Origin of the sequence: Streptomyces sp. GB4-14 (assembly GCF_022696125.1) — a bacterium.
Classification (GTDB): Bacteria; Actinomycetota; Actinomycetes; order Streptomycetales; family Streptomycetaceae; genus Streptomyces; species Streptomyces werraensis.
Map to the genome: position 1 here is coordinate 1 of NZ_RZHO01000001.1, position 56978 is coordinate 56978.

At 68.8% G+C, this 56978-nt stretch carries 46 protein-coding genes and 6 pseudogenes (1 of these 52 running past the window's edge); 26 read left to right on the forward strand and 26 right to left on the reverse strand.

Annotated features, from left to right (window positions below; all coding sequences use genetic code 11):
• Positions 1-1028: helicase associated domain-containing protein (locus tag ELQ39_RS00005; protein WP_242590353.1), on the forward strand; the 1028-nt coding region annotated here is incomplete at its 5' end.
• A gap of 673 nt (positions 1029-1701) precedes the next feature.
• Here ELQ39_RS00005 and ELQ39_RS00010 read toward each other — a convergent pair.
• On the reverse strand, positions 1702-2610 hold the full coding sequence (locus tag ELQ39_RS00010; RefSeq protein ID WP_242590355.1) for a LysR family transcriptional regulator: 909 nt from the start codon (positions 2608-2610) through the stop codon (positions 1702-1704).
• Positions 2611-2735: 125 nt separating this feature from the next.
• Here ELQ39_RS00010 and ELQ39_RS00015 point away from each other — a divergent pair, with 125 nt between their 5' ends.
• The 4 genes and pseudogenes from ELQ39_RS00015 to ELQ39_RS00030 all read left to right on the forward strand — a co-directional run bounded on the left by ELQ39_RS00015 (position 2736) and on the right by ELQ39_RS00030 (position 5718).
• Entirely contained in the window at positions 2736-3440 is a 705-nt protein-coding gene (locus tag ELQ39_RS00015) for a type 1 glutamine amidotransferase domain-containing protein (RefSeq protein ID WP_242590357.1), read from the forward strand.
• 45 nt (positions 3441-3485) lie between these two features.
• Positions 3486-3662, forward strand: a pseudogene (locus ELQ39_RS00020) (transposase); the annotation flags it as partial.
• Entirely contained in the window at positions 3659-4339 is a 681-nt protein-coding gene (locus ELQ39_RS00025; protein ID WP_242590359.1) for an SMI1/KNR4 family protein, read from the forward strand. The pseudogene ELQ39_RS00020 and the gene ELQ39_RS00025, both read left to right, overlap by 4 nt.
• Positions 4340-4582: 243 nt before the next feature.
• Positions 4583-5718: pseudogene (locus ELQ39_RS00030) on the forward strand (IS256 family transposase).
• A gap of 300 nt (positions 5719-6018) precedes the next feature.
• Here the strand turns inward: ELQ39_RS00030 and ELQ39_RS00035 are convergent.
• The 5 genes from ELQ39_RS00035 to ELQ39_RS00055 all read right to left on the reverse strand — a co-directional run bounded on the left by ELQ39_RS00035 (position 6019) and on the right by ELQ39_RS00055 (position 12099).
• Positions 6019-6531 (reverse strand): flavin reductase family protein, encoded by a 513-nt coding sequence (locus tag ELQ39_RS00035; RefSeq protein ID WP_242590361.1) that lies wholly within the window; start codon positions 6529-6531, stop codon positions 6019-6021.
• A gap of 19 nt (positions 6532-6550) precedes the next feature.
• Positions 6551-7681 (reverse strand): LLM class flavin-dependent oxidoreductase, encoded by a 1131-nt coding sequence (locus tag ELQ39_RS00040; protein ID WP_242590364.1) that lies wholly within the window; start codon positions 7679-7681, stop codon positions 6551-6553.
• On the reverse strand, positions 7678-10587 hold the full coding sequence (locus ELQ39_RS00045; protein ID WP_242590366.1) for a non-ribosomal peptide synthetase: 2910 nt from the start codon (positions 10585-10587) through the stop codon (positions 7678-7680). The genes ELQ39_RS00040 and ELQ39_RS00045 overlap by 4 nt, the downstream gene beginning before the upstream one ends.
• A gap of 184 nt (positions 10588-10771) precedes the next feature.
• A complete protein-coding gene (locus tag ELQ39_RS00050; RefSeq protein ID WP_242590368.1) occupies positions 10772-11122 on the reverse strand; it encodes a DUF6233 domain-containing protein in 351 nt (116 codons plus the stop codon).
• A gap of 77 nt (positions 11123-11199) precedes the next feature.
• The gene (locus ELQ39_RS00055) at positions 11200-12099 is read right to left on the reverse strand and encodes a TRADD-N-associated membrane domain-containing protein (protein WP_242590370.1); all 900 of its coding nucleotides are present in this window, start codon (positions 12097-12099) and stop codon (positions 11200-11202) included.
• A 151-nt stretch (positions 12100-12250) separates the two neighbouring features.
• Here ELQ39_RS00055 and ELQ39_RS00060 point away from each other — a divergent pair, with 151 nt between their 5' ends.
• Positions 12251-12601, forward strand: a complete 351-nt coding sequence (locus tag ELQ39_RS00060; protein ID WP_242590372.1) for a ParB/Srx family N-terminal domain-containing protein — start codon at positions 12251-12253, stop codon at positions 12599-12601.
• A 71-nt stretch (positions 12602-12672) separates the two neighbouring features.
• Here the strand turns inward: ELQ39_RS00060 and ELQ39_RS00065 are convergent, their stop codons facing one another.
• From ELQ39_RS00065 to ELQ39_RS00075, 3 genes and pseudogenes are all read right to left on the reverse strand, one after another.
• Complete coding sequence (locus tag ELQ39_RS00065; protein WP_242590374.1) at positions 12673-12954, reverse strand: hypothetical protein; 282 nt, start codon at positions 12952-12954, stop codon at positions 12673-12675.
• Positions 12951-13390, reverse strand: a pseudogene (locus ELQ39_RS00070) (hypothetical protein). The gene ELQ39_RS00065 and the pseudogene ELQ39_RS00070 overlap by 4 nt, the downstream one beginning before the upstream one ends.
• Positions 13387-13932 (reverse strand): diguanylate cyclase domain-containing protein, encoded by a 546-nt coding sequence (locus ELQ39_RS00075; protein ID WP_242590385.1) that lies wholly within the window; start codon positions 13930-13932, stop codon positions 13387-13389. The pseudogene ELQ39_RS00070 and the gene ELQ39_RS00075 overlap by 4 nt, the downstream one beginning before the upstream one ends.
• A gap of 1144 nt (positions 13933-15076) precedes the next feature.
• On the opposite strand from ELQ39_RS00075, the gene ELQ39_RS00080 reads away from it, so the two are divergent.
• Positions 15077-15346, forward strand: a complete 270-nt coding sequence (locus ELQ39_RS00080) for a hypothetical protein (protein WP_242590387.1) — start codon at positions 15077-15079, stop codon at positions 15344-15346.
• A gap of 50 nt (positions 15347-15396) precedes the next feature.
• Here ELQ39_RS00080 and ELQ39_RS00085 read toward each other — a convergent pair whose 3' ends face one another.
• The 3 genes from ELQ39_RS00085 to ELQ39_RS00095 all read right to left on the reverse strand — a co-directional run bounded on the left by ELQ39_RS00085 (position 15397) and on the right by ELQ39_RS00095 (position 23039).
• Positions 15397-15606, reverse strand: coding sequence for a hypothetical protein (locus ELQ39_RS00085; RefSeq protein WP_242590389.1), 210 nt, complete (start codon positions 15604-15606; stop codon positions 15397-15399).
• A gap of 70 nt (positions 15607-15676) precedes the next feature.
• Complete coding sequence (locus ELQ39_RS00090; protein ID WP_242590391.1) at positions 15677-15919, reverse strand: hypothetical protein; 243 nt, start codon at positions 15917-15919, stop codon at positions 15677-15679.
• Between the two features lie 16 nt (positions 15920-15935).
• The gene (locus tag ELQ39_RS00095; protein ID WP_242590662.1) at positions 15936-23039 is read right to left on the reverse strand and encodes a polymorphic toxin-type HINT domain-containing protein; all 7104 of its coding nucleotides are present in this window, start codon (positions 23037-23039) and stop codon (positions 15936-15938) included.
• 570 nt (positions 23040-23609) lie between these two features.
• Here ELQ39_RS00095 and ELQ39_RS00100 point away from each other — a divergent pair.
• From ELQ39_RS00100 to ELQ39_RS00120, 5 genes are all read left to right on the forward strand, one after another.
• The gene (locus tag ELQ39_RS00100; protein ID WP_242590393.1) at positions 23610-27086 is read left to right on the forward strand and encodes a DNRLRE domain-containing protein; all 3477 of its coding nucleotides are present in this window, start codon (positions 23610-23612) and stop codon (positions 27084-27086) included.
• Between the two features lie 130 nt (positions 27087-27216).
• Complete coding sequence (locus tag ELQ39_RS00105; protein WP_242590395.1) at positions 27217-27537, forward strand: hypothetical protein; 321 nt, start codon at positions 27217-27219, stop codon at positions 27535-27537.
• Between the two features lie 311 nt (positions 27538-27848).
• Positions 27849-28367 carry a hypothetical protein gene (locus tag ELQ39_RS00110; protein ID WP_242590397.1) on the forward strand — a complete coding sequence of 173 codons (519 nt, stop codon included), beginning with the start codon at positions 27849-27851 and terminating at the stop codon, positions 28365-28367.
• Positions 28368-28488: 121 nt separating this feature from the next.
• A complete protein-coding gene (locus ELQ39_RS00115; protein ID WP_242590399.1) occupies positions 28489-29619 on the forward strand; it encodes a helix-turn-helix transcriptional regulator in 1131 nt (376 codons plus the stop codon).
• 197 nt (positions 29620-29816) lie between these two features.
• The gene (locus ELQ39_RS00120; RefSeq protein ID WP_189365341.1) at positions 29817-29993 is read left to right on the forward strand and encodes a hypothetical protein; all 177 of its coding nucleotides are present in this window, start codon (positions 29817-29819) and stop codon (positions 29991-29993) included.
• Here the strand turns inward: ELQ39_RS00120 and ELQ39_RS00125 are convergent.
• From ELQ39_RS00125 to ELQ39_RS00150, 6 genes are all read right to left on the reverse strand, one after another.
• Positions 29986-30459, reverse strand: coding sequence for a hypothetical protein (locus tag ELQ39_RS00125; RefSeq protein ID WP_242590401.1), 474 nt, complete (start codon positions 30457-30459; stop codon positions 29986-29988). The two genes, ELQ39_RS00120 and ELQ39_RS00125, sit on opposite strands and share 8 nt — an antisense overlap.
• Positions 30460-30467: 8 nt before the next feature.
• A complete protein-coding gene (locus tag ELQ39_RS00130) occupies positions 30468-31046 on the reverse strand; it encodes a hypothetical protein (protein ID WP_242590402.1) in 579 nt (192 codons plus the stop codon).
• A 169-nt stretch (positions 31047-31215) separates the two neighbouring features.
• Positions 31216-31716 (reverse strand): cupin domain-containing protein, encoded by a 501-nt coding sequence (locus tag ELQ39_RS00135; RefSeq protein ID WP_086684813.1) that lies wholly within the window; start codon positions 31714-31716, stop codon positions 31216-31218.
• 252 nt (positions 31717-31968) lie between these two features.
• The gene (locus tag ELQ39_RS00140) at positions 31969-32919 is read right to left on the reverse strand and encodes an alpha/beta hydrolase (RefSeq protein WP_242590404.1); all 951 of its coding nucleotides are present in this window, start codon (positions 32917-32919) and stop codon (positions 31969-31971) included.
• Between the two features lie 29 nt (positions 32920-32948).
• Positions 32949-33893 carry an NADP-dependent oxidoreductase gene (locus tag ELQ39_RS00145; RefSeq protein WP_242590406.1) on the reverse strand — a complete coding sequence of 315 codons (945 nt, stop codon included), beginning with the start codon at positions 33891-33893 and terminating at the stop codon, positions 32949-32951.
• 67 nt (positions 33894-33960) lie between these two features.
• On the reverse strand, positions 33961-34557 hold the full coding sequence (locus tag ELQ39_RS00150) for an NAD(P)H-dependent oxidoreductase (RefSeq protein ID WP_242590408.1): 597 nt from the start codon (positions 34555-34557) through the stop codon (positions 33961-33963).
• Between the two features lie 388 nt (positions 34558-34945).
• On the opposite strand from ELQ39_RS00150, the gene ELQ39_RS00155 reads away from it, so the two are divergent.
• A complete protein-coding gene (locus ELQ39_RS00155; protein WP_189365346.1) occupies positions 34946-35449 on the forward strand; it encodes a MarR family winged helix-turn-helix transcriptional regulator in 504 nt (167 codons plus the stop codon).
• 122 nt (positions 35450-35571) lie between these two features.
• Entirely contained in the window at positions 35572-36141 is a 570-nt protein-coding gene (locus tag ELQ39_RS00160; protein ID WP_337662980.1) for an IS5 family transposase, read from the forward strand.
• Positions 36142-36171: 30 nt separating this feature from the next.
• Here ELQ39_RS00160 and ELQ39_RS00165 read toward each other — a convergent pair whose 3' ends face one another.
• Complete coding sequence (locus ELQ39_RS00165) at positions 36172-37476, reverse strand: hypothetical protein (RefSeq protein ID WP_242590410.1); 1305 nt, start codon at positions 37474-37476, stop codon at positions 36172-36174.
• Positions 37477-38172: 696 nt separating this feature from the next.
• Here ELQ39_RS00165 and ELQ39_RS00170 point away from each other — a divergent pair.
• From ELQ39_RS00170 to ELQ39_RS00185, 3 genes and pseudogenes are all read left to right on the forward strand, one after another.
• Positions 38173-39516, forward strand: a complete 1344-nt coding sequence (locus ELQ39_RS00170) for an MFS transporter (protein WP_242590412.1) — start codon at positions 38173-38175, stop codon at positions 39514-39516.
• 382 nt (positions 39517-39898) lie between these two features.
• Positions 39899-40635 (forward strand): annotated as a pseudogene (locus ELQ39_RS00180) (dienelactone hydrolase family protein).
• A gap of 305 nt (positions 40636-40940) precedes the next feature.
• Positions 40941-41489 (forward strand): tellurite resistance TerB family protein, encoded by a 549-nt coding sequence (locus tag ELQ39_RS00185; RefSeq protein ID WP_242590416.1) that lies wholly within the window; start codon positions 40941-40943, stop codon positions 41487-41489.
• 183 nt (positions 41490-41672) lie between these two features.
• Here ELQ39_RS00185 and ELQ39_RS00190 read toward each other — a convergent pair whose 3' ends face one another.
• A complete protein-coding gene (locus ELQ39_RS00190; protein ID WP_242590418.1) occupies positions 41673-41897 on the reverse strand; it encodes a hypothetical protein in 225 nt (74 codons plus the stop codon).
• Positions 41898-42074: 177 nt separating this feature from the next.
• Between ELQ39_RS00190 and ELQ39_RS00195 the strand changes: the two genes are divergently transcribed.
• The 6 genes and pseudogenes from ELQ39_RS00195 to ELQ39_RS00220 all read left to right on the forward strand — a co-directional run bounded on the left by ELQ39_RS00195 (position 42075) and on the right by ELQ39_RS00220 (position 49361).
• Positions 42075-42635, forward strand: a complete 561-nt coding sequence (locus ELQ39_RS00195; protein WP_189409016.1) for an RICIN domain-containing protein — start codon at positions 42075-42077, stop codon at positions 42633-42635.
• Positions 42636-42872: 237 nt separating this feature from the next.
• Entirely contained in the window at positions 42873-43061 is a 189-nt protein-coding gene (locus ELQ39_RS00200; protein WP_242590420.1) for a hypothetical protein, read from the forward strand.
• A 208-nt stretch (positions 43062-43269) separates the two neighbouring features.
• Positions 43270-43473 (forward strand): annotated as a pseudogene (locus ELQ39_RS00205) (DNA starvation/stationary phase protection protein); the annotation flags it as partial.
• A 216-nt stretch (positions 43474-43689) separates the two neighbouring features.
• Positions 43690-45882: a discoidin domain-containing protein gene (locus ELQ39_RS00210; protein WP_242590422.1), complete on the forward strand. Its 2193-nt coding sequence runs from the start codon at positions 43690-43692 to the stop codon at positions 45880-45882.
• A 142-nt stretch (positions 45883-46024) separates the two neighbouring features.
• Positions 46025-48190 (forward strand): discoidin domain-containing protein, encoded by a 2166-nt coding sequence (locus ELQ39_RS00215; protein WP_242590424.1) that lies wholly within the window; start codon positions 46025-46027, stop codon positions 48188-48190.
• 82 nt (positions 48191-48272) lie between these two features.
• The gene (locus ELQ39_RS00220) at positions 48273-49361 is read left to right on the forward strand and encodes a DUF1996 domain-containing protein (RefSeq protein WP_242590426.1); all 1089 of its coding nucleotides are present in this window, start codon (positions 48273-48275) and stop codon (positions 49359-49361) included.
• A gap of 100 nt (positions 49362-49461) precedes the next feature.
• Here the strand turns inward: ELQ39_RS00220 and ELQ39_RS00225 are convergent, their stop codons facing one another.
• The 3 genes from ELQ39_RS00225 to ELQ39_RS00235 form a co-directional block, all read right to left on the reverse strand.
• Positions 49462-50484, reverse strand: coding sequence for a LacI family DNA-binding transcriptional regulator (locus ELQ39_RS00225; RefSeq protein ID WP_242590428.1), 1023 nt, complete (start codon positions 50482-50484; stop codon positions 49462-49464).
• 264 nt (positions 50485-50748) lie between these two features.
• The gene (locus ELQ39_RS00230; protein WP_242590430.1) at positions 50749-51945 is read right to left on the reverse strand and encodes a cytochrome P450 family protein; all 1197 of its coding nucleotides are present in this window, start codon (positions 51943-51945) and stop codon (positions 50749-50751) included.
• A 731-nt stretch (positions 51946-52676) separates the two neighbouring features.
• A complete protein-coding gene (locus ELQ39_RS00235) occupies positions 52677-53186 on the reverse strand; it encodes a DDE-type integrase/transposase/recombinase (RefSeq protein WP_337662981.1) in 510 nt (169 codons plus the stop codon).
• On the opposite strand from ELQ39_RS00235, the gene ELQ39_RS00240 reads away from it, so the two are divergent.
• Both ELQ39_RS00240 and ELQ39_RS00245 read left to right on the forward strand, forming a co-directional pair.
• Positions 53185-53859, forward strand: coding sequence for a helix-turn-helix domain-containing protein (locus tag ELQ39_RS00240; protein ID WP_242590432.1), 675 nt, complete (start codon positions 53185-53187; stop codon positions 53857-53859). The two genes, ELQ39_RS00235 and ELQ39_RS00240, sit on opposite strands and share 2 nt — an antisense overlap.
• A 141-nt stretch (positions 53860-54000) precedes the next feature.
• Positions 54001-54462 (forward strand): hypothetical protein, encoded by a 462-nt coding sequence (locus ELQ39_RS00245; RefSeq protein WP_031024005.1) that lies wholly within the window; start codon positions 54001-54003, stop codon positions 54460-54462.
• On the opposite strand, the gene ELQ39_RS32610 is transcribed toward ELQ39_RS00245, so the two are convergent.
• Both ELQ39_RS32610 and ELQ39_RS32615 read right to left on the reverse strand, forming a co-directional pair.
• Entirely contained in the window at positions 54449-54889 is a 441-nt protein-coding gene (locus ELQ39_RS32610) for a DDE-type integrase/transposase/recombinase (protein ID WP_435813115.1), read from the reverse strand. The two genes, ELQ39_RS00245 and ELQ39_RS32610, sit on opposite strands and share 14 nt — an antisense overlap.
• A 602-nt stretch (positions 54890-55491) precedes the next feature.
• A pseudogene (locus ELQ39_RS32615) lies at positions 55492-55746 on the reverse strand (RHS repeat-associated core domain-containing protein); the annotation flags it as partial.
• An 850-nt stretch (positions 55747-56596) separates the two neighbouring features.
• Between ELQ39_RS32615 and ELQ39_RS00260 the strand changes: the two are divergent.
• A complete protein-coding gene (locus ELQ39_RS00260) occupies positions 56597-56911 on the forward strand; it encodes a hypothetical protein (RefSeq protein WP_242590433.1) in 315 nt (104 codons plus the stop codon).
• 52 nt (positions 56912-56963) lie between these two features.
• Here the strand turns inward: ELQ39_RS00260 and ELQ39_RS00265 are convergent, their stop codons facing one another.
• A protein-coding gene (locus ELQ39_RS00265) for an aminoglycoside phosphotransferase family protein (RefSeq protein WP_242590434.1) crosses the window boundary here: on the reverse strand, positions 56964-56978 show its final stretch. It continues 909 nt past the right edge of the window; 15 of the gene's 924 nt are visible here — the last part of the coding sequence; the start codon falls outside the window, past its right edge; it ends in the stop codon at positions 56964-56966.

Sequence of the window (56978 nt, forward strand, 5' to 3'; positions counted from 1 at the left end):
ACCTGCGGGTGATCAACCCCGAACACGCCCACTGGCGGCGCGGCATCGAGGCCGCCGTCATCTATCAGCGGCTGCACGGCGACCTCAAGGTGCCGTTCACGTACCGGGTACCCGGCGGGAACGACCAGGACCAAGTGGTGGAGGGCGAGGGGTGGCCGGCCACGCTAGCCGGGTTCCCGCTCGGGCAGTGGATCGCCGACAACCGGCGCTTCCACGCCCGCGGCCGTCTCGAGCGGGACCGCATCGAGCACCTGGAGAAGCTCGGCATGATCTGGTCGCACTTCGACGTCGCGTGGGAGGAAGGTCTCGCCGCCGCGCGTGGGTGGGCCGAGGAGAACGGACACCTGCTGGCACCGACCGACGCCACCTACCAGGGCTACCGGGTAGGCATCTGGCTGAAGAACCAGCGGGCCGCCGCCCGCAAAGCGGCAGAGATCGAACAACGGCGTGCTGAAGGCCTGCCGGCTCAGTCGTCGGCCGGCGCGCTGTCGCAGACGCGGCGCGAGCAGTTGGAGGACATCGACCCGTCGTGGTGCCCGAGCTGGTCGGTGGAATGGCAGCGCTGCTTCCACCTCACCCGCATGCACCTGCAGGCTGGCCACCCGCTGCCCATGACGCCGGGCGAGATTGTGTACCAGGGCGAAGACTTCGGACGGTGGGTGCGCTCCGTCCGGCTCGGCTGGGACAGCCTCACCACCGTCCAGAAGTGGATGTGCGAGCACGTACTCGGGATCGAACCCGCCGGCGAGGACGAGCAGCCCAAGCAGCGCCGTAGCCAGGCCGACAAGTGGGCGTTGAACTACCAGGCCGCCCGCCAGTTCTACGAACGCGAGGGACACCTGCGTGTGCCGAGGAAGCACGTCGAACGGATCGTCGTCAACGGCGATGAGGGCGGCGGCAGTGGCGAGGACCAGGAGGTTCGAGAAGTCCGGCTCGGAGCATGGATCAGCAACCAGCGCAGCAGAGCCGCCACCCTGTCGTCGGAGCGGATCGAGCAGCTGACCGCCATCGGCATGCGCTGGATGTGATGGGCGTCGTCGTCACCACGGCCGTCGTCGCGCTCGCGGCCGTCTACCTGACCGGACGACTGCGCCCGTGACGACGGCTGGATTACTGGACGACTGAGCGACCGATCAGCTCCGTTCCACCCGGGGGCCTGGGCCCGGGCCGGCACCTTCCGTCACGGTCCTCCGGGTCCGCTGCACGCACATGAGTATCCGTACCCAGGCCAAGAGCGTTCCGGGGCGGCTCTGTTCGCGACCTGCGATGTGCCGTCTTCGTGGCAGTGATCCAACTGGGGATGTACCGACTCATGACAGCCGCGAGATCACGAAGTACCACCGCTGTGTCAGTGGCAAGCTCCAGTCACGAACCGATGAGCAGCAGGAACACCCTTTCCTCGCTCAATCGTGACTGGCACAACCTCACTGACGCAAAGCCGACACATCGCACCGGACCCCGGGCATCTCAAGGCCCAGGGCCCGGTGCTGTGTGCACGCCGGGTGATGTTCTGGCAGGTCAGAGGTGTAAGCCGTCTGGGGAGCGAGGCGGTGGATGTTTTACGGTTCAGCGACGTTCGATGTTCTGACTGGGCGGAACTACGCCGTGCTCCAGGATGTACTGAAGGACCATGCGGGCCCCGTCCGGGAGCCGCCGCGGCCCGCATCCATACCGTCTCATTGTCCGGTTGTCGTCCGGGAGTTACAGGGATCCCCAGGTGGTGGCGTGGTCGATGAGGCGCGTTCGCAGGTGGTCGACGGGCGGGGCGAGGGGGCCGGAGCGGGTGACGAGGTAGAGGGTGTTGAGCGGTGGGACGGGGCTGTGGTGGAGCTGTTCCAGTGAGCCGCTGTGGAGGGCGGGTTCGGCCAGGTAGCGGGGAAGGACGGAGATGCCCGCGTCGGCGGTCACCGCAGTCAGGACCGCGCGGAGATCGGGGACGACGACGGCCACCTGGTTGGGGGGCCTGCGGCCGAACTCGCTTCGCCAATACCGGCGGATGATGGGCAGTTCCTCGGCGTAGGCGACCAGGGGGAGATGGGCGAGGGCGGAGACCGGATCGTCGTCGAGGTGGCCGGGGTCGATGGACCGGGCGGCGGTGGGTGTGCCCACCAGGACGAATTCCTCATCGACGTACGGCATCGCAGCCAGTCCCCGTATGGTCAGCGGCGGCCGGATCGAGGACACCACCAGGTCGAGTCGGTCCTCGGTGAGGAGGGTGAGCAGCGGTTCGGCCCGGTCGAGGGTGAACGCCAGCTCCAGGCCGTGGTGGGTCAGAGGGGTGAGGGCCGGCAGCAGGCGGGCGGTGGCGAATTCGGCCGCTGCTCCGAGCCGCACGGTTCCCCGCGGGGCGGTTTCCGCCTCGTCGTTTCTGAGCGCGTGGCGCAGGCCGTCCAGGTGGGGGCCGACACGGCGGGCCAGTTCGTGGGCCCGGTGTGTCGGCCGGGCTCCGCTGCGGGACCGGGTGAACAGGGCGCCGCCCACCTGTTCCTCCAGGCGCACCAGCTGCCCGCTGACGGCGGGCTGGGACACACCGAGCGCCTTCGCGGCGCCTGTCAGGGAGCCCCGGCGGTAGATCTCCAGAAAGGTGGCGACCAGATCCAAGTCCTTCACGTCAAGTGACAATACATAAGCATGCTTATGGCAGCGACGTGCCATGCCTGCTTTCCCGATGCACTCTGGTGATGTCCCTCCCGGACATCACCCTGTATCTCCTTTCCGAATCGAGGACGTGTCCCATGGCGAAGATCCTGATGATCATTTCGGCGGCCGACACCCTGACCCTGGCCGACGGCAGCACTCATCCCACCGGTTACTGGGCCGAGGAGGTCACCGCCTCGCACAAGGTGCTGACGGAAGCGGGTCACACCGTGCGCATCGCCACCCCGGGCGGTGCCAGGCCCACCGTCGACGCGATCTCGCTCGACGAGCGCGGCGGTGTCGACGCTGCCGACGCCGCCGGGTTCCAGGCGTACCTGGAGTCCATCAACACGGACCTGGCGGCCCCGCTCGACCTCGCCGCCGTCCGCGCCGCCGACTACGAGGCCCTGTACCTGCCGGGCGGGCACGCCCCGATGGCCGACCTGGCCGACGACGCCCGCCTCGGCGCCCTGCTCGCCGAGGCCGACCACCGCGGACAGGTCATCGCCGCGCTGTGCCACGGTGTCGCCGGGCTGCTCAGCGCCACGAAGGAGGACGGCACCTTCGTCTTCGCCGGCCGAAGCCTGACCGGCTTCACCGACGAGGAGGAGAAGCAGGGCGGACTGGGCGACCAGGCTCCCTGGCTGGTGGAGAGCCGGCTCACCCAGCGCGGCGCCGACGTCAGGACCGGCGCGGCCTGGTCCGACACCGTGATCGTCGACGGCAACCTGATTACCGGGCAGAACCCGCAGTCCAGCGTGACCACCGCCAAGCAGGTCCTCGCGGCCCTGCCGGACGCCTGACCGGGAAGCGCCACTCCGGGCCGGGAGCGGCTTGCCCCGTCCACCGAGAGGTGGGTGGTCGAGCGCGCCTTCACCTGGCTTCACCAGTTCAAACGACTCCGCACCTGCTACGAGCGACGCGCCGTCCTCCATCAAGGCATGCTCGAACTCGCCTGCGCGATCATCTGCCTCAGACGGCTTCTGAAGGCAGTCGACGTGCAGCAGTGGGCTCCTGACGCGTGACCTCTTCTCCCCACGGCGTACCTGCGCCACTCCGTCATGAGCCCAGCCCGGAGACCAGGCAAGAGGCGGACGACGACGCGTTGATCAAAGCTCTGCAGGATCGTGCATGGGATCCGGGCCTGCGATTCGACCGCGCGGACGCGCCTGTCGCATGGATCATCGAGCGTTATGGCAAGCACCGGTTGGAGCAGATACGAAACGGCGTAGTTTCCTATGGCAGTGACGGGACGGTTGAGCTCAGGGCCGAGACCGAGGAGGTGACCGACTACTACGCCGACGCTCCTCGCGGGCCGCTGTTCCCTCCGATCTGCCTGCCAGACATCGAGAAGGCAGAGCACAGAATCGGGCGCGGTCTTCCCGAATTGCTTCGGCGTCTCTACACCGAGGTCGCCAACGGAGGATTCGGACCCGATGGCGGGCTTGCCTCCCTGAACGACGGCAACCGGGCCCCCGGGCACGTGCGGCGTGACTGGCCGTGCGCGGCCAGCGTCCACGAACGCAACCTGTCAGAGGGCATGCCACCATCGTGGCTCTTTCTCGCCTACGGCGGCTGCACGATGGAATGGCATGTCTCATTGAGCGCAGTCGACAACCCAGTGCTTCTCTACGACGCCGACGGTCACACCTTCGGGGAGGGCCCTCACGACGGCCCTCGCCATGCGACCGCCTCACTATGAACCGCTCCGGGTCTGCCAGGGCGATCTTGAGCCCGGCGCTCAGACAAGCACGGAGACTGCCGGGCCGCGGACGATCGCGCACGGTGTCGGTGGGCGGCAGCCGGGCGGGGTTGCGTCCTGGGAAGTGGTGTACGGGTTCCCACCTGATCCGGGCGTTTGTCCTGGCGTCGGAGTGAGGGCCCGGATATGAGAACGGCCACCGGCTGATCTTCGAGATGTCGAAGCTCGAAGGAGATCAGCACGATGACCGCACCCGACAGTCTGCCCCTGCACGCCCTCGCCGAGGAGAATCTCGCTGCGGCGAGTCCCGATCTGCTGCGCGCGATGATCAAGACGTTCGCCGACGCCCTCATGTCCGCCAAGGCCGACGGCCCTCTGCAACGCCGAATACGGGCAGGTCAGCGAGGAACGCGTCAATCATCGCAACGGCTATCGCCCGCGCGAGTGGGACACCCGCGCCGGGACCGTCGAACTGGCCGTTCCCAAGCTGAGGCAGGGCAGCTACTTCCCACACTGGCTTCTCGAGCGCCGCCGGGCCGAACAGGCACTCATCTCGGTGGTCGCCACCGCCTACCTCCTCGGCGTCTCCACCCGCCGGGTCGAAAAACTCGCCGAGTCCCTCGGCGTCACCCAGCTACCGAAGTCGCAGGTCAGCGCGATGGCCAAGCACCTGGACGAGCAGGTCGCAGCTTTCCGCAACCGGCCCCTGGACGCCGGCCCCTACTCGTTCGTCTGGGTCGACGCGCTCACTCAGAAGGTCCGCGAGGGCGGCCGGATCATCAACGTCCACGCGCTGATCGCGGTTGGTGTCAACGCCGACGGCCACCGCGAGATCCTCGGTCTGGACGTCACCACCGCCGAGGACGGCGCCGGCTGGCTCGCTTTCCTGCGCTCCTTGATCGCCCGCGGCCTGTCCGGCGTCCAGCTCGTCATCTCCGACGCCCACACCGGCCTGGTGGATGCGATCGGCGCAGTGCTGCCTGGTGCGTCGTGGCAGCGCTGTCGCACCCACTACGCGAGGAATTTGCTGAGCCAGGTCCCGAAGTCGGCCCAGCCCTGGGTGGCCACGCTGCTGCGGACGGTCTTCGAACAGCCCGACACCGGCGCGGTCCACGCACAGATGCGGCACGTCCTGGACGCGCTGGAGGCCAAGTTTCCCAAGGCCGCGACCCACTTGGACGCCGCCCAGCACGACCTGCTGGCCTTCACCGCCTTCCCGAGGGAGATCTGGCGGCAGATCTGGTCGAACAACCCCCAAGAACGACGAATGGACCGAAGCCCGCCGCTACATGGGCCGCGAGCTCCTCGCCAAGGCCCGACTCCACCCGATCGAGTCAGAAACCGACGACACCGCCCTGCCCACCGAACTCACCGCATAGCCTCAAAACGAGATCACCGAGTGGCCGTCGATACACCACTCCAGCAGACGTGACCGGTGTCCCGCCGCGAGGGGCGCATCAGAGCCTCCGTCAGACCCGGAGCGGTTCAATGCTCTCCGGCCGGGCCCCTCAGATAAGAGTGAGCCCGACCGGAGATCAGCGGCGTCGTGGTCACCGAGCGGTGATCGGCGACCGGTCCCCTCCGTCAGCGGGTCCCGTCTGGCGGAGGGGTACGCCTTCCGGGACGACATGCGGCTATGCACCGAACCGGAAGTCCGAGAGAGGGCATCTACCAGCCGTTCACAGAGATGTCCGGAAGTCGCGCCGGTACCACACCAGGGGCGATGCCGCCGTCCCCTGCCTGCGCATCCCAGAAAGCTCTCCGATCAGCAGGGTGTGGTCGCCGACTGGTATGCGACTGGTCACAACGCACCGCAGAGCGACCGCGATGTCAGCGAGGTACGGCACAGTCGAGTCGGGCCAGTCCGCCAAGAGAACTCCGGAGAACCGGTCCACTCCACTGGTGGCGAAATTTCGGGCCAGAGCCCGATGCTCGCTTCCGAGGATGTTGATGCTGAATTCGGTGGCCTCGGACAGTGCCCCGAAACAGCTGGACGTATGCGATATTCCCACGAGCACAAGCGGGGGCTCCAGCGACACAGACGTCACCGAACTGGCAGTGAACCCCCACAAACGCCCCTCGGCGTCCCGTGCCGTGACGATGGTCAGCGGAGCTGCAAGGAACGACATCGCCTCGCGGAACTCCGTGCTACCCAGAGCGGGCGGACTGTCTCCGACCTGTGTGCTCACCATGCGCACCTCCCGCTGAGAGCTATCGGCTGGCCGGGGACTGCCGGGCGGCCTCACGCGCCTGGGCTGCGAAGTCGTCCCTTTGCTCCGCAACCCATTGCTGCGACGCGCGCCGACTTTCCAGCGCACCGGTGAAGTGCGGAGCTACGTAGCGGGCGAGCAGTTCATAGCTGCGCTTGGTCTGTTCCCGCGTGGCCCAGTCCTGGGTGTTGACCAGCAGAGTTCCGAACCCTCCACTCTCGTCGAGCATGCGCTGGATCGCCTCTATGGCGTCGTCGACTGAGCCGATGATGGCGGTCCGCGTCTCGACTGCCGCCTCGGCCTCGCGTCCCTCGGGCAGCTTCGCCTGAGCACCGACTGTGTCCCGGACGTACTCCCGGAACCACCGGGCCATGCCGTCCTGGACTTGACTCAGAGCCTCTTCCCGCGTCTCCGCGATGTGCACGCAGATGGCAACCCGCCACTTCGCCCGGTCCACGGTCTTGCCGTGTTTGGCCGCTTCGTCTTCCGCGGCCGCCCACAGCCGCGCCAGCGGCGGCTCCTCCATGCCTGGCCGACCGGCGAAGGTCAGCGAGTTCAGGCCGTACCGGCCTGCCAGGCGCATGCCCCGCTCCGAGCCTGCGCTGGCCACGGCCATGTCGAAGCACGGCTTGGTGTAGGGCTTCAGGTGCGGGCGGGCGTCCCGCAGTTCGAACCAGTCCGTCTTGACCGTCACCGGCTCGTCCCCGTGTAGCAGTTGCACCAGGGCGTCAAGCGACTCGGCCATCATCCGCCGCTGGTCACCTGCGGCGATGCCCATCATGTGAGCGTCCGCCGGCGAGACCCCGGCGCCCATTCCGAGCATGGCCCGTCCCCTGCTCTGGTGGTCCAGCTGCACGATGCGGTTGGCCGTGGTGAGGGGGTGGTGGTAAGGCAGGCTGACGACACCGGTGCCGAGCTTGATCCGGCGGGTCCGCTCGGCCGCGGCGGCCAGAAAGAGTTCCGGTGAGCTGACGGTGGACCAGCCGCCGGAGTGGTGCTCGCCCACCCAGGCCTCGTCGATGCCGAGCACGTCCAGCCAGTCGATGAGGTCCAGGTCACGCCAGAAGGCGGTGGTGGGGTCCTCGTCGAGCGAATGGAAAGGCGGGATGAAAGCGCCGAAGCGGAGAGTCATCGCTGGCTTCCTTCTTTGTCGTGTCGTGACTGCGGGCGGGAGTCGTCGAGCCAGGTGGTCAGCTCGTCCGCCAGGCGGCGCAGCTGAGGTTGCTGCATGACGGTGTAGTGGTCGCCAGGCAGGTCGACGACCTGCGTGGCGTTCCGGAAGTAGGCCTGCCAGGCGGCCACCACCGCGTCCGGGGCGCCTTCCCGCGCCCGGAAGAAGCGGACCGGGCCCGTGTAGGGCCGCGGCTCGTAGGACAGCAGGGCCCGGAAGTTGCGTGCGAACCGGTCGAAGATCGCGCCGAGGGTCCCGGCGTCCACGTCGGGCGGCAGCACCGATCGTTGACGGGCCTCGGTGTGGAGCACGCCCAGCGCGTCGGGAAGACCACCAGCCTCACGGAAGGTGTCCGGCTTAGGTTCCCAGGACTCTCCGGCGAGACCTGCGAGGTCGCGGGCGAACCAGGACAGCAGAACGGCGTCATCGACGTGCGCGTGGTCCGCTGGCCCCGGCGGTTCCAGCAGGTCGATGACCGCGAGGCTCTCCACGGTGCGCCCGGCCCGGGTGAGCTGCTGGGCGATCTCCAGGGCCACCACACCGCCCATGGACCAGCCGCCCAGCCGGAAGGGGCCGTCGGGGTTTGCCGCCGTGATGGCCCCGGTGTAGTGGGCGGCCAGCTCGGCGACCGTTGTCAGCTCGAGGCCGTCCGGCACCTGGAGGGCGTAGAACGGTTGCTCCTCGCTGAGCAGTGAAGCGAGTTCGGCGTAGCAGAGCACGTCGCCGCCCACCGGGTGCACGAAGAACAGCGGGGGCCTGCTGCCCTCGGTGCGGACCGGGACGAGCGCTGTGCGCTTCAGGCCGCTGCCGGCGTCCCGGACGGCCTCCGCGAGCGATGCGATCGTCGGCCGCGCGAACAAGGTGGACAGGGGAAGCGAGCAGTTCAGGCGGGCGCTGATCCCGGCCATGAGGCGAACGGCAAGCAGCGAGTTGCCGCCGAGGGCAAAGAAGTCGGTGTGCACGCCGACACTGGCGTCGGGGAAGAACTCGGCCCAGATGGCGTCGAGTTCCGCCTCGATCTCATCACGAGGAGCGACCACGGCACTGTCGTCGTCCGCATGGGCGCCGGGTACCGGAAGTGCCGTCCGGTCCACCTTTCCGTTGGCGGTCAGAGGCAGCGCGTCCAGTGCGAGGACATGCTGCGGCACCATGTAGGCGGGCAGCGTCTTGCCCAGCGCCTCGCGCAGCCTCTCGGGCGCGCCCGCGGGGTCGTGCCCCTCATCCAGCACGGCGTACGCGACGAGTTGCTTGGCCTCATGCCTCTCACCCACGGCGGACACCACCGCGGCCCGCACGCCGGCGCACTGTGCGAGGGCGGCCTCGATCTCGCCCAACTCGATCCGGTAGCCCTGGACCTTCACCTGAAAGTCCTCGCGGCCCAGGAACTCGATGGTGCCGTCGGGCAGGTAGCGGCCGAGGTCACCGGTGCGGTAGAGCCGCTCCCCGGTGGATGGATGGCGCAGGAAGGCGGCCCGGGTCTTGGCCTCGTCGCCGAGGTAGCCGCGGGCGAGTCCGGCGCCGCTGATGTAGAGCTGGCCGGGCACCCACACGGGGCAAGGCTGCATCGCGTCGTTCAGCACGTGGAACTGCTGGCTGCGCATCGGCGTGCCGTACGGGATGCTCGCCCAGTCGGGGTCGACGTCACTGATGGGGTGGAGGATCGACCAGATCGACGCCTCAGTGGCTCCACCGAGGCTCCACACGGCCGCGTCGGGCAGCAGGGCCCGGATGCGGTCGGGGAGGGTGACCGGGATCCAGTCGCCGCTCATCATCACTGTCCGCAGCGGGAGAGTGTCGGCCAGGCCCTCGCCGAGGGCGTGTTCAGTGAACATCTCCATTAGCGTGGGCACGCTGTTCCACAGCGTGACGTCGTGCTCGGTGACAAGCTGCGCCCAGCGCGCGGGTTCCCGCTGGTCACCGGGCTCCGGCAGGACGATCGCGCCGCCGGCGGCCAGGACACCGAAGATGTCGTATACGGAGAGGTCGAAGTTGAGCGCGGACAGGGCGAGCACCCGGTCGTCCTCGGTGATGCCGAAGCGCTCGTTGATGTCGAGGCACGTGTTCAGGGCGCCGGTGTGCTCGATCATCACGCCCTTCGGCGTGCCGGTGGACCCGGAGGTGAAGATGACGTACGCCAGGTCGTCGGGGCAGGCCGGGGACGGCGTCAGCGGTGCGGCGTCCAGCGCCTCGGCTCCGGGCCCGTCGACGCTGAGCCGTATGGTGTCGTCCGGCCAGGCAATGCGCTTCTCCACCCGGCCCTGTGTCAGTACGAGGGAGATGCCCGCCTTCTCCATGAGCAGCCGGAGCCGTTCGGCTGGGACGGTCGCGTCGATGGGCACGTAGGCCGCTCCGGACTTCAGCACGCCGATGGTCGCGGCGACCTGCTCCCAGCCCTTCTCCATCACGACACCGACCAAGCTGCCCGGCAGCGCTCCGTGTTCGCGCAGCCAGCGGCCCAGTCGGTTGGTGTGGGCGTCGAGTTCGCCGTACGTCAGGGTGCGGTCTGCCGCAATGGCGGCGGTGCGGTCGGGGTGTGCCGTGGCACGCTCCGTGAACGGCTCGTGCAGCAGCCCGGTGGGCAGCGGCGCGGCGGTGGCGTTGACCTCCCGGCGCACGGCCAGGTCGACGTCCGGCATCAGGACCGGGGAGGGGCGTTGCCAGGCCTGCGGGTCGTGGCAGAGGCCGCGCAGGAGGTCCACGTAGGACGCGAACATCGCGTCGATCATTCCCTCGGGGAAGATCTCCTCGACAACGTCCCAGTTCACCATCAGGGCGCCCGCGTCCTCGACGACCTGGTGGTCCAGCCACACCTGCGGGGTGCGGATGGAGGTGGAGACCTCACGGCCGGCGCTGCCGAGTGCGGGCATATGCAGCCGACCGGCCCCGCCAGCGATGACGCAGCGCCGTCTCAGCCCCCTGGCGCGCCCGCCGGCCGGTCCGCTAACGTCCGCCGCGTCTCCCACCGCACGGCCGGCTTCGGAGGCTCCAACCGGGCCGGGGACACGGCACCGGCACAGCCTGTTGGCGCAGCGGCGCCGCGCCCCCGGCCCCTCAACCGTCGACGAACCCCAGCTCGGTATCCGGCTGGCAGTGCGAGCACGCCGACACCCCCTCGGCGAGCGCCCGCACAATCTGCTCGCGGCTGACGCCGTCGCTCCTCTTGCCCGCGTTCCAGCAGCCGCCCATGTGCACGTACACCGGCCCGCTCCGGGAGTTCATGCCCCGCTCGAGCAGCCAGTCGGGGGACGGCGGCCGCGCCTGCCACCTGCGCTCCCGCTCCGCCTGGCGCCGCTCCTTGTCGGCTATCCACGCGTCGACCTGCGCCAGACTCGCCTGCGCCTGCTGCACGATCACGCGGCGCGCGAAGTGCAGCAGCTCCAGCCGCGACGACCCATCGGCCATGCGTTCGATTCTAGGATTATTCCCCGCCAGGCTGCGGGCGGGGCTCCACTCGACGACGGCGAGCCGGAGCGGACCGGCTACTGACCTGGCGCGAGGTCCTGCAACTGCTCCAGCAGCCCCTTCATGTCCCCGGGCGCGGCACCCGCCGGTCCGGCGGCTATCGTCTGCACCAGCGCCGCCACCACCTCGGCCCGCTTCTCCTCGGGCAGGTTCGCATCGGTCAGGACACGCTCCGCCGCCAGGTACCGGGAGAACTCCAGAGGCTGATCAAAATACGCCTTCAGATGCTCGGCGGCCGTCTGCTGCGACTTCACGAACGTCTTGCTGATGTACCCCGCCAGGGCCGCCGACACCGCGCCGAGCCCGCCCGCCACGATGGCACCCGTCGTGTTGCTCACCTTCAAAGCCAGGCCGACGAACACGGCCAGCATGACGAAACCGGCGATCATCGACGCCTGAGCAGTGCCGAATGAGCGCCTCGCCTGGGTCGTCGCGATCCGGTGATACAGGTCGAGCCGTGTCTGCGTCAGCGTCCACAGGGTCGACAGCGCCAAATCACGACGCTCCTGCGCCGTCGCCCTGTCCTCCGACGGCAACGGCACCGTCATCACCGTGCCGGTCTCGTCACCCACCCCCCAGCTCACCGTTTGCGCCGGGACGCGCGCACGGCTATCGCCGCTGGCGTCGCCACGAAGGGCGCCCTCGACGCTGTCTTCCGCCTGCTGAACGCGTTGACGGATTCTGACGATCTCCGGGTCCTCGCGGCTGAAGATGTCGGTCACGATGGAGATGAAAAGGACGACCGTCACGAGCGCGATGCCGGCACGGATCACCACGGCTCCCAGATCGGGGTCGCTGTCGTCTTTCACCGCCAGGGTCGCGACGATCGCCAGGGAGAAGAAGCCCACACAACCCATCGTGATCAAGATGAGCTTGCGGACGGCGTCGCGTCGGGAAGGTGCTGACTGATCGCTCATGCTCAGATCATGGCGAGGAGCGCCAACACCGTCCCCCAGAACAGAGAAACTGCCTCCTCCTAGGTGGCGCAGCGACGACGCCCCGCCCGGCCATGTCCACCCCCTGCCTATCCTTCTCCGCCGACACGGCCCGGCGACCAGGGGAAACGGCATGGACAAGGCCACATACGCACGCACAGAAGACGTCCTGCTCCCGCGACTGCGCCCGTACCCCGGCAACGCCAAGATCGGCAACGTCCCGAAGATCCTCGAGTCACTGTGCCGCAACGGCCAATACCGCTCGCTCGTCGTCCGGGAACACGACGACGGCACCCTCACCGTCCTCGCCGGCAACCACACCCTCCAGGCGCTCGCCGCCCACGGGCCCGGCGACTGCGGCATGACCACCGGCAGCGACGACAGCGCACGCCCCTGCTCGAACGGCACTTGTACCACACCCCGGAGGCGCGGGCCGCCCGCCGGCGGGAGTACCGGCGAGAGCGGTTCGCCTGGCGGGTGCTGATGGGCTGGTGGATTGCCTGCCTGGCGGCAGCGCTGCTCATGCTGTGGTGGCCCGCTGGCCCGCGACGCCGCTCAAGGCGACGGGTGGGTGGTCAGCTTCGGCGCGAGGTCGGAGGCGAACCGCCCGCGGCGGGCCTCAACAGGGTGGCCGGTGATCCAGCCCTCCGCGCATGCCTTGTGGACGGGCTCGCCGGAGTGGGAGCGCATGGGCGTGGGCTGGCCGCACAGCGTGCAGGGGAGGTCCTGCCAGCGGTCGAAGTGCCGGCCGTCGCGCCAGACGAGGAGTTCACCGGGAGCCGGAATCAGGCCCGGCTCGAACGGCGGCTCCTTCTTCGTGCGTCCAGGGTGGGTCACGGCCGGAAGGCGGGCAGCTGCTGGAACACGCGGGCCAGCAGCTCCTCGGTCGGCTTCCAGGGCACGACCTGCCCGCGTGCGGGGACCGGCAGCGGCAGCTCCTGGACGTTGTCGAGGACCAGGTGCCAGGCGCCTGGGTGCGCCCACTCCGAGCAGAGCGGTGCGCCTTCGGGGTCCTGTGGCAGTCGGTGATTCGGACGATGCCGACCACCGCGCCCGTGACCAGTTGGCGGCCACGGATGGTGCGGCCGATCAGCGGGTTGCGCAGGGCGGGCTGGTCGATGGTCTTGCTCGTGTGCAGCAGCACCCAGCCGGTCCGCCACCGTCCGGGCCGGTTCTCGATGGTTTTGGCACCGGCGAGGATGCAGGCCGCGTAGGGCTGCCGGATGCTGATGCCGCGGATCCAGTCGCCCTCGGGCAGAGTCACGACGCTCATGCGGCTCGCCCCCACATGGCCGTGCCCGGCCTGCCCGCGCGGCGCCCGTTGACGGACGGCGTGGCGGCGTGCGCGGCGGTCACCAAGACCGCACGGCCGGAGTGCTTCCCGTCGTAAAGAGCAGCGTCTGCTGCCCTCTGCAGGCGCGTCAGGTCGCGTGCGCCGATCACGTCCGGGGTCGCGGCGCCGACTGAGGCGGCGACGTCGACGGTGCGGCCGTCGTCCAGAGTGACCGGCGTGTGCAGCATCCGGACCAGCTGTTCCAGGCGCTGCTCCCGGCGTTCGGAGGGCAGCTCCAAGACCACGGCGAACTCATCGCCCCCGCGCATCCCGTTCCCGCTGGCCAGCACCTCCATGATCCGCTGGTAGTCCGGCGCGAGAACCGCCACACCAAGCCCTTCCTCCCAGTGCGGCTTCACTGAGCCGGGCACCGTCTGCCTGACCTGCACCCGCCGTTCGCCGGCCACCACGAACGGCGGCGCCACATCCTCGCCTCCGCGGGGCTCCGCCAGAACCTCGCCCACCGTCTCACGGGCGATCACGAACCGCTCCCAGAGCGCCTTGCTTCCCGCAGCTCGGCCTGAAGGGCCTCTACCCGCTGCCGAGCAGCGCGTTCACGCTCCTCCAGCAACCCCATCACCGACGGCATCCCGGCACCTCCACCGAAGAGACGACACGACCCCGTCCTCTCCCGCCGAAACACCATCCCTACACCTGACCAGCGGAAACGAACCCGTCAATCTCGGCAAGACACGGCTTCTCAGTAGTAGATGTGGTCGTCGGCGCGTTCATCCTCGGGCGTCTGTCGGAGACGCCACGCACCGAAGCCGACCCCAAGAGCCCCGCCCATGAGAGCTGCCGCTCCTGCCCACACGCCGCTGGGCGAGAGCGCCGCAGCGAGCAAGCCGGCCAACAGGGCGCCAATCAGCAGGCACATGACAATGATGAAGCACGCAGCGAGGTGCCGATTCCTCAGAGGCGTCATGCCACCTTGCATGAGGTCCTCCTGTCCCCTTCGGCTGGTTCCCTTCTCCCATATCCCCGAACGTTCACGACAATCCGGCTCACGAGGTCGCGTCACAGAAGTTGAGCCAGAGCCCGTGGAAGTTGACGAAGCAACTCCAGATGGTGCTCGCTGGATCGGAACATACCGGTGGGCTTGGACGGCACTCCCACGCGTCGGATGAGGGACGGCCTCGGTGCGGGGCCCGCTGGAAGCTGACACGGCCCGTGCCACCCGGCCCTTGTCCTGCGGCAATCTCGCCCACAGGCCACACGCGCCAAGCACAGCTATGGCACCGTGTTCCCGGGCCAGGTCCGTCACCTCCGCGGTGGTGGCGGACCAAGACTCTTCGTGCGGTCGCACGGACGGTTGGGGAGTCTGCCACAGCTGACGCCCGGGCTCCTCATCCTGCGCACCGTGGCGCTCCCGCGGTTCCCGGAGGGCGAGTCCGGCACCCACCGCTGTCGGAAGGGGACACGGGTGGGGCTTCCGGCAGCCGTCTCCACCTGACGCCACCCCCCGGGCAGCCGCGTCCTGCCGGGCAGCCCCAGCCACCGGGCGCTGCGGAGCGCCAGCCGCCTCGGTCAAGTCCCCCTCCGCGTCCGCCGCTTGGCGCCTCCGACGGGGGGTAGCCGATAGACCTCACAAGGTGAACAAGGCAAAAGGGTGGAAGGAGACAAGCCATGGAAGTGCGCCAGGCGCACGGCGGCAGGGAACTCGATGATCTCGAACCGGGCACGCACCAGCGTGGCCAGCTACGCGCCCGCGTCGCCGACATCGCCTCGACAGCGCTGTGCGTGGTGCTCGCACTGTGGGTGGTGTGGGGCATCGTCGGTGTGGCGCGCGGTGCGATCGGCTGGGCGTACAGCGTGGTGGCGTGCGCGCTGCTGGCGATCGCGCTGACCGCCCGGACGCTGGGCGTACGCCGCAGGAACCTTCGCTCCGGGCGGTAAGGGACGGCGATGGAACGCATCAACACCTTCCTCGGCCGCCACATGTGGGTCTAGGTGCTGCTCACCGTCCTCGCGGGCTGAGCGGCCATCATGCTGATGTCGCCGGGCGAGCCGCCCCTCGTGGACCTCGCGCGAGCCGCGGTGATGTCCGTGGGCGCGGTAGCCGTCCCGCTGGTCCTGCGGGCGAGGGAGAAGCGCGCGGCCCGCACACCGACGACAACCCCGACGATCCGCCCGCCGCAGCCATGGTCCGCTGACATTGCCGTCAGCGTTGCCGTCAAGACGCGCAGAGCCCGTTCCGGAGAGTCTCCGGAACGGGCTCTGCGACCTTCAGTGCATTCTCTCCTCAGCAACACCGATTGCCCAGATGACAAACGAAACCGGAACGTCACCCCTGTGAGGATTAACACTCACAACCGCATCGCTCCATGTTCCGCCGTCCGGAACTGAGACAGCCATGACCGCTTCGTTTGAACGCCAGGCAGGATCTTGAAACTCGATCACATGCTCACCTGAAGTGACATCGTTAAAATCGACAACTTCAATTTCGCTGCCGTTGAAGACTTCTCTCATCTCGCTCACCCTTCGGTCAATCCAGGAACCCGGAGAAATTGCCGTCCACCGAGAACCGGGCACCTATGCCCCCATTGGGGAGACGGACATCGATGGTGTCCTGCCAGACCCCGCCGATCCTGCCATACTCCCGCGTGGTGACAGAACCAGGGTGAGTCAAGATGTCGTCCAATACATCCCGGCCAAGCGCATTCCAAGCCGCAGGGTTCTGCTTCCCGGAAGGGATTGGCCACTGCCCGGTGTTCGTTTTGCGCCCTGCATGCTTTGCGAGTGCATTACCGGCCATCTCAAACTCTCCCCTCTTATCCTTGGGGTCCAGCTTCCGGCCCGAGCCAGAAGCGAAATCCAAGTCCAGAGTGGGGCAACCGCCAGAATTGTGAACGAGCACCGGCGTCTCGCCCGCCAGCACATAGTACGTGTGCAGGTCGTCGACTGTGAGGTTGTACGTCCGCGCATGCTTGGTGTACGCCCGGTTGCTAAGGACGCGGATCGTGGTGCCGTCGGGGGTTCTGAGGGTCATGCCGGCGGCGAGGTTGCGAGCCTCCACCCAGGCGCCGATCTCAGGAACCCAGAACGGGTGTTCATGCGTAGCGGTGAGCTGTTCGCGCCCGTCAGGTGTCTCGATGGTCAGTTCGTTGAAGTGCTTGTCGTCTTCGGTGACGATCAGGCGGGTGACCTTCCGGAGACCGGTCTCCCCTGTTTCCGGGTTTGTTGCGACGACCTTGTCGCCTACCTTGATCTTTTCGATCTTCTTGGTCTCGCCGTCGGCCATGAGGACTTCGGTGCCAGCGAGGAAGCACTTGCAGTCTGGTGCGTTGAACTTGCGGAGCCAGTCCTCAATGGCGCCCTTACCCTTTTTCACAACCGAGTCGGGCACAAGCTTCAAAACCTTGACGAACGGGAGGTCCGTAGTGATACCCAGGTAATCCCAGCCGTTCGCCTCTCCAGAGACGACTTTCTTCCACGATTCGACGTCAGGAATGACGAGGGAAGCGATGAATTTGAAACTGTTCTTCTGGGCTTTCGTGTCGTACGGCTTGATGACGGTCCGAGTGCCCATCGGCGGATGATGGCCGCCGAAGCGATAGACGCTGTGGAGATCACCCACCACGTCGTAGGTGTAAACGGCACCCTCGTATTTCCAGCCTCCGGAACCATCCGGGACCATCCAGTCCCGATACAGGCCATCAGGGCCGTCCGAACAACCCCGGTAGCAATCCGTGACCGGCTTCAGGCCGTCGGGGTCGCTGGTGCTGATGGGGCTGTTCTTGGCGTACGAGTAGCCGTTCATCTGCAGCGGGTCCGTGATGTCCAGCAACGGATCCGCGCTGATGAACCGGCCGTTGGCCTGGTCGTACTCGCGCGCGCCGATGTGCGTCAGCCCGGTGGCGGCGTCGTCGACGCCGGTACCCAGGTAGCTGCGCCTGTCCGGCCAGGAGGCCGGCTTGGGGCCGCGGGCCTCGCCGAAGGGCTTGAAGGCGCGTCTCGTCACCGGCTGGTTGAGGGCGATCTGGATCGAGGTGGTGGCGGTGCCCAGATGGTCGGTGAGTTGGACGTTGCGGGTGTGGCCGCTGCTGGTGCCGTTCGACGTGCGGACGACCGCCGGTGCGCCGGGGTGAGCGTAGGTGCGGGTGGCCTTGGTGATCTTCCCGGTGCTGTCGGTCGTGAGTTCACCGCCGGGAAGGTAGAGGGTGGAACCTGCGCTGGAGTTCTCCAGGAGGCGTTGGCCCTCGGTGTCGTAGGTGTAATTGACGGTGGTGCCACCGGCGGTCACCGTGGCCGGCTTGTTCTCGCTCGTCCAGACGAAATGCTGCGTGTCGTTGGCGAGGTCACGCTTAGTGGTGTTGCCGGCCGCGTCGTAGGAGTACGCGCTGCCGGAGCCGGAGGGGGTGGAGGAGACCCAGGCCAGGGTGTGGGGCTGAGTCATGATCGGCTGGGTGGCGCCGTTTCCGGCTGTGGTGCCGTAGCTGGAGCGATACGCGACGTTCTTGGTGGCGTCGGTGACGTTGTGCTCGGTGAGGGTGGAGCGGTTGCCGATCCAGTCGTAGGTGAATGCCTGACGGTAGGCGGTCGGGGAAGTCGCCACCGTGTCGGCGGCCGGAGCCGCCGCGGCGAGCGTGCTGGTCAGCGAGGTATCCGGACTGGAGGTGTCGCCGGCCTCGTTCGGTGCGTCCGCGACGGGGCCGGACGAGGCGGCGTAGTCGGTCCGGTAGCCGAAGGTGGCCCCGTTGGCGGTCTTGCAGCCGTTGCCCGTGCCGGTGGGGACGACGTTGGAGGTCCAGGCGTGGACGAGCTCACCGAGAGCGTCGTAGGTGTAGCACTGGGTGTCCCAGGTGGAACCGGAGGCTTCGCTCAGCTTGCGGGAGTTCGATGTGATGGTGCCGGAGGCGTCGTAGGAGTAGTAGCTGTCGGTGATGCGGTGAGGTGAGGCGGTCTCTCGGTCGGCGACGGTGCGCTGGAGGCGTCCGGTGTGCGGATCGATGAAGTTGGTGGTCCACACGCGGTAGGGCTGGGAACCGGAAACGGCGCGGAGGACCTCGCCGAAGGGAGAGTAGGTGACGTCAGCGGTGTACCAGCTGGAGCCGGCCGTGGACTCGGGCAGGCCGTCCTCGTTGTACCGGGTGACCACCTTCTCGGCGGCGATGCCGCCCTTCGCCGGGTAGGTGACGGACAAGGGCTTGCCGGTCGGCGTGTAGCCGTAGGTGTAGCTGTAGGTGCCTGAGAGCCCGGCGGTCTTGGTGTTGGCGGGGATGGTGATGTCCCGGCCGGTGGGCTGGTAGTCGGTGGTGTAGCCGATGGTCCTGGAGACGTAGTCGCCGTCCACGGTGTGGCGGGTCGAGGTGACCGGCATGCCGAGGGCCCCGACGGCGTCGTAGGTGAAGGACTTGATCGGGGCGGCCGTGGCCGAACCCTCGCGGACAGCCGTCACCCGTCCCAGCAGGTCGTAGCTCGTGTACAGGGACTTGCCGTTGGCATCGACCGTGACGAGGGGACGGTCGGCACCGTCGAACGCGGTCGTCCTGGTGGTGCCGGTGTCCGGGTCGGTGGCTTCGACGACCCGCCCGCGAACGTCGTACTTGTATGTCCACTTGTTGCCGGCCGGGTCGGTGACCTCCGAGCGGTTGCCGCGGACGTCGTAGGCGTAGCGGGTCGATCGGGTGGTCGACTGGCCGGCGTCGGTGTACTGCTCGACCTCGGTGACCCGGCCGAGAGCGTCGGTGGTGGTCCATGTTGCCGGGGAGGTGTTGCCCGGGGGATTCACATGCGTCGTGTCCGGTCCGTAGGACGTGAACGTCTCGTGCTCGAACTCGCCGTCGTGATAGGTCGCCTGGCGGATGGTGCGGCCCATGCCGTCGTACTGGGTCTTCAGGTAGCTGGGGATGAGCTTGGTCGACTTGGGTTCGAACAGCGTGGTGGTCGGCTGGCCCGCGGCGAGGTAGCCGCTGGTGACGATGCTGGGACGGCCGTGGTCGTCGTACGAGGTGTCGGTGATGATGCGGCCAGGGCCGTGGGCCTCGTTCTGGGTCTGAACCGGGCGGAGCAGGCCGTCGTAGATGGTGACCGAGGAGGCGTAACTGCCGTCGTCCCTGATGGTCTTGGTGGTGACGGCAGCAGGGCTGGTCCTGGAGGGGGTGGCGGAAGCCTGCTGGTAGCCGATCTGGACGTCGGGGGTCTGGCTGCCGCTGGAGCGCGTCGGGGACCAGCCCTTGACCAGGCGGCCGAGGGCGTCGTACTCGTACCGCGTCACGCGGCCGTTGGGGTCGGTGACGGTGAGAGGGAGGGAGCGGCCGGGGTCGAAGGTGCTCGTCGTGGAGTGCCCGAGAGCGTTGATGGTCTTCAGCCCCGTGAGGGGGCCGCCGATGTCGGCCGGGGTGTAGACGTTCTCGGTGGTGCCCTGATCCGGTCTGGTGACCTTGCGGACACGGCCGAGCGGATCATAGGTGGTGGTGGTGACGACGCTGTGTGCGTCACCCTCGCCGTTGGATTCCGCGACGGTGGTGGTCAGGCCCTTGAGCGGCGTGGCGGCGTGGGCGAGGTTGTCGTAGCTGGTGCGGACCGATTTGAGCAGGTGCGTGGCGTAGTTCGCGTCGGCGTACCGGGCGCAGGGCACGGCGATGGTCCGGCTCTGGGATATCAGGCCGATCAGGTGCGCGTCGGTGTTGTGGACGTAGGCATTGCGGGTGCACTCCTGTTCGGAGAGCGTTTCGCCGCCAGAGCCGTCGGGCTTGACGACGAAGCTTTCAATCTCGGTGGGCAGACCGTAGATGTCGTCGACGCTGGTGAGGGTGCGCTTGGACTGCCACCCGGGGTCGAGGGACTGGATGTCGTCGGTGCGCTTGATGCCGACGCGGTGGGCGAGGAGCGGTTCCATGGCCGAGCCGTCCTCGGCCTCCCGGGTGCGGGAGGCGGTCTGCTTGGACCAGGGGAAGTTCAGGGTGCGCCGGACCAGGTGCTTGTCGGAGTCCTTGTAGGTGAGGGCCTCGGCCACCTGGCCCGCGTACTGCGGGGCGTCGTCGCTGACCAGGGTGTAGGTGCCGGTGGTGTCCTTGACCTCACCGCCAGTTCCGAGGAAGTAGCGCGTCTCGGAGTACGACTGCGACTGCGGGTCGTCGTTGCCGGTGTCGCTGGACGTGGTCTTGCTGCCCTTGGTCACGGAGAGCTGGCGGTATCCCCGCCAGTCGCTGTACGTGCGCAGGGCGGGTCGCTGGAACTCGTCGTCGGACTTGGCCCAGGCCGGGCCGGTGTACTTGTACTTGGTGACGATCGGCACACCGTGATTGGTGACCTTGTCGGTCTCCACGACGGAGGCGACGACGTACTTGTTGAACCACACCTTGGGCGGAGTCCGCTCGTCGCCGTCCGGGGACCAGCGGACCGGGAAGCAGGTTCCGTTCGCCTTCTCCTTGTCCTCGGCGGGCGGGGTGGCGCAGCCGCCGGTGTACTCGACCTCGATGTCGGCGCCGGCCTCGGTGGCAACGGTGCCGATGCGGGGGCGGGTGAACGCGGGGCGCTGGTCCTTGGGGCCGGTGCGGACGAGGTTGGGGAGCTGGCGGTCACGCAGGCGGGACTGGAGCGGGGAGGAGGAGCCGACGCGGTATTCGGCGAAACTCACGCCGTCCTTGGACTGGACGGTGCCGGTGGTGTCTCCGGGGCCGAAGCCGGTGCGGGTGATCGAGTTGAGCCAAAGGCCGGGAGAGGTGTCGTACCAGTCGCTGGGAAAGGACTGGTGGAGGGCGTAGACGTCGACCTTGCCGAGGCCGGTCACGCCGGGCCGGGCACCAAGGGTGGTGACGGTGTCCAGGCGCATTTGCGTCCAGAAGGACGGGAAGCCCGGGCAGAGCTTCGACGTCGACTTGCAGTTGAGGTTCCCGGGGGTGTCCCACCAGGGGCGGTAGGCGCCGGGGTCGTCGGTCTTGGCGAAGTTCGCTGCGTCGCAGGCGGTGGTGGACTTCAGGCAGCGCTGCTTGACGCCGAAGCTGACCTGGGCGGAGGGCTTGGACAGGTCGCCCGAACGCATTCCGTAGTCGATGGTGGTGGGGTAGGCGAAGCGCTCGTAGGCTTCCGGGGTCTTGCGCTTGTCCCGGACGGCGTAATAGTTCGTCTCCTGCTTCCAGTTGACGACCATCACGTTGCCGTGGACATCGGCGACCTTGTCCAGGCCCCAGCGCCAGGCCTGCTGCTTCCCGGCGCCGCAGCGGGAGTCGGCGAAGGCCGTCGCATGGCAGGGCTCGCCGGGGTGGTTGCCGAAGACAGGGACCGTGGAGACCGAGTTGGTGTCGGCGTGACCGCCGCCGACCTCGTGACGGCCGAAGGTGTAAACGGTTCCGTCAGTGGTCGTCACCTCCCAGTACTCGCCGTCGTTGTCACCGTTGGTCGCACCGGTCTTGAGGGTGACGCGGCTACCGTCGTCGGACGCGGGGCGGTAGGTGTTGGTGTTACCGACGCGGACCAGCTCAGTGCTCCGGCCGGCGAGGGACATCACCGCGTTGTGCGAGACCCAGCACAGATCGGACGTCTTGTTGGCCTTGGCCGTGTTGTTGGGAGCGCCGGCGTCAAGCGTCTTGCGGTCGTCCTTGCAGCTGCGATAGCGGCGCTCGATGTGGCCCGGATCGTAGTCCCAACCCTCGCCGATCCAGGAGGCCTGAGGAGAGGAGACACCCGTGCGGCCGTCGACGGACTGTGAGTTGTAGGTGAGCGCGACCTTCGGCGTGGGGCCGGCCGGGGCCGCCGGGACGGTCAGAGGGTAGGACCAGACGAAGGCGCCGGAGCTGCCTGCGTGGGACCAGGAGCCGGTCGAGGCAAGCGGGGTCGCCTTGAACGAGCCACCGGGGCCGGTTCCGGAATCCACCGCGCCGATCACGGTGGAGTCGGCGCTGCCTTCCGCGCCCAGCAGGCGTGAGCCCGCTGACTGGACGGAGGTGCCTTCGGACTCTGTGGCGACGATGTCGTCGGCGGCCGGGTCGACGGTCGCGGAAACCGTGTTGGTATCCGGGTCGTTGACCGTCTCCAGCTCGGTGTACGCCTGGCACTCCTCGACGTCGGGAGTGGTCAGGTAGCAGGCGGGGAACTGGACCAGACGCAGGCGGGATCCCCAGTCGGCGCCGTACAGGTTCTCGAAGGTGCCGTAGTCCAGTGAGAGTGAGACCGGTACCGCACTGGTGTCCGGCGGGTCGACACGGATGACCGCACCGTCCACGCCCTGGGTGGTGACTGCGGAGCGGGCGTCCACGGTCAATCCCCATGTACCGGTGGGGCTGGGCTGTCCCTCGGCCGGGGCGAGGGTGACCGGGACCTGGTCCGAGGTCTGGGACTCGACGGCGGTGGACAAGGTCCGTGCGGCACTGGACGGGAACGTGACCGTCGAGGTGGAGGCGGGGGGTGGGACGGCGGTACCAGGCGGCGCCGATTCCCTGTCCTGGGGGGCCTCGATCTTCAGGCTCTCGATGTCCTCGTTGACCGGGCTGCCGTCGGCTGGGACGACTTTGTCAAGCGACTCGAGAAGCACGGCCTCGCGCCCCGGTTCGTCGTCCGGCGGGACCGGCGGCACGGCCGTCGCCGCCGTGGGCAGCAGACCCACGAGCACGGCGGCACCGGCTGCGGCGACAACAGCTCTACGCATACGCAGGCTCGAGGAAAGGAGAGTTCGACCGAACACGGAGGGTCCCCCGGACCACTTGGAGCGGGGCCGGAATTGGACCTCGCGCAGGACGAAACAGATCGGGCGAATTCTGTGAGAGCGATGTGAAGGAACGCTAGAGGTTCAGACCATTAGTGATCATCGTCACGCCACGTAACGACAGAATCACACGCGGACGCTGATGATCAGAACGCATCCCTCATTGAAGACGCAATAAGACGTAGGCCTGATGTCACCCCAAGGCATCTGATGTCAAATCAAATACCTCGTATTGATAATGATTTCTGGTGAGTTGAGGTGAATCTCGGCGCCTCCAGCGCCCGCCGACCGCAGCCGGGAAGCTCCTCGAGGAACGACGTTCACCCGGCCCGCGTTCCTGGCGTGGGAATTCAGAGGGTGACGGCAGACGACTCATGGGTCATCATCAGCTCGCCCTGCCATGCCCGCGCCCCCGTACGGAACGGTCCGCTTCGCCATGGCCGGCTACGTCGTTCCGGAGGAGCCCGCACGCGTCGACAGGTGTGCCGGGCACGGGGAAAGGGGCCTCTCACGATGCCAACCACTCAGTTCCGCATGCCCGGGCGCCGTGCCTTGGCACTCGCCCTGGTCACGGCCGTCGCAGCGACCGGTATCGGCTATGCCGGATACACGAGCTCCGACGGACGACAACAGACCGAGCCCCAGCGGGCCAAGGCGGTCACCGAGAGTGCCGCCGTCGTCCAGGCCGCCCGCACCGGTAAGCAGGTCGAGGTCACCGCGGACCGCACCGAGCGCTCCACCACCTGGGCCCGCCCCGACGGGCAGCTCGCCACGCGCTTCCACTCCTCGCCGGTCCGGGTCCGCAAGGACGGCCAGTGGCGCGCGATCAACCCGAATCTCCGACGCGGCAAGTCCGGCTGGGAGACCACGGCCACCAGTGCCCGGATGGTGTTCTCAGCAGGTTCGGGCACGAGAGAGTCTGAGCGAACCTCGCGCGCTGGGGGGCAGCAGCGCGTGTCACTGGTGAAGAACGCTTCCGTCGCTGCGGCGGCAGGAGCGAACGACCTCGTCACGCTCTACGTAGGCGATGAGGGTGAGTACGCGATCCAGCTCACCTGGCCGGGAACGGTTCCCGCGCCCGTCATCGACGGCTCCCGCGCCCTCTACCCGGAGATCTTTCCCGGCGCCGACCTGGTTCTCACGGCGGACAACGACGGTTTCGCCCAACTCCTCGTCCTGAAGAACCGGGCGGCCGCCGCCAATCTCCTGGCGCAGCGGCTCTCGTACGGCATCACCTCCGAGGACCTGACCTTCCGCCTCGACCCTCTGTCCGGCGTCCTCACCGCGGAGACCTTCTACGGAAACGAAGTGGCCAGCTCAGGCACCCCGCTGATGTGGGACTCCACCGGCCAGCCCGCGGTCACCGACGGAGAGGTCGGGGCCACTGCCCAGCCGACCGGCTCAGAGAGCCCTGAGCCCAGCGACTCGGCGTCCTGGGAACCGGAAGCGGTACCGGCCGAGGAGGCGACGAACGACGCCGAGTCGGATGAGCAGACCGACCGGGAGTCCGAGGCCGCGAGCCTGCCGACCCCCACCGACGGCCCTGAGATCACCCCCTCGGAGACCGCCACCCCCACCGCCCCCGCCGAACCCACCCCGAGCCCGTCGCAGACCGGATCGTCGGCAACCCTTTCACTCCCGCTCCTCGACGGGCCGGCACCGGACTCCCTCGGCAACACCGTGGAGTCCGACCTCTCGGGCGACAACTGGGTCGTCACCCCGGACCTGGACTTCCTCAACGCTCCGGAGACGACCTATCCGGTCTTCATCGACCCGTCCATCACCAAGGACATGGACAACTGGACCACCGCCTACAGCCGGCACCCCAACGCCACCTTCTACAACGGCAAGGGCTTCAACAAGGGCGGCACGCACGAGGCCCGAGTCGGCTTCGAGTCCGACACCTGGGGTACGTCGCGTTCCTTCTTCAACATGGACTTCGACAAGAATCTCAAGGGCGCGAAAATCAGCAGCGCCAAGCTGCGTCTGCTGGAAACGTACTCCTGGTCCTGCAGCGCACGCTCGATGAGCGTCCACGTCACGGGAGCCATCAGCAAGAAGACCAACTGGAAGAACGCCCCGAAACTCACCGACGGCAACAAACTGCAGACCCGGAGCTTCGCACACGGCTACAAATCCGGCTGTCGCGACGCCTACGAAACCTTCGACGTGAAGAAGGCCGCCCAGAACTACGCCGACCTCGGCCGCTCCAAGATCACCTTCGGCCTGCGTTCCCGGGACGAGAAATCCCAGTACTCCTGGAAGAAGTTCCAAGCCAACGGCGAGAACGGCCCAGCTCTCGAGCTCGTCTACAACCGTCGCCCCTCGCCCCCCACCAACCTCGACCTGTCGCCCGACGCCAAGTGCACCACTACCGAGCCGTACGTCCGGATGGGCGCGGGCAGCGTCACCTTCACCGCACGGGGTAAGGACAAGGACTCCAACCTCGACTACCTGGACTTCGATCTCTGGCCCACCGGCAAGTGGGGCACCACCGGCGACATACTCGGTTCCACGGGCAAGGTTTCCACCGGTGGCGACGGCGGCGACGCCCTGCGCTCCACACCCGCCTTCTCCACCAGCAAACTGACCAACGGCACGCTCTACTCCTGGAGAGTGCGCGGCGTCGACGACAAGGGCGCCACCTCCGGATACTCGCCGGCCAAAACTCCCTGCCGGTTCATTCTGGACACCGCCGCTCCCAAGCGCCCCCGAGTCACCTCCACCGACTTCCCCGACGCCGACGGCTCGAAGAACGGCTTTGGAAATGACGCCGAGGACGCCAACTGGTCGGAGGTGAAGTTCGGGACGGCGGGCTCTTTCACCGTCTACGCCGGGTCCACCGACACCGTCCGCTTCGAGTACTCCTTCAACGGTTCCAGCTACAACTTCTCCAAGAGCCGTACCGCCGGGACGCCGGTCACCACCCCGACGACCATCGCCGACGCGAAGCCCCCGGCAGCCGGCCCCAACGTCCTGTACATCCGCGCGGTCGACTCGGCGGGCAACCCCTCCGACCCGACCCGCTACTTCTTCTACCTCAGCCCGCGTGACGAAGCCGACAGCGCCGGCGACTTCACGGGCGACGACCTGGCCGACCTCATGGTCGTGACTGCCGCGGGCGATCTCGCTCTCTACCCGTCCCAGGCCACACCCGACCTCGCCCGCCCCAGCGGTGACCTCGACTTCTCCATGCCCGGCGCCTACCGCGCCAATCCAGCCAAGGACCCGGGCGCCGAGGACGGTCTTCCGCCCTTCGTCGCGGCACCCGCCGGCCACTTCAACGACTCCCTGATCACACACAACGGTGACATCTACGGAGGCGACGGCCTCCAGGACCTCGTCGTCAGGGTCGGCGGAAAGCTATGGGTCTACCCCGGTGACGGCTACGGTGCCGTGAACATCGACAAACGCCGGGAGATCATTCTTCCGGCGGGCGCCCCGTCACCCGCGTCCATGGACCAGATCGTGGCCGCGGGCGACGTCACCGGTGACGGGAAGACCGACTTCTTCGCCCGGGTCGGCACGCAACTGTGGGCGCTGATCGGATACCACGGCGCCACCATCAGCAGTGCGACCCGGCTGACGGCAACCCTCTGGGACCAGCGGGACATCGTCACCGTCGGGGACGTAACGGGCGACGGAGTCGCCGACCTGATCTACCGGACCGACCCGGACGCCACTCTCCAACTGCGCAAGGGCATCGCCAACGCCTCCGGCAGCGGCGTCGATCTGAACTCGCTGGCTTCCGGCGCCAACTCCGCCGGCGGCCAGGACATCACGTACGGCTCCAGCGGCTGGTCCCGCGCCTCCATCCCGCACATCATCGGCACCCCCGACGTCACGGGCGACTCCGTCCCCGACATCTGGACCGTTCGCGCAGACGGCTCGGTCCGCCTGTACACCGGAAAAACCGATGTCCTCACAGGCGCGGGAACGGAGATCATCACAGCCCGTTCCTACTGGAAGACTCGCATCGCCATCGGCTGACCTGCAACGCTCCCAAGCGCCCGGACCCGCCTCCACGGAAAGGCGAGTCCGGGCGTGTGAGCGTGCAAGGGATCCAAGCGGTGTCTTCGGATGATCTTGTGTAGTGGGTCATGGTCGGGTGATAGTCGCCATGAGCCGGCCCGCTTGGCGGCTGCGCCCGAGCGGTTCGGTCCGTGGGCCACAGCGCAGGTTCTGCCGGAGGGCTCGTGGACAGCCGCTCACCTTCAGCCAGGACCGGCAGTGGCGGCGGCAGATGGCCCGCTGTTTCGACGACCTGGCCGCCGAACTCGCCGAGACGCACGCCGTCCGCCCGCTGTGCACCGGCGAGGAGATGGCCCTGCATTTGGGCATCGACCGGGCCAAGTCGCTGACGCGGAACCGGCCGTGTCTGGTGGCGGAAACAGTGGAGGGTCCGAGCGAGGACCGCCGCGACTTCGACTGGGACTGGTGATCGGATGTCCTGTTCGAGGACCACGCGCGCGGGGTGATGCCGGCGTGTTCCAGGGCGTGTCGCAGCCGCAGTGCCGAAGGGTGATTGATGCGTCGGGGGTTCCGGTGGCGGTGAGTTCTGCAATGGCGTGGTCGAGGTCGGCGATGTGCGTGGTCGGCGCGGCGGTCTGGAGGCGACAGCCCACCGGTGGTGCGACCCCCCAGATGTCTGGGATGGGATACGCCGACCGGCCGCGGCACTCTTTACCCGGTCGAGGGTGGTGAACCGCCTTCGGCGCTTTCGGTGACGACAACGAGGGGGAAGAGATGTCCATGCGAAGAAGGACCATGGGGATGCTGGCCGTGGCCGCAGTCGCCGGTCTGACGGTGGCGGGGGCTCCGGCTGCCGGTGCGGCCCCGTCTGCGGCGGGTGACGCGGTCACGGCCTCCGTGTGGCGGAACGTCGCTCTGACCGGCACCTACACGATCCGCGACGACGAAGGCATTTTCGCCGCCGGTACGTACTGCAACGGCAACGTCGCCTCCGAGGGCTGGGTGAACGAGGTCCGCACGCCGTCGGTGTGGTGGGAGACCACGTGCGGGGGCGAAATCCGTGTGGAGAAGCATGTGTCCGCGGAGACGGACGCCGGCGGCGGAGTCATGATCTATGTGACCCTGCGGTTCTACGAGGGCACGAACGACACCAACACCGACCTCGACGCCGAGTACAACTTCAACCGGTACGTCCCCGCAGGACAGACCTCGACGGTCAGCGAGATCACGCTCCGCAACGGGGAGAACGGCGGCAAGGACTGGGCGAAGCTCAACCTCGTCCTGCACAACAACCGCTGACCCGTACCGAGGCGTCGATCGCGCGCCCCGGACATCGACGGTTCCCGGGCACGGTAAGCGGAGGCACAGCTACCTGCGCAAACCGGGCTCGGGACCCGTTGTGCACGCTTAGCCTCGGACCATGAGGCGCCATGGGGGAGCAAGACGGGTCGGCGAGACCGGGGACGCGGCGGCGCGGGCGGCGCAGTCCGCGCGGAGCGTCGAGGAGTTCTTCGAGGCGGTGAAACGGGTCGTACGGCCTGCGCTGCGCTTCGACGTCTGCGCCTGCTTGACCGTGGATCCGCAGACGTTGATGAACACCGGCGGTGACTACCGAGACGGCCTGCCGCCCGCCCTGATGCCACGCATGCTCGACATCGAGTACCGCGAGGGGGACGCCAACGACCTGTCCGATCTGGCGGCCAGGCCAACGCCGGTGGGCCTGCTCAGCCGGGAAACGAGCGGGAACCTCACCCTCAGTCCCCGGTACCGCGACATCATGCGGCCCCTCGGCTTCCGCGACGAGCTGCGTGTGCTGCTGCGGGACCGTCACGGAGCATGGGGCGCCCTGGTCATGGGACGCGCGGACGACGCGCCTCCGTTCGGCTCGGCAGAGCTGGCTGCGGCGGCGTCGCTGGTCCAGCCGTTGGGGAACGCACTGCGCCGGCTGCACCTGACGCGGCTGGCCGAAGCGAACGTCTCCGAGACGGCGCCGGGACTGGTGTTGCTGGACGCCGACCACCAGGTGGTGCATGCGACACCCACCGTGGCCATGTGGTTCGACGACCTGGCGCACGCCGACGGCGTGCCGTCCGGGGATCGCGGACTGCCTCCCGCCGTGTACGCGGTGGCAGCGGCGGTGCAGGCCGCGGGGGCCGCGGCCTCCCACACCTCGTGGATGCACAGCCGCCGGCACGGCCGGGTACGGTTGCACGCCTGGCGCCTGGAGGAACCCACGGCGGCCCCGGCCCGCACCGCTGTCGTCGTCGAACGAGCCGGTCCCGCTGAGCACATCGCACTGATCGTCGCGGCGTACGGTCTGACTCCTCGCGAGAGGGACGTCATGACGCTGGTGTTGCGGGGGCGGTCCACAGCCGACATCAGCCGCAGTGCAGGTGTGTCACCACACACGGTCCAGGACCACCTGAAGTCGGTGTTCGACAAGACGGGCGTCCGCAGCCGACGAGATCTGGTCGCCACGCTCTTCGCTCGTCATTATTTGCCGGACATGAGTCCGCCGGCGTTTGCACCGCAGCGCCGCCCCCGGGACTGAAAAGGCAAGCCCTCGCATTCGTCGGCTGCGACCCGTTCGTCGTCCTCGCCGGCGCCGACCTCGGGTTTGTCCCGTGTCCCGGATCCGGGTGTTACGCCGCCCCGAACACCGGTGCCCTGCGCGCCCGTTCCGACGTCTACGGCGGCTCCTGGGAAGGCTTCACCTTCGAATGGATCGAGGAGGAGAGCACCTTCGCCATGAAGTCCCAGGCCAACGGCCTCTACGTGGCCGTCGAGAAGAACTACACCGGCGCCTCGCAGAACCTGCTGCTCTCGTCGCTGCCGTCGGCCGCGACGTCGACACCGCTAAGGGACGTCGTGGAGCACACTCAACCGTGGGCGATCTGGTCTGCTGCGCAGTGCTTGGTCAGATGACGTTGCACTCTTCCAGCGGAGACGTCCTCGCTTGTGGTGCGCCCTCGGCCCCCTTCCGCAGCACAATGGAGTAGCAGTGGTAGGCCCGGGAGTGTGACACGCCGAACATGTTCGTGTCCTCATACTCTCCGAAGAAGCGGACGGTGGTGGTCAGCGAGTCCTCCGACCGCGCGTAAGAGAGAAGCCTGCCGTCGTGCCTCTCGGCGATCCCCCGAACGACTTCTTGGCCGGGAAAGCCGTTTGGGGCTACCACCATGTCGCGCGCGTAAGAATGGGCCAAGTCTGCTGTCCGCTCCAAGGCTTCTGCCTTGTTTCGCTCGTTCGCGCGTTCCTGGCGACAGTGCATGACCATGAGAACCGAAACCGCGATCAGGACCGCGACGATGGGCACCATGATGGCGGCGAGGCACCCAGGGGACGGCACCGTGACACGGCTCTGCTGCGCCACGGTGCCGTTGTTGGACATGTGCCTGTTCACCGGCCCTGTCGAGTGGCAGCTGACAGAGGGCTGGCCGTCATGAACGCCTGTGCGTAGGCGCTCGTTCCGGTCGGGTTCGGGTGGTAGCTCTCGCGGCTCAGGCAGGTGTCCCCGGTGAACCACCAGCAGAGCTGCGTGTTCTTGTCGCCGTGGTGGAAGTCGCCGTCACCATTCGGCCCTGCCACGACCCCGTTGATGCCTTCAGGTGAATCACAGATCCGCTTACCCTCGAACGCCGCCTGCGGGGATCGGTAACGGACATTGGAGGCACTCATCGAGAGCGCGAGCTCGCGCTGCTTGCTCTCGAAGTACTCGGCCATGTCGTTCAGGATGACACGCTGGGAGGCACTGACCAAGGTCGAGCAGGCCTGAGTGCGGCTGAAGAGCAAGGGGTAGCCCATCAGCGAAATCGTCGCGTTCGGCGCGAGTGCATGGATTTGTTCCAGCACAGTGCGGGTCTCGGCTACGACGTTGTCGATGTCTGCCTTCATCGAGGCCTCGGAGGGGCACCCCTCCATGACGCACGTCTGGATCTTGTTGTCGAAACGCGCGTCGTTACCGCCGATGGTCAACATGACCAAGGTGGTGTCCTCGCTGAGCGCCCCCGAGTCGATCTGGGTCTTCTCGTGGAAATCGCCTCGGCGGCGGCCTGCGCGGCCAAGGCTGGCTCTGTTCGCGAGAACGGGAGTCGTTTGTCGATGAGCTCACCCTGTCGACCGGTGCCGGGCCTGGCGGCTCTGCCACTCACAGGAACTCGCTCCGGTAGGCCGAGGCCAACTCGGCCGCGCGGCGGCGGCGCTCCGCGAGTTCGTCCTGCGACAGCTGGGGCGGCGGCGCGTCCTTGCCGGCGACGACATCGCCGATGCGCGTGAAGTACTCGTCCTGGCCTGCCGGGGTGCACATGCACAGCATGCGGGCCGGCGCACCAGAGGCGTTGCGGAAGTTGTGCGGGGCGTTGGCCGGGATGTTGACCGTGGACCCGGCCCGTACGGTGTGCTTCTCGCCGCGGAAGGTGAACTCGATCTCGCCCTCGAGGATCGTGAACATCTCCTCGAAGTCGTGCCGGTGCGGGGGCGGGCCGCCGCCGTCGGGCACACGCATGTCGATCAGGCAGTACCGGCCGTCGGTCTGCTCGCCGGTGACCAGCATGGCGTACGTGTTGCCCACCAAAGAGATGTACGTCGTGCCGGGATCGTCGGGGTCCGCCACGGTCAGCGAGCGGGACAGGTCGTCGTCGGGGATCATCGAAATCGTCTCCTTCAGAGGTCAGTCGGGTGAGGATCAGGTGCCGGGCAGCTCTCATGGAGTCCGGCAGTCTCCCGGCCGTCAATGCACATGCGGCGCGAAGCGGGATTCCGGCCCGGCCGCGCGGTGCTTCAGTGTGTTCGTGCCGGTGTCCGAGAGACTCCGTCGCGGCGGGCAACGGGGTGCGGGCCACCTGTGTGGAGCGCCTGCATACCCCTCCTGTGGCATGGGGTGAGCGCGCTCGGTGGCGGCTCAGATGGATGTGAGGACGCGGATGCGGTCGGTGATGGCGCGGCGGGCGACGTCGGAGGTGAAGGCGATGGAGTCGAACTCGTGTGGGGCACCGGGGTGCAGGTGGAATTCGACCGGCACGCCGACGCGGCTGAGTTTGGTGGCGTAGGCGGCGTCTTCGTCGCGGAAGACGTCGAGCTGGCCGACCTCGATGTAGGCCGGCGGCAGGCCGGTGGCGTCCTCGAGTCGGGCCGGGGCCGCCGTGGCCGGAACCTTGGGCCCGCCGGCGGCCTCGCCGAGCAGGGCGGGCCAGGCGGTGAGGCTGTCGTCGTAGGACCACAGCAGGTAAGGCGCGATGTGGGAATCGGGGGTGGTGGTGCGGTCGTCGAGCATCGGCATGATGAGGATCTGACGGGCGATCTTCGGGCCGCCGCGCTCGCGGGCGAGGATCGTCAGTCCCGCGGCCATACCGCCGCCGGCGCTGTCCCCCATCACACCGATCCGGTCGCGGTCGACGCCGAGTTCGGCGGCGTGTGCATGCAGCCAGCGCAGTGCGCTGTAGGCGTCCTCGAGCGGGGCCGGGAAGGGGTGCTCGGGGGCGCGCCGGTACTCGACCGACAGCATCGGCACGCCGCTGGCGGAGACGTAGCGGGAGACCGGGCCGTCGAACAGGTCGATGTGGCCGAAGATGTATCCGCCACCGTGGAAGAACAGCACGGCCGGGCCCGGCGCCGCGCCGTCCTTGGTGTACCAGCGCATGGTGATCCGCACGCCGTCGTCGGCGGTCGTGTGGTGCTCGCTGGTCTTGACGTCGTCCGGGATCGGCTGGGCCGTTCCCGCGGCGCCGATGATCGGCTCCCACATGGCGCGCCGCGCCGCGATGTCGCCTACGGCCGGTGGTGTGGCGTCCGCCATCGCGCCGGCCATCGGGGCCAGCGCCTGAGCGATTTCGGGATCCAGACTGAGTGCCATGGTCTTTCCCGTTCGGTGGAGGATCGGCGTCAGTCGGCGGACGGGACCACGATGACCTTGCCGTGCACCGCGCCTTCGGAGGCCCGGGCGTGGAGCGCGGGGAGTTCGGCCAGCGGTACCCGCTCGGCGACGTCGACGCGCAGTTCGCCGCGGTCGATCAGCGCCACCAGTTGGGCCAGTTGGTCGGCGTCGCTGCGGACGAACAGGTCGATGCCGCGCACGTCGCGCTCCTCGTCGCTGGGGGCGGGCATCCACACCGTGGTGTTCACGACGACCCCGCCGGGACGGACCAGGGTGACCAGCGAGGCCAGTTCGTCCGGAGCGACCGGCGCGAGGTTGAGTGCGAGGTCGACCGGTTCGGTCACCGCCGCGGTCACGTCGGTGGCGGTGTGGTCGATGACCTCGTCGGCGCCGGCCGATGTGACCGCCTCGCTGCTGCGCGGGCCGGCTGTGGCGATGACGTGGGCGCCGGCGTTCTTGGCCAGCTGCACGGCGTAGCCGCCGACCGCACCGCCGGCTCCGTTGATCAATACGCGCTGCCCGGCCGTCAGCTTGCCGTGGTCGAAGAGCGCCTGGTACGCGGTCAGGCCCACCAGCGGCAGCGCGGCGGCGTCGGCCAGGGGGACGCTCTTGGGGGCCGGGATCAGGACGTCGGCCGGCGCGAGAACATACTGCGCGGCGGCGCCGTTGCCGTCCATCGGCAGGAAGCCGACGACGTCCTCGCCGACCGCGATGCCGTCGACGCCCTCGCCCAGCGCGTCGACCGTTCCGGCGACGTCGATGCCGGGCGTGTGGGGCAGCGTCACCGGGATGGGGCCCTGCATGAAGCCCCCGCGGATGTTGCCGTCGACGGGGTTGAACGACGTCGCGGCGACGCGCACCCGGACCTCGCCGGCCCCGGGAACGGGCTGCTCCACGTCCTCATAGCGCAGGACGCTCGGGTCGCCGTACTCGTGGAAACGCACTGCCTTCATTCCGGTTCTCACCTTCACTGCGATCGATGTTGCTTCGAATTCGAAGCAACTGTTGACGACGGTACATCTACTTCGAATTCGAAGCAAGTGCTGGGTTACTGCTGGTTCGAGCGCATCGCCGCGGCGAGTTCGACGGCGGCTCGGTCGATGCAGGCGCGCAGCCGCGCCGCTGAGCGCCGTGGCCTGCCAGTCGACGGGGCCTGCGACGACGACCGTGGGCACGGGCTCGGCGTGCACGGCAGTCAGGCGCCTGCGCATCACCTGTGTGATGTCGGGTGGCTGCCGGTCGGATCCGCTGTTGCGCCAGCGGCACCGGCATGCCGGAGAGGACTTTGTCCCCGAGGATGGCGAGGAACGAGTCGAACACCTTGCTCGGGGATGCGGCGCGCACCGGGGTCGCCACCACCAGCCCGTCGGCCGCCACGACCGCCGCGATCGCCTCACGCAGGTCGAGGCTGACGCGGCCCTGGATGGAGTGCTGGGCGAGGTCGGCTGCCAGCCGATGCAGCTCCAGCACCTCCACCTCGGCGCGCGCACCCCCGGCCGTCAGTGACCGGCACACCGCCTCCGTGATCCAGTCCGCGGGCCGGTGAGCCGGACGCGGACAGCCGACACCGGCGCTCACCACGGCCAAGGACACCGGAGTCCACGCGGCGGTGCTCATCCCGGCATCGTGTTCATGGCTTCTGCGCTGCGGCCGGGCTCTCGTGCCGTCACCGGGGAGGGCCGAGGACGATGACGTTGCCCGAGGCAGGGGATGTTCATGGCGGGTCCTCGGGATGCGTGGGCGGCGGCGCCGTCCTTCTGCTCGTAACCCGGTGCCGCGGCACTGCCCGCTCTCCATGTTCTGCGGTGCTCAGTCGGCTCAACGCTGCCCACACCGTGCGCTCACGAGGTCGCGCCTTCGGGCCTGGGAAGCCCTCGCGCCCCGTCCGATCCACCTGCCGGGGGTGGCACCGGAACTCGCGGAGGAGTTCAGTTCCAGTTCCTCCTCTTGTGGCTGGAACCGCGCCCCGCCGCATTCTTCGAATTCGAAGCAGTAGACTTCGGGCATGTCTGATTCACCGCCGTCGCTCGATCCCGTGCAGCTCGGCGCCTACTTCGACCTCATCGAGGTGACCAGCCTGCTCCGGCACGCCGTCGAGCAGCAGCTGCGCGAGACCGGTGACCTCAGCTATGTGCAGTTCCAGCTGCTGGCCCGCCTCGGGGACTCGCCGACGGGCAGCCACCGCATGACCGACCTGGCCGACGGCGTCGTCTACAGCCGCAGCGGCCTGACCTACCAGGTGGATCTGCTCCAGAAGGAGGGCCTGGTCGTCCGCGCTCCCTCGCCGGACGACGAGCGGAGCATCACCGTCACCCTCACCGATGCCGGGCGTGCGCTGCTTGCGAAGGTGCTGCCGGGTCACGTCGAGGTGGTCAGCCGCCTCCTGTTCGAGCCGCTTTCGCGCGACGACGTCAAAGCTCTCGCCGGCCTGCTGGCTCCGGTGCGCGACCACATGCGCTCCATGCCGTCCCGCTCGGCCGCACCTCGCCGCCGTAAAGCCGGAGCATGAGGACTCGGCCCAGGCCACGCAGTAGGGACACGGCATGTCCCGCTCGGCGCAGGGCCAAGGGGAAGCGACGAGCGACGCCGAGAACAGGGACTGAGGCGTAGCACCTGGACGACGCTGAGTCGGTGGGCTCCGCCATCGTGCGCGCCCACCAGCACGCCGCCGGAGCCCGGGGCCCGGCCGGCGAACCGGTACGACCATGCCATCGGCCGCACCCGCGGCGGACTGACCACCAAATCCACCTCGCGGCCGACGACCGCTGCCGGCCGCTGGCCTTCGACCTCACCGCCGGACAGGCCGGCGACGCGCCTGCCTTCACCAAGGTGATGGCCCGCCTGCGCGTCCCCCGCCGCCGTGGGAGGCCCGGGACCACGCCGGACGTGGTCCTGGCCGACAAGGCGTACTCCTCCCGCGCGATCCGCAGCCACCTGCGTAAACGCGGCATCCGCGGGGTGATCCCGGAACGGGCCGACCAGCAGGCCGACCGGATGCGGCGCGGACAGGCCGGTGGCAGACCGCCGCCCTTCGACCGGGAGGCCTACAAACAGCGCAACACCGTCGAGCGGTGCATCAACCGCCTCAAGCAGCGGCGCGGCCTCGCCACTCGTTATGACAAGACCGCGCCCATTTACCTGGCGGACTCCACATCGCGGCCCGGGGACCATCCCCGCGGGTGCGCTGAACTGGCTGATTGAGCTCTCTGATCACCCGCGGCCGGTGTTCCTTCATAGCTCCTGGCAGGCGGACCGGATCTCTTGCAGGAGGGTTTGGTAGTCCTCGCCGTAGGCGGTCACGGCCGCGTACACCGCGTCCAGGGCCGCCTGGAGCGGGTTGGCTTCGGCGGCGCCGAGCAGCGCGGGCAGGGCCATGTGGGGCTGGGACATCCGCAGGGACGGGTCCAGCTCGCCGAACGTGACCCTCATCGTGCGCGGCGTCGCTTCCCCGGGCTGCGGTGTCGGTGGTGCGGCACGGTCCGGCGGCTTCACCAGGGCGGCCGCGGGACCTGTGATCCGCGGGACCGTGGCGGGCTTGGGCATCGGCGTGTGTGTGTCGCTGTGGGCGGGTGGCTGGAAGGGGGGCCGTTTGGGCGGGACGGCTTGGGCGACGGTTCTGTCGGGGACCCGTGGATCTGCTTCCAGGGCCTGCCACGCCTGGGCAGGGTCGTCGAGGGGCGACGGCAGTGGGCGGCCCTCGGCCAGGGCGGTGAGCCCTGCGGCGATCCAGTCGAGGTCGGTGAGCCCGGCCGCCTCACAGGCGCGACGTGCGGCCAGCAGCGCTGTTGTCCGCTGGGTCCCGGGTGTGGCGGCGTCGATGGCGTGGACGAGGGCCGGGTCGAAGACGAGCAGGCCGCGCACGTTGCCGCTGACTTCGCGCAGGGCGCGGCTCGGCGATCGTCCGCCCCACTGCCAGCGTTCGTGTGCGAGCCGGCGCTCTTCCTCGGCTTGTTCCTGCGCGAGGCGGGCCTGACGTTCGGCTTCGGCGCGTTCGGCCGGTGTGGGTGGAGCGGGCTGCCGGCGGGCGTAGTCGTGCCAGTACGCGGCAGTCGCCGAGGTCTGTTTCAGGACGCCGTCCGGTGCGGGTGGAGCGGGCCAGAACTGCAGCAGGTAGCAGTCCAGTTGCGGCTCGTCGTCCAGCCGGGTGTCCTGGCGGTGTGCCTCGTCCATGCCCTGGGCGCAGTAGCGCACCCGGTAGTCCGTCTCTTCCAGGGCGAGGTCCCAGGAGGCCTCCCCCGCCCATTGCACGAGAGCGCTGCCGGCCGAGACGGGGCGGAAGGAGGCCTCTACGACGTCCTCCCACGCCGGATCCAGCGGCGGAGCCTGGTCGTGCACCTCGACGGTGAAGCCGACGCTGCCCGTGTGGAGCCCGGTCGACAACCACAGCGCGCCCGGCGTCGCGGCCCCGCACAGCCCGGCGCTCTGCCCGGCGAAAGACTCCTGGAGGTCCGGACCGAAGCTGTCCGGATCACTCTCGACGTAGATCTGTCCGTAGTGCACGTGGACTTCGCCCTCAACTGGCCTGCGCACCCTCATCCCCTCGTCGCCGGGAACGCCTGATACTCGGCAACCTAGGGCACGGCACTGACATGGCACCGTGCCGATCCTGGCGCCACTCAGCACCCAGCTCAAGGCCGTGGCACCCACGACCAGCCCGGCACGACGACACAGAGGCGCGCCGATGGGGCGGACATGACATCCACCGGTCACAGAACTTGAGCAGAACCCGAACTCGTGAACGAAGCCAGCCTGCGGGGCACGGCTGTTCGATGAGCCTGCCGGTACACGGCCCGCATGAGCCCCGGACAGGACTTCGTCCGCGACTAAGAGGTCACGCGGATAGGTGGGAGCAAGAGGAGGCAGCATCTGACCCGACGGCGCCGGCTCGGCCGGGCGTGACGGGGGATGAGGGCTGGGTGTGGTGCGGGGATGGTTGTTAGGTCCGCGGCGGCGTGACGTCAAAGGATCACTTGCCGTCGGCTCCGATAGCATCGGCGACATGTCTGGTGCTTCGTGCGCGGCTTGTGCCGCGGTGACCAGGACGCTCCGCTAGCGGCGGGGCGTTCGTCTCACTTCTGTTGAACGTTCTGCTGCTTCGTGGTTGAACCGGAGCGGCACGTTTGTGCTGCTCGGAACTTCTTCTGGGCAACGGAGCACTCGGTGTTTTCAGGCATTCTCTCTTCGCGCGGGGACGGATCGTCCCCGGTTCGCGCGTGGCTGGTGCTGTGCTGCATGGCCATGCTGCAGTTCTTCATTGCGGTGGACGTGACCGTGGTCAACGTCGCCCTGCCCTCGATCGGCGCCGACTTCGGGGTCGACGGGCACGCCCTGGTCTGGGTCGTGGTCGGGTACACGATCACCGGCGGCGGGCTGCTGATGCTCGGCGGCCGGCTGGGCGACGTGCTGGGCAGGCGCCGTATCCTCCTGCTCGGCACAACTCTCTTCGGTGCCGCATCCTTGCTGGCCGGGCTCGCGCCGTCCTTCGCCGTGCTGGTGACAGCCCGGCTGTTGCAGGGTGCCGGGGAAGCGATCGCGCTTCCGGCGGCGATGGCGGTGATCGTGCTCATGTTCCCCGAGGGGCCGCGCAGGTCGCGGGCGCTGAGCGTGTGGGCGGCCGTCGCGAGCTGTGGCCTCGTCCTCGGGTTCGTGGTCTCCGGGATCATCACCGAGCTGCTCGGCTGGCGGTGGATCTTCCTGGTGTCTGTGCCGTTCATCCTGGTCGTGCTCGCGGCTGCGGCCCTTCTCGTGCCGGGCGAACGGCCCGCCGGGCCCGCACCGCTGGACCTTCCCGGTTCGTTCCTGGTGGTCACGGCTCCACTGCTGTTCACCCTCGGTGTCGTCGAGGCGGGACAAGCGGACGGCACGCTGCCCTGGTTGCCGCCGGTGGCGCTGGCCGGCGCGGTGGCAGCCGGAGCCCTGTTCGTCGGGGTCGAGCGCCGTTCACGGAACCCGCTCGTGCCGCTGCGGTTCCTCCGCAACCGGCCGCGCGTCCTGGCCAACCTCGCCACCGCTCTGCTGAGCGCGGCGCTGTCCACCTCGTTCCTGCTGTTCACCTACTACCTGCAGGACCGGTCGGGCGCCAGCCCGCTCCAGGCCGGTCTGACGATGCTGCCCCTGGCGGTGTCCCTGATCGCGGCCTCGGTGCTGGTTCCCCGGCTGCTCGGACGGTGGGGAGCCCGGGCCTGCGTCCTGGCCGGCCTCGGCTTCACCGCGCTGGCGATGACCGCCATCGCCCTGGTCTCCTCCCTCGAGGCCACCGGCCCGGTGATGGTTCCGGCCATGGTGCTCATCGCGGCCGGGATGGGGTTCGGGATCGTCGGGCTGCAGTACGTCGCGGTGACCGGCGTGACCGAGGACGACGCCGGCATCGCCTCCGGCGTCCAGCGAGCCGCCGACCAACTGGGCGGTTCCACCGGGATCACGCTCTACGTCGGCATCGGGTTCGCTCCCACCCTGGACGGCACCGACCCGTTCCTCGCCAGCAGCTTCCTGACCATCCCCGGGCTCGCTGCGGCCGGGTGCATCGCCTGGCGGATCTCCCTGCCCGCCGCGGTGTCAGAGGAAACGCTCGGGTGATCTTAGCCAGGGCTGCGTCCGTCCGGCGGCCCGGCCGGGCGCAGCCCTGGAAACAACAGGTTCACGATCAGCACCGGTCAAGCAGAAGGTCACGTGCCCGTCCTGCCTTCATCCCTCACCGGCCCTCTGTGGGAGCAGTTCCACGCGCTGCTCCCGCGCCGCCAGGTCGTTGACCCGCTGGGCTGTCATCGGCCCCCGCGTCCCGGGCAGGGTCGTGTTCGACAAGCTCCTCGGATGTGACCGAGGTACGCGCCGCAGGCAAAATGATCTTGAAGCCCTGATGGCTCGCCCCCCCCCCGCATTTCAGAGGGCCACGCGCGCTGTTCTGCCAGCGGCAGAACAGTGGCCGGGCCGGGCTCGACGATCCCTACAGTCCAGTCTCATGACGGCGATTACGACGCGTACGGTCGAGTACCGGCGGACGGTTTGACGATGGTCGGGCACCTCGCGCTCCCGGCCGGTAGCGACCGCCGGCCCGCGGTGTTGCTCGGACCAGAGGGCATGGGGCTCAGCGACGTCGAGCGTCGCCGGGCCGATGCTCTCGCCGAGCTGGGATATGTAGCGCTGGCCTTCGACCTGCACGGCGGGCGCTATTTGGGCGACCCCGAGGAGATGCTGGGTCGTTGCATGCCGCTGCTCGCTGATCCCGACCGGATGCGGGGCATCGGTCATGCGGCGCTCGACGTGTTGCGCACCGAATCGCGGACCGACCCCGACCGGGTCGCCGCCGTCGGCTACGGCACCGGAGGCGCCATCGCGCTGGAACTCGGGCGCGACGGCGTCAACCTGCGCGCGATCGGCACCGTCAACGCGACTACCACGGGGCGACCGGGCGAGGCAGCGCACATTCGCTGCCCGGTGTGGGCCGGGGTCGGATCGGAAGACCCGATCATGCCGCCCGCACAACGAAACGCGTTCACCGCCGAAATGCAGGCCGCGGGCGTCGACTGGCGCCTCGCGGTCTACGGCGGCGCCCTGCACGCCTTCCACCACCCGCCGGTCGACCACCCCACGGTCCCCGGCGTCGGCTACCACCCACAGCACGCGCAGCGAGCCTGGCGCGACGTCGTCGACCTGCTCGCCGAGTGCCTGCCCGTGACGGACAATCCGGAAGCATGACTCAGGCAAATATCCTGGCACCAGGCCTGGTCCGCGTCGTGCACTGACAGTCCCCCGCCCCGCGCCCGAGGCTCCGCTCGCGCGACGACGCGTGACGCGGAGGCACAACGCCTGACACCAGGCGTCACCGCGACTGCCCGTACCCGATCACCGGGTGGGGGTCATCACCGTTTCGGGCACCGGAGAAACAGGTGAGGAGAGAGGCGCGCGTTTTACGGAACCTTTGCCCGGGGTCGGGCGTTGGGCCAGTGAGCGCGCGGGAGCGGGTTCGCGAGATGACTTCCGACGATGACCGAGGTGACTTGATGGCAGTCTGGGACAAGCTCAAGGACCAGGCCAAGGCTCTGCAGCAGAATCAGGGCGGGCGTGGCGCCACCGGTGGGCGCAGCGGGGGGACGAGGTCCGGCGGTGGCAGCAAGGCCCAGCTGATCGGTGTGCTGAAGACGCAGCTCGGCTCGCTGAAGACCGAGTTGAAGAGCGGTGCCTACCGGGACGCGAGCATGGCGGTGTGCGCGCTGGTCGCGGCGGCCGACGGGCAGGTGGATCCGGCCGAGCGGCAGCAGGTCGAGTCGATGATCCTCAGCAACGACGTGCTCCAGAACTTCCCGCCGGAACAGCTGCGGCAGCGTTTCAACAAGCATGTCGACCAGCTCACGATGAACTTCCAGCACGGCAAGAACCAGGCCATGCAGGAGATCGCCAAGGCCGCCAAGAAGCCCACCGAGGCCCGGGCCGTGATCCAGACCGGCATGGTCATCGCCGGTGCCGACGGCCACTTCTCCCAGGCAGAGGCGACGGTCCTGCGCGAGGCCTGCGCGACGCTGGGGCTGTCCCCGGCCGAATTCCAGCTCTGAGTCCCGGCTCTGATTCGCTCCCTGGTTCCGCTCTGATCAGCGATCCGGCTTGGCCCTGTGTGAGGTCGTGATCAATCTCGGGTTTTGATCCCTTGCGGGGCAGGACTCGACACGCCGTCCGGCGCCGTGGTCGAGGGTCGCACTCGGCGTGGTCGACCTCGTGGTCGGGGCGAGCACGCGGGCTCAGCGGCGGCGGAGTTCCCCAGCCCAGTTCTGAAGCGGTCCTTCGAGGACCAGGTTGTCTCCGCGGGCCACGGTCTGGAGCAGCTGGGCGCACACGGCCGCTTCGGCGGCGAGGCCGGCCGGACTGCCCAGCACGGGGAAGGCGGTACGGGCGCGGCCGGCATTGTCCGGCTGGAGCAGCACGTAGGCGTAGAGAGTGGCAGCGTCAAACCGCTCCTGGGCCATGCCCCATCCTTCCCAGTCCAGCAGGCGCTTGGCGGTGACCACCGGCACGCGCCTGGCACGGAGTTGGGCTGTCGCCGGTCATGTGCCGCTGAGTACGGCGGCTGCGTTTGGAGTACTCAGACAGGGAGTTTCAAGGCGTTGCCCTCCAACTGGGGACGCACTCCCTAGGCTGGTTCTGTGACAGACGCGGACCGCCGAATCAGCGCAGAAATCAGCCCCTTTCCGCCTTTCCTGAAGATCACCACCACCGATGTTGGTGCGATCTTCAGGCGGCGTCGGCGCAGTATCACGCAGACCGGGCCATTTCTGATCATATCTGTGGATTCCGGCCTTGCGATGGACACGGCCTTCCGGACCGAGGACGGTTCGCATCCGCATCTCTGGACAGCACACGGCCAGGCTCATCAGTTGTGGCGGCTCATTCCCTCGGGGCATGAAGGCGAAGCACGCATCGTCTCACTCAGCAACAACTTGTTCCTCGACGGCCGCGGCAGCCACGAGGGGGACCACCCGCAGATGTGTGCTGAGACCAATGGGCCACGACAGCGGTGGCGCCTCAAGCCGGCCCCCGGCCATCGCGCGCACTATCTTGAGAACGCCGCAACCGGTCTGGTGCTCGACAGGCCGCATGACGCAGAGCGCGGCACCTGGCCGGTGCTGTGGAGCGAACACAGCGGCGTGAATCAACACTGGCTGCTCGTTATGCCCTTCGCTGCCCCGTCAGGTAGTACTGCCTGACGGTCGGCCTGCGGAGAGGCAGACAGTAGCGAACTGCTCGATGAGGCCGAAGCGGCGGGTCCTTGCCGGTGACCACGATGGGGAGCTTGCCGTCGTCCATGTGAAAGCCGCCGTCGTACACGGTGCCCTTCCAGTGCCGCTCGGTGAGATCGGCCAACTGCGCGATGGCGGTGTTGGGGGTTGCGCCGGCCGATTCGGTTGAAGACGAGCAGCAGCGCACGACCAGCTCGAGGAGGGTTGCGCGGACGGTGGCGCCGTGCCACCGCCGGCTCCACCAACGGAATGGGCTTCTACGCCGCGAGTTCGCTGCTCGGCCTCACGTGGGGCGTCTACGGGACGTGGGTCTTCCTCACCCAGGCGGGCACAGATCAGATCAACGCGGCAGCAAACGTGCAGGACCAGCCCGGCACCGTGCCGACCGCCTGACCGGCCCCTCACAGTGAGGCGGGTGCGGGACTGTGACGGTGAGTGCTCACCTGTGATCATTGAGCGTGCATGAGAGCGGACATGGACTTCGTCGCCCCAGGGACGCGCTCCCCACCGCAACGGACCGCGCCGGGAAATCGACGTCGGCATCCGACCATGAGCCTTACGAAGCCCGCCCGTAGGTCACCGAAGGCGTCAACACGAAAGGCTCATCGAGGACCACCGCGAGGCGATGGCGGCGACCGAGGCCTCCGGCCCCGTCACGCAGGACATCCTCATCGGGCAACTGCGCGGCCTGGAACTGTTCCTGTGGTTCGTCCGCGCCCACCTGGAGAGCAGCGGCTGGGGACTGAGCACGGCTGATGCCACGACGGAACAGGCGGCCGCCGAACAGGCCCGCCGGCAGCCCTGAGCGAAGGCGCCGGCTGCGCCGACCGTGCTCTCGCCGCGCGTCGGCCGGAGGGGTGATCCCGCGCGGCGGACGTCTCGGGCGTACGCCGCCGCACATCACGCTCGACTTAATGCAAGTCAAAAGAAAAGCCTGCGCGGAACCTTGACCGTGTCAGGCACGGCGGGCATGGTCGGGAGAGCGCTCTCCCCCACTCACCCCGTGTCGAGGAGTCTCCCCATGCCCGCTGTCGGCATACGCCCAGCTTCGCCGCCGTCGCACAGACCCGGCCGCCACGGCCTCGTCGGCTTCCTGGTCACCGCCCTGGCCGCCGCCCTGCTCGCCGTCGTCCCGGCCACGCAGGCCCAGGCCGCACCCGTCCTGCTCTCCCAGGGCAAGCCGGTCACCGCCTCCAGCCAGGAGCACTACGGCACCCCGGCCACGGCAGCGGTCGACGGCGACGAGGGCACCCGCTGGTCGAGCGCCGCGTCCGATCCGCAGTGGATCCGCGTCGACCTCGGCGCCCCCGCCTCCCTCAGCCGGGTCGAACTGCGCTGGGAGGCCGCCTACGCGAAGTCCTACCGCATCGAGACGTCCCCGAACGGCACGGACTGGACGACGGCCCACTCCACCACCACCGGCGCCGGCGGCACGGAGACCGTGAACCTCTCCGGCACCGCCCGCTACGTCCGCATGCTCGGCACCGTCCGCGCCACGCCCTACGGCTACTCCCTCTGGGAGTTCAAGGTGTACGGCACCACCGGCGACGACCCCGGCCCGGTCACGCCGGGCGGCGACCTCGGCCCGAACGTGCACGTCTTCGACCCCTCGACCCCGGGCATCCAGGCGAAGCTGGACCAGGTGTTCAGGGAGCAGGAGTCGGCCCAGTTCGGTTCCGGCCGGCACGCTTTCCTCTTCAAGCCGGGCACGTACGACAACCTCAACGCCCAGATCGGCTTCTACACCCAGATCGCCGGCCTCGGCCTCAGCCCCGACGACACCACGATCAACGGTGACATCACGGTCGACGCGGGCTGGTTCAACGGCAACGCCACGCAGAACTTCTGGCGCGGTGCGGAGAACCTCGCCGTGAAGCCGGTCAACGGCACCAACCGCTGGGCCGTCTCCCAGGCCGCCTCGTTCCGCCGGATGCACGTCAAGGGCGGCCTCAACCTCGCACCCAACGGCTACGGCTGGGCCAGCGGCGGCTACATCGCCGACAGCAGGATCGACGGCCAGGTCGGCAACTACTCGCAGCAGCAGTGGTACACCCGCGACAGCTCCATCGGCGGCTGGTCCAACAGCGTCTGGAACCAGGTCTTCTCCGGCGTGGAGGGGGCTCCCGCCACCAGCTTCCCCGAGCCCCGCTACACCACGCTCGGCACGACACCGATCTCCCGCGAGAAGCCCTTCCTCTACCTGGACGGCGGCGAGTACAAGGTCTTCGCGCCCGCCAAGCGGACCGACGCGCGCGGCACGACCTGGGCGAGCGGCACCCCGCGGGGCGAGTCGGTCCCGCTGAGCAAGTTCTACGTCGTCAAGCCCGGCGCCACGGCGGCCACCATCAACGCCGCGCTCGCCCAGGGCCTGCACCTGCTGTTCACGCCGGGCGTCTACCACGTCGACCGGACCATCACCGTCGAGCGGGCGAACACCATCGTGCTGGGCCTCGGCCTCGCCACGATCATCCCGGACAACGGCGTGACCGCCATGAGGGTCGCCGACGTCGACGGAGTGCGGCTCGCGGGCTTCCTCATCGACGCCGGACCGGTCAACTCCCCGACCCTGCTGGAGATCGGCCCGCAGGGCGCGTCCGCCGACCACGCGGCCAACCCCACCACCGTGCAGGACGTGTACATCCGCATCGGCGGCGCCGGCGCGGGCAGGGCGACCACCAGCATGGTCGTCAACAGCCACGACACCATCATCGACCACACCTGGGTGTGGCGGGCCGACCACGGCGAAGGCGTCGGCTGGGAGACCAACCGGGCCGACTACGGCGTCCGCGTCAACGGTGACGACGTGCTGGCGACCGGCCTGTTCGTCGAGCACTTCAACAAGTACGACGTCGAGTGGTACGGCGAACGCGGCCGGACGATTTTCTACCAGAACGAGAAGGCGTACGACGCTCCGAACCAGGCGGCCATCCAGAACGGCACCACGAAGGGGTACGCCGCCTACCGGGTCGACGACTCGGTCGACACCCACGAGGCATGGGGCCTGGGCAGCTACTGCAACTACAACGTCGACCCGAACATCCGCCAGGACCACGGCTTCAAGGTCCCCGTCAAACCGGGCGTGAAGTTCCACAGCCTCCTGGTGGTCTCCCTCGGCGGCATGGGCCACTACAACCACGTCATCAACGACACCGGTGCCTCCACGGTCCCGGCCGGCACCTCGACCGTCCCGTCCACCGTCGTGTCCTTCCCCTGACGTCCCACCCCTGATAGGGCCGCCCGCCGGCCACGCGTCCCCTCCGGCCGGACGACATCCCCGCGCCCCGGCCCGGAGGGGCCCTCACCGGTGCTGCCACAGCGCCGGCCCGTTGGCTCTCCCCACCCCGCCAGGAGCAGACGTGTCCCCCTCACCCCCGTACCACGGACCAGCCGTCCGGCGCGCCGTCCCCCTGCTCGCCCTCGGCGCGCTCGTGGCGTCGTCGCTCGCCCTCGCCGCCCCGCCCGCCCAGGCCGCGGAGACCCTGCTCTCCCAGGGCAGACCCGCCACCGCCTCCTCCCAGGAAGGCGACGGATACGCCCCCTCGGCGGCCGTCGACGGCAACCTCACCGGCACCCGCTGGGCCAGCCGGTGGAGCGACCCCCAGTGGTTCCAGGTCGACCTCGGGCAGCGGTCCGACCTCAGCCGTGTCGTACTGACCTGGGAGGGCGCGTACGGCAGGAGCTACCGGATCCAGGCGTCCGACGACGGCACGGACTGGCGGACGCTGCAGACCGTGACCGGCGGCGACGGCGGCACGGACGAACTCGCCGTCACCGGCTCCGGCCGCTACGTCCGCATGCTGGGCACCGAACGCTCCGGCGGCTACGGCTACTCCCTCTGGGAATTCCAGGTGTACGGCTCCACGGACGGCACGCCGCCCGCCACGGGAGCGGTCGAGGTCACCGGCTCCCAGGGGAACTGGCAGCTGACCGTCGGCGGGCAGCCGTACACCGTCAAAGGCCTGACCTGGGGCCCCGCCATCGCCGACGCCCCGAAGTACCTGCCCGACGTGAAGTCCATGGGCGTCAACACCATCCGGACATGGGGCACCGACGGCGGCACCAAGCCGCTGCTGGACAGCGCCGCCGCGAACGGCCTCAAGGTCGTCAACGGCTTCTGGCTGCAGCCCGGCGGCGGCCCCGGCTCCGGCGGCTGCGTGAACTACGTCACCGACACCGCCTACAAGAACACCATGCTCACCGAGTTCACCAAGTGGGTCGAGGCGTACAGGAACCACCCCGCGACGCTCATGTGGAACGTCGGCAACGAGTCGGTCCTCGGCCTGCAGAACTGCTACAGCGGAGCGGAGCTGGAGGCACAGCGCAACGCCTACACCGGCTTCGTCAACGACGTCGCGAAGAAGATCCACAGCATCGACCCCGACCACCCCGTCACCTCCACCGACGCCTGGACGGGTGCCTGGCCCTACTACCAGCGCAACGCGCCCGACCTCGACCTGTACTCGATGAACTCCTACGGCGACATCTGCGGCGTCCGGGAGGACTGGGAACAAGGCGGCTACACCAAGCCGTACCTCATCACCGAAGGCGGACCGGCGGGAGAGTGGGAGGTGCCCGACGACGCCAACGGCGTCCCCGACGAGCCGACCGACGTGCAGAAGGCCGAGGGCTACACCAAGGCCTGGAACTGCGTCACCGGACACCGGGGCGTCGCCCTCGGCGCCACGCTCTTCCACTACGGCACCGAACACGACTTCGGCGGCATCTGGTTCAACCTCCTGCCCGACGGGCTGAAGCGGCTCTCCTACTACGCCGTCAAACGGGCCTACACCGCAACGGCCGGCAACGACAACACCCCGCCCGTCGTCTCCGCCCTGGCCGTCAGCCCGGCCTCGTCCGCTCCTGCGGGCGGCGAGTTCACCGTCCGCGCGGACGTGCGCGACCCCGACGGCGACCCGATCACCTACAAGATCTTCCTCAGCGGCAACTACGCCAACGGCGACAAACGCCTCGTCGAGGCCTCCTGGCGGTCCACCGGCAACGGCACCTTCGCCGTGCGGGCCCCCGAGAAGCTCGGCGTGTGGAAGGTGTACCTCCAGGCCGAGGACGGCCGCGGCAACGCCGGCATCGAGACGAAATCGGTCAAGGTCGTCGCCCCGCCCGTCACGGGCACGAACGTGGCGCTGAACAAGCCCACCACCGCCTCCTCCTTCCAGCCCTCCTACGGCGACTGCCCGTGCGAGCCCGCCAAGGCGACGGACGGCCGGGCCGACACGCGCTGGGCCAGCGACTGGAGCGACCCGCAGTGGATCCAGGTCGACCTCGGCTCCGCCACACCCGTCCGCAAGCTCCAGCTCGTCTGGGACCCCGCCTACGCCAAGTCCTACGAGGTCCAGGTGTCCGACAACGGCTCCGCCTGGCGCACGGTCCACTCCACGACCGCCGGCAACGGCGACATCGACACCATCGACGTGGCGGCCACCGCCCGGCACGTACGCCTGCACCTGACGGCGCGTGGCACCGGCTGGGGCTACTCGCTGCACGAGTTCGGCATCTACGGCTGACGACGGCGAAGGGCGTCCGGCATCGCCCCTCGCACCGTCGCGGCTGTCACCACACCGGCACCTCAGCGGGCAAGGAGGCCCCATGGGACCACGCTCCAAACTCCCCGCACTGCTGCTCGGCACCGCACTGCTCGCAAGCGTCCTCGGCGTCGGCACCGTCGCCACGGCTGCCGGTCCCGCCGCGACCCCGGCCGCCCCGGCCGCCGGGCACAGCGGGCACAGCGGGCACACGACGGCAGTGTCGACCCGGGCGTCCGCCGACGACCCCGACGGCGACGGTTACATACCGGCCGTGCCCCAGGTCACCGGCGTGACCCCGTCCACCGCGACCCCGCCGCCGCGCTACCACAAGGAGTTCCAGGCCAACTGCTCCGTCACCCACACCGCGCCGGACGATCCGATCATCTACCCGGGACAGCCCGGCAAGTCCCACGACCACACCTTCATGGGCAACACCACGACGAACGCCGGCAGCACCACGGCGAGCCTCTACGGCGGCAACACCACCTGCAACGCACCGGCCGACGCCTCCGCGTACTGGATGCCCTCGCTGTACAACGGGGACAAGAAGATCCTCCCCGTGGGCCCGCAGGTCATCTACTACAAGTCGGGCATCACCGACTACACCAGCGTGCGGCCGTTCCCCAGAGGGCTGCGGTACGTCGTCGGTGACCCCTTGCAGAGCGCCCAGCAGTTCCGCGCCCACAAGGGCTTCGTCGAGGGCTGGGAGTGCGGGGACAGCTTCTTCAACGTCGACTTCCCCGCCACCTGCCCGAGCCGTCCCGACGTGCAGCTCAACATCCGCTTCCAGGCGCCCAGTTGCTGGGACGGCAAGTACCTCGACACCCCCGACCACAAAAGCCACATGGCCTACCCGGTCGTGAAACCAGGCACGAACGACAACATGTGCCCGGCCTCCCACCCGGTCGCCCTGCCGATGATCGAGTTCAAGATGGCGTTCCCGGTGAACGGCGACATGAGCCAGGTCCGCCTGGCCAGCGGCCGCGGGTACTCCTTCCACTACGACTTCTTCAACGCCTGGGAGGAGCGGACCCTGAAGGCGCTGGTCGACCACTGCATCGTCGGCGGCCTCCAGTGCGACACCCGCGGCTACGACCAGAACCACCCCGAGCGCGGAGCGGTACTGAACGCCGACCACCGGCTGCCCTGACCCGGCCGGAGGCCCGAGGGCCCGACGGCACCCGCGTGACAGGGGTGCCGTCGGGCCCGTGCGTCGTTCGTGCGACGGAGCGGACAAGCGGGCGCGGCGGTCAGGCGGACTCGCGTACGACCAACTGCGGTGCGAAGACCCGGGTGCGAGGTGCGGTGCGGACGCCGCGGACCTGTTCCTCCAGCATCCCGGCCATGGCCGCCGCCATGTCCTCCACGGGCTGGCGCACGGTGGTCAGCGGCGGCCGGCAGGTCACGGCGACGCTCGAATCGTCGAACCCGACGACGGCGACGTCCTCCGGTATGCGCCGCCCCGCCTCCCGCAGTACGTGGCACGCGCCCTGAGCCATCAGGTCGTTGGCCGCGAACACGCCGTCCACCTCCCGGTGGTCCCGCAACAGCGCGGCCATCGCCGTAGCCCCGCTGTCCAGGCTGAAGGACCCCTCGGCCGCGGGCACGCTGCCGTGGCCCGCCCGGGCCAGGGCGTCGCGGAATCCGGCGAGGCGTGCCCGGCCAGCCCTGACCTCCGGCGACGTGCAGATCGTCGCCATCCGTCCGCAGCCGCGGGCCAGCAGATGCTCCCCGGCGAGCCGCCCTCCCGCGTAGTGGTCGAGATCGACACAACTGACCGGTGTGTCGCGGGCGGGACGCGCGAACAGCACCGTCGGCACCCGGGCGGCCAGGAGCAGGTCCGGCAGCGGGTCGTCCGGCTGGACGGAGACCACCAGGGCGCCGTCCGCGCTGCCCTGCCGCAGGTAGCCGACCACCTGCTCCCTGGCCACCGGGGACTCGGCGAACAGCAGCACCGGCTGCATGGCGCGTGCCCGGAGGTACCCCACGACGCCGTTGACGACGCGCCCGAAGAACGGGTCGGCGAACACCCGGCCGGCGAAGGCGTCGCCCGCGCCGGAGATGACGAGGGTCACGCTGCCGGTGGGATGCCGGGTGACCAGCGCCCGCGCCGCGCGGTTCGGCGTGTAGCCGGTCCGTTCGATCGCGTTGCGGACCAGTTCCTGGATGCCGGGATCGACGTTGCGCACGCCGTTCACGACCCGCGACACGGTGGCGCGGGACACCCCCGCCTCGCGCGCGACGTCCTCGAGCGTCGGGGACCGCCAGTTCATGAGGGCACTCTAACCGCGGGCGTTTCCTCGGTGCGGGCCGGTGTGCCGGTCACGCCGGACGAGCGAGTCGTCCTCCACGGTCTGGCTGGACGGTCGGTTGATCGGCTACGTCAAAGACCTCAGTCAACTATGAGCCTTACGAGGCGGGCCGTAGGTCACCGAAGACGTCAACAGGAAGACCGGGCTCCTCGACGGCGCGGCCCGCCGCTGATCCGGCGGGCCGCGCCGGATCAGCGGAAGTGACAGCCCTGTGGCTCCTCCGTCCTACCGGGCGAACCGAACGGGAAGGCTGCGCGGACCGCGGATCATCATTCCCGGGCGCCAGGTGATCGCCGCCGGGTGGACGTCCAGGGCCAGGTCCGGGCAGCGTTCCAGCAGCGTCCGCAGGGCGATGCGCGCCTCCAGCCGGGCCAGCGGTGCACCCAGGCAGTGGTGGATGCCGTGGCCGAACGCGACATGGCCGCGGGCGTCACGGAGGATGTCGAAGCGGTCGGGCTCGGGGAAGCGTTCGGGGTCGCGGTTGGCATCGGCCATGGCGACGAGGACGAGTTCGCCTCCTCCGGGGATGACCGTGTCGCCGATCGTCACCGGTTCGGTGGTGAAGCGGAACGTGGGGGTCTCCAGCGGTCCCTCGTAGCGCAGCGCCTCCTCGACGGCTGCGTCGACGAGGGAGAGGTCCGCGCGCAGGGCGGCCAGTTGCTCGGAGTGGGTCAGCAGGGCGAGGACGGCGTTGGATATGAGGTTCACGGTGGTCTCGTGGCCGGCCACGAGCAGCAGCCAGGCCATGCCGAGGAGTTCCTCGTGGGAGAGCCTGTCGCCGTTGTCGTCCGAGTCGTGGATCAGTCCGCTCATGAGATCGTCACCGGGCTGCTGCCGCTTGCGCTCCACCAGCTCCACCAGGTAGTGCGCCATCGACTTCGCCGCGGTCTGACGCAGTTCGGGGTCGGCCGCGCCGAGTGCGTCGTTCGACCACGCCCTGAAGGAGCCCCGGTCCAGGTCCGGCACACCCAGAAGCTCGCAGATCACAGTGATGGGCAGCGGAAAACACAGCGCCTCGACGAGGTCGACCCGCCCGCCGGGGGCGGCGAGCATCCTGTCCAGGAGCGTGTCCGTCATCTCCTGGATGCGCGGGGCGAGTTCGTCAACGCGGCGCGTGGTGAACTCCCGGGCGACCAGCTTGCGCAGCCGGGTGTGGTCCGGCGGGTCGGCCCTGAGCATATGGGTGCCGGGGGATATGGCGCCGAGAGGAAGGGAGGGCGAGGCCTTGCTCCAGTCCTTGGAGAGTCTCTGGTCGGCGAGGGCGGCGCGTCCGGCCTCGTATCCGACGACGAGCCAGGCCTCCGCGCCTCCTTCCGGCATGCGAATGCGGTGCACCGGGCCCTGCGACCGCAGTCGGGCGTAGACGGGGTAGGGGTCGCGGGTGAAGGACTCGCCGAGCGCCGCGAGGTCGACCACGCTCATGGGAATACCACCTCACTGATTCCGGGAAGAAGGAGTTGTGCGCCGCAGTGACCGGGCGCGAACGTCATGGCGACGCGGAGGCGGCGGGGAGAGGGGTCACCCGGGAAGCGGCCGGCGGTTGTCGTCCACCGGGGTGTGCGGCGCCGTGGAGGGACGCGTTTCGGCCGGGCCGTGGGCGCCGTGCACGCCGGATGCCGCGGGTTCATGGTTCCGGTAATGGTCCGCCCCCTCGGATCAACACCCGACCGCCCACCGACTGTAGCTTCTGTCGCCACTGAGGGGAGGCGAATATCAGGCGTGCGAAAGGCGGTGGGCGCGCGTCAGTGCGGCCGGCCGGGTGTCAGTTTCCGCACGGGAACTGACGGTGGGCCTCGTACTGACTTGCCACCACATCCGCCAGGCGGCGTGGGATGCGTGGGCGTGGCCGCCGCGCCACCCTCCACCCACTGCGGGTCGTCCAGGATGTCTCGGGTCCGGCGACGCAGGCGCCCTCCAGGAACACGACCAGGTTGTGGTCGCTGTAGGCGGTGTCGAGAGTCTCGTCCTGGCCGTCGCTGCGCACGATGACTCTCCGGCCACCCGAGAAGGAGGGACCGGTGCCCGGCGATCGGTGCGCTGGGAACGGTCTGGGTGTGCCTTCGCCGATTCTGCACGTGAGGGGCTGCGGCTTCGCGACCTGCCCCGCAAGTACTGCGGAGATCCTTACCGCCAGGCCGCCCACCGGCGCCGTCTCAACAGCGGCCCGGCTGCCCACAGCAGCACGGCACCACCGCCGCCGGCGCCCGCGGCCGAGCAGTTCCCACCGGCCCCACAGCCCTGGGAAGCCCAGCGGGCTCTCGCCGCCTGCCGCGTAGACGACGCAGTCGGACGGGAGCTTCGTGCCAACACCCCCCACAACCCGTGGCCGTTCTCGCGGTGGTCTCCTCCCAGCGCTGGTCGGTGATGACCACCCGCGGCACCGCACCGGTCCTCTTCAGCAGCCTGCGGAAGAAGCGTCTGGCTGCGGCCTTTGTCCCGGCGGTTCTGCATGAGGATGTCCAGCACGTTGCGTCCTGCTCCACGGCCCGCCACAGGTACTTCCGCTCTCCGTTGATCCTGACGAAAGCCATCCCGGGTGTGTGCGGGGCGACACGCCGGAATGGTTTCGCCCGGCACAGCGGTCCGGGGAACATGGTCCCGGACGTTGAGGGCCGCGCCGTTGTGGGGGGACGCGACCGGGACACGCCAACGGGGGATGTCATGGACACAGCCGTACGTACACGAACGGCGGACAGAGGACGCGGAGTGCTGGAGGGGGCGTTCGCGCTGCTGGAAGCGCTGCGGCAGCACGGAGACGAGGCAGGGGTGACGGAACTGGCGGTAGCTTGCGCAGTGCCCAAGAGCACGGCTCACCGACTGCTTGAGCAGTTGGTGGCCCTGGGGGCCGTGGAGCGCCGCGGCGCGCGTTACCGGCTGGGCGCACAGCTCTACCGGCTCGGCCAGGCATGGCAGCCGCACCCAGGACTGCGCATGGCGGGACGCCTGCCGCTGCACCGGCTGAGAGCCGCCACCGGAGGCAGTGCGGTGCTGGCGGTGATGCACGAGGAACGGGCTCTGACGGTCTGCTCAGTGCCCGGCCGGGCGGAGCCACTCGTGCCGGTCCGCAACGGCGAGGCGTTCTCGCTGGACACGGCGCTGGGCAAAGCGCTGCGAGGCCCGGTGCGCAGCGGCGCCGTCCTGGACCGGGAGGATGTGGTGGCCGGGGTCTGCTGCGCCGCGCACCCGGTGCGGCTCGCGACGGGAGCCGTGGTGGGGGCGGTGGCCGTGATGGTCGAGGCCGGCCAGCGGCTGGATGTGATGGCGGACCGGGTCGCCGAAGCAGCCGCCGCCGTCACCCGTGCACTGGGCCGGTCCCGGATCGAGGTACGTCCGTGAAAGCGTCCGGCCGTGTTCCGCTCAGTGGGACGCGCGTAGATGCGAGGCGGTGACGGCGGCAGGGTGGATGCGTGCCGGGGGACGGCACAGGCCCTCGCAGGACGACGCGGGGCCACCACACCGTTCAAGGGGGAACCAACCATGCGTGGAATCGCTCGAGTGGCCACCGCCGCTCTGCTCTCGCTGAGCAGCGTCGCCGGATTCGCCGCGGCGGCCCAGGCCGAGCCGATCGACTACGTCCGCATCGAACTGCTGGAGCTGACCTGTCACCAGCAGAGCGAGGGCGATCACGACGAGGCCTACCTGAAGGTCACCGACGCCAACGGAAACGCCGTCAAGGTGTGGCCGGGGAGCGTGAAGTACCAGACGATGGGCCCGGGTTACGTCCGGTCGATGACCGATGGCAACGGTAACGCGGCCCTCGTCCTCGGCAAGCAGCAGGCGCGCACCATGACGCTGTGGGACTACGACACGACGAGCGGCGACGACAAGCTGGGTGCGACGCTGGTGACGGGCAGTGAGGCGGGCGCCGAGATCCAGTACCGCTCGCTCGAGGGGTCTGGTGGCGTCTACACCATCGCCTACCGCGTCATCGACATCTGACGGTCCCGGCGCCCTCGCGTCGACGGCCTGCCGGGCGGGTACTCCCCGCCCGGCGCCGGACGCGCGCCCCATCGGCGCGCGGGGCGTCCCGTCCGGTCCGTGGCGCGGCGTGGTCACGTCGTTGGTGCGTGATTGTCTGATGGGGCTTCGGGGCGTGGTGGGCCCACGGCTCGGGCCTGTGTTCAGGCCGTTGCGGCTGGCCGGCGGTGCCGTGGGAACGGAGCTTGTCGGTGACGATCACTCGTGGCATCGACTGGGTGGCCTTCATCAGCTTCCTGAAGAAGCGCTTGGCCGCGGCCTTGTCGCGGCGGTTCCGCACGAGGATGCCCAGCACGGTCCCGTCGGCCTCCACCGCCCGCCACGGGTACTTCTGCTCTCCGTTTCTCCCCGGCCGCCGTGGCGGTGAGCCAGTCGGCGGCTTCGACATCGGTCATACCGCACCGCCTGGACCGGGTGGGCGTCGCCGTCCCGGACGACATCGACGCGGCCCGGGAGCGGGCTGCTCTTGAGGGCGGGGCGGCTATCGGGGCGAACCGCTGCCGGGCTTCTACAAGACGTGAGGCTAGGCTCCCGGCACGACCGGGAGCCTAGCCTCACGCGTGGCGCTTTCCTCTTTGCTGCCAAGTACCTGCCGTCGTTGGGTACGCGCTTAGCCTCCCGCAAGCCCTGAAACAGCTGCTGGATGGCGAGGATGGCAACACCCAGAAGGACCCAGAGCAGAAGCGTCCGGTGCTCCACCCACAGCACAGTGATCACCAAGGTGACACCGCACACTGCAAGAGCCACTGCGGCTCCGCGCGCTCGCTCTCTTCCCTTCCAGGGTCCGCGGCCACCGGTCACGATCTCACCGACAGCACCGCCTACGCAGCCACCAACGGCTGCGCCGGCCACCGGTCCTGCTACCAGCGTGACGGCCACGGTGGCGGGGATGCTCGCACCTGCGGCAGCCAGCGTGCCCCCGAGATCGAATAGGCCAGGGGGGTCGATGTTGTTGATGGGGTCGCCGCTGGCGTAGAGGTAGGGGTTCGTCTCCTGCCCCGACGGGTCCGGCTGGGTGAAGTGGCCGAGGGGGGCGTAGTAGCGGTGCCCCATCTTGTACAGGCCCGTCGGGTCGGCGTACGCACCCGCGTAGCGGGTCGGCCGCGGGGCGGCGTCGGTCGGCGTGGAGCGCGGCAGGCCGGTGGCGCCGCCGACGTGTGCGTTGCTTGCCCGCGTCGTCGACAAAGCCGAGGGGCTGCTGCACCACGCGCCGGTTGCCCTCCCGGCAGGGAGGGCAACCGGCATTCTCAAGGTCGATTACGTTTCATCGTCCTCAAGGAGTACGCACCCACTCCCCACAGGAGAACGATAAAGACCAGGAGTCCCCACCCTCCAGAATTCCCGCTGACTATCAGGAACACGGAAAGGGCCAATCCCAGGACGCAGAAGAAGGTAGCGAACTGCCACCATCGCTTCACTCCAGCCTGTTGCTCACTGGTCCATCCCAGAGGCATGCTCACTCCTTCTCATCTTCTAGCTGATACCGATTCGGTCAGCCACCGACTAGGTTTCCGGCAAGAGTGCTGAGCGGTTCGGTGTGTTCTCCGGGCACGCCACATGGGCGTGCGCGCAGCACGCGAGTGCATCAGCTTCCCCCCACAGGAAGTCAGACCCGGCGACCCCAGCGGTCACCAGCGGCACACAGCTGTCACATGAGGAACACAAACCGACGCGGCGTTCCCTTGAGCGTCATATGCAACGGGCCGGAATGCGCCCCGCCGCTTCCCTGGTTCAGACGCACTCGTATCGTCGCAACAGGGACGTGAAGTAGGCCCAGTTGATGAAACTTTCACCGACCTTGACAGGCATTTTGACCGAAAATGCTCGAACAGGTCCTGTGCCTCACGGGCCAAGGTCAGCGACCGGTCCTTTTCAGACAGGTTCAGACCTGCAAGTCGACCATGAGGGAGTAACCACCGAGTCGTTCATGCTGGTCATGCCGAGAACACGTCGGCCGGAGAAGTTGTCTCAGGTGCGGTGGCGAACACGGGCAGTTCCTGAGTGCAGGACCTCACGGAATGCACACTGGACCTGTCCTGCACGCGTGGTCCCCCAGCCCGCGGCAACCGCCCCGCTGTGAAGGACCTCCTCTCCGATGAACGCACCGGGCAGACGCATGCCCTGCTCCCGCTCCACCCGCCGCCACTCCCCCGCCTCACGCCGGCTCACCCCCGCCGTCCGGTGGGCCGGGCGCCTGCTGTGCTGGAGCCTCGCCGCCGGCATGACCACCGCCGCCCTCGACCTCGTCGCCTCACCCCAAGCAGCCTGGTGGCCCACCGTCTGGCCACTGCCCTGGTACCTCACTGGCCTGTCCATCCCTGCCTGGGCCATCCTGCGCGCTCGCGAAAAGGCCGCACAGGACCCACCCGGCGGGGACACCCTTCCGGGCCACTGGGACCGGGCAGCGTAGGAACGGCCGACCCGCATCCGGTGGTGGATGTTCACCCCCCGAAGGGGCAGGGTCACCGGTTGAGCAG

What these genes read in the sequence shown, in the direction of transcription:
- ELQ39_RS00210 (WP_242590422.1), top strand. Translation starts at nt 43,690, where the DNA reads ATGCCCGCTGTCGGCATACGCCCAGCTTCGCCGCCGTCGCACAGACCC.
- ELQ39_RS00110 (WP_242590397.1), top strand. Translation starts at nt 27,849, where the DNA reads ATGCGAAGAAGGACCATGGGGATGCTGGCCGTGGCCGCAGTCGCCGGT.
- ELQ39_RS00260 (WP_242590433.1), top strand. Translation starts at nt 56,597, where the DNA reads ATGAACGCACCGGGCAGACGCATGCCCTGCTCCCGCTCCACCCGCCGC.
- ELQ39_RS00155 (WP_189365346.1), top strand. Translation starts at nt 34,946, where the DNA reads ATGTCTGATTCACCGCCGTCGCTCGATCCCGTGCAGCTCGGCGCCTAC.
- ELQ39_RS00080 (WP_242590387.1), top strand. Translation starts at nt 15,077, where the DNA reads ATGGAAGTGCGCCAGGCGCACGGCGGCAGGGAACTCGATGATCTCGAA.
- ELQ39_RS00240 (WP_242590432.1), top strand. Translation starts at nt 53,185, where the DNA reads ATGGACACAGCCGTACGTACACGAACGGCGGACAGAGGACGCGGAGTG.
- ELQ39_RS00185 (WP_242590416.1), top strand. Translation starts at nt 40,941, where the DNA reads ATGGCAGTCTGGGACAAGCTCAAGGACCAGGCCAAGGCTCTGCAGCAG.
- ELQ39_RS00090 (WP_242590391.1), bottom strand. Translation starts at nt 15,919, where the DNA reads ATGAGAGAAGTCTTCAACGGCAGCGAAATTGAAGTTGTCGATTTTAAC.
- ELQ39_RS00150 (WP_242590408.1), bottom strand. Translation starts at nt 34,557, where the DNA reads ATGAGCACCGCCGCGTGGACTCCGGTGTCCTTGGCCGTGGTGAGCGCC.
- ELQ39_RS00190 (WP_242590418.1), bottom strand. Translation starts at nt 41,897, where the DNA reads ATGGCCCAGGAGCGGTTTGACGCTGCCACTCTCTACGCCTACGTGCTG.
- ELQ39_RS00060 (WP_242590372.1), top strand. Translation starts at nt 12,251, where the DNA reads ATGGACAAGGCCACATACGCACGCACAGAAGACGTCCTGCTCCCGCGA.
- ELQ39_RS00170 (WP_242590412.1), top strand. Translation starts at nt 38,173, where the DNA reads ATGGCCATGCTGCAGTTCTTCATTGCGGTGGACGTGACCGTGGTCAAC.
- ELQ39_RS00015 (WP_242590357.1), top strand. Translation starts at nt 2,736, where the DNA reads ATGGCGAAGATCCTGATGATCATTTCGGCGGCCGACACCCTGACCCTG.
- ELQ39_RS00125 (WP_242590401.1), bottom strand. Translation starts at nt 30,459, where the DNA reads ATGTCCAACAACGGCACCGTGGCGCAGCAGAGCCGTGTCACGGTGCCG.
- ELQ39_RS00040 (WP_242590364.1), bottom strand. Translation starts at nt 7,681, where the DNA reads ATGACTCTCCGCTTCGGCGCTTTCATCCCGCCTTTCCATTCGCTCGAC.
- ELQ39_RS00230 (WP_242590430.1), bottom strand. Translation starts at nt 51,945, where the DNA reads ATGAGCGTGGTCGACCTCGCGGCGCTCGGCGAGTCCTTCACCCGCGAC.
- ELQ39_RS00130 (WP_242590402.1), bottom strand. Translation starts at nt 31,046, where the DNA reads ATGTTGACCATCGGCGGTAACGACGCGCGTTTCGACAACAAGATCCAG.
- ELQ39_RS00085 (WP_242590389.1), bottom strand. Translation starts at nt 15,606, where the DNA reads ATGTCAGCGGACCATGGCTGCGGCGGGCGGATCGTCGGGGTTGTCGTC.
- ELQ39_RS00165 (WP_242590410.1), bottom strand. Translation starts at nt 37,476, where the DNA reads ATGAGGGTGCGCAGGCCAGTTGAGGGCGAAGTCCACGTGCACTACGGA.
- ELQ39_RS00045 (WP_242590366.1), bottom strand. Translation starts at nt 10,587, where the DNA reads ATGCCCGCACTCGGCAGCGCCGGCCGTGAGGTCTCCACCTCCATCCGC.
- ELQ39_RS00035 (WP_242590361.1), bottom strand. Translation starts at nt 6,531, where the DNA reads ATGGTGAGCACACAGGTCGGAGACAGTCCGCCCGCTCTGGGTAGCACG.
- ELQ39_RS00050 (WP_242590368.1), bottom strand. Translation starts at nt 11,122, where the DNA reads ATGGCCGATGGGTCGTCGCGGCTGGAGCTGCTGCACTTCGCGCGCCGC.
- ELQ39_RS00140 (WP_242590404.1), bottom strand. Translation starts at nt 32,919, where the DNA reads ATGGCACTCAGTCTGGATCCCGAAATCGCTCAGGCGCTGGCCCCGATG.
- ELQ39_RS00120 (WP_189365341.1), top strand. Translation starts at nt 29,817, where the DNA reads ATGAAGTCCCAGGCCAACGGCCTCTACGTGGCCGTCGAGAAGAACTAC.
- ELQ39_RS00105 (WP_242590395.1), top strand. Translation starts at nt 27,217, where the DNA reads ATGAGCCGGCCCGCTTGGCGGCTGCGCCCGAGCGGTTCGGTCCGTGGG.
- ELQ39_RS00135 (WP_086684813.1), bottom strand. Translation starts at nt 31,716, where the DNA reads ATGATCCCCGACGACGACCTGTCCCGCTCGCTGACCGTGGCGGACCCC.
- ELQ39_RS00245 (WP_031024005.1), top strand. Translation starts at nt 54,001, where the DNA reads ATGCGTGGAATCGCTCGAGTGGCCACCGCCGCTCTGCTCTCGCTGAGC.
- ELQ39_RS00220 (WP_242590426.1), top strand. Translation starts at nt 48,273, where the DNA reads ATGGGACCACGCTCCAAACTCCCCGCACTGCTGCTCGGCACCGCACTG.
- ELQ39_RS00235 (WP_337662981.1), bottom strand. Translation starts at nt 53,186, where the DNA reads ATGACATCCCCCGTTGGCGTGTCCCGGTCGCGTCCCCCCACAACGGCG.
- ELQ39_RS32610 (WP_435813115.1), bottom strand. Translation starts at nt 54,889, where the DNA reads ATGTCGAAGCCGCCGACTGGCTCACCGCCACGGCGGCCGGGGAGAAAC.
- ELQ39_RS00095 (WP_242590662.1), bottom strand. Translation starts at nt 23,039, where the DNA reads ATGCGTAGAGCTGTTGTCGCCGCAGCCGGTGCCGCCGTGCTCGTGGGT.
- ELQ39_RS00115 (WP_242590399.1), top strand. Translation starts at nt 28,489, where the DNA reads ATGAGGCGCCATGGGGGAGCAAGACGGGTCGGCGAGACCGGGGACGCG.
- ELQ39_RS00145 (WP_242590406.1), bottom strand. Translation starts at nt 33,893, where the DNA reads ATGAAGGCAGTGCGTTTCCACGAGTACGGCGACCCGAGCGTCCTGCGC.
- ELQ39_RS00225 (WP_242590428.1), bottom strand. Translation starts at nt 50,484, where the DNA reads ATGAACTGGCGGTCCCCGACGCTCGAGGACGTCGCGCGCGAGGCGGGG.
- ELQ39_RS00055 (WP_242590370.1), bottom strand. Translation starts at nt 12,099, where the DNA reads ATGAGCGATCAGTCAGCACCTTCCCGACGCGACGCCGTCCGCAAGCTC.
- ELQ39_RS00100 (WP_242590393.1), top strand. Translation starts at nt 23,610, where the DNA reads ATGCCAACCACTCAGTTCCGCATGCCCGGGCGCCGTGCCTTGGCACTC.